The sequence below is a fragment of the Pseudomonas sp. DF5 genome (genome assembly GCF_058148225.1).
Genome location: NZ_JBYVYM010000038.1, coordinates 1 through 48443, shown reverse-complemented (window position 1 = coordinate 48443; position 48443 = coordinate 1). Strand labels below are relative to the sequence as shown.

General features: G+C 59.2%; 44 protein-coding genes and 1 other RNA gene. 14 read left to right on the top strand and 31 right to left on the bottom strand.

The genetic code is table 11. The features are described 5' to 3' along the window. Positions 1–280: 280 nt before the first annotated feature. The 6 genes from AC30D7_RS26855 (at position 281) to AC30D7_RS26830 (ending at position 8746) form a co-directional block, all read left to right on the top strand. Complete coding sequence (locus AC30D7_RS26855; RefSeq protein ID WP_490136082.1) at positions 281–1441, top strand: efflux RND transporter periplasmic adaptor subunit; 1161 nt, start codon at positions 281–283, stop codon at positions 1439–1441. Further along, positions 1438–4539 (top strand): multidrug efflux RND transporter permease subunit, encoded by a 3102-nt coding sequence (locus AC30D7_RS26850; RefSeq protein WP_490136081.1) that lies wholly within the window; start codon positions 1438–1440, stop codon positions 4537–4539. The genes AC30D7_RS26855 and AC30D7_RS26850 overlap by 4 nt, the downstream gene beginning before the upstream one ends. 9 nt (positions 4540–4548) lie before the next feature. Beyond that, complete coding sequence (locus tag AC30D7_RS26845; protein WP_490136080.1) at positions 4549–5226, top strand: heavy metal response regulator transcription factor; 678 nt, start codon at positions 4549–4551, stop codon at positions 5224–5226. Continuing rightward, on the top strand, positions 5216–6580 hold the full coding sequence (locus tag AC30D7_RS26840) for a heavy metal sensor histidine kinase (RefSeq protein ID WP_490136079.1): 1365 nt from the start codon (positions 5216–5218) through the stop codon (positions 6578–6580). Before AC30D7_RS26845 ends, AC30D7_RS26840 begins: the two co-directional genes overlap by 11 nt. A gap of 136 nt (positions 6581–6716) precedes the next feature. Then, the gene (locus AC30D7_RS26835) at positions 6717–6941 is read left to right on the top strand and encodes a hypothetical protein (RefSeq protein ID WP_490136078.1); all 225 of its coding nucleotides are present in this window, start codon (positions 6717–6719) and stop codon (positions 6939–6941) included. Between the two features lie 311 nt (positions 6942–7252). Continuing rightward, the gene (locus AC30D7_RS26830) at positions 7253–8746 is read left to right on the top strand and encodes a sensor domain-containing diguanylate cyclase (protein ID WP_490136077.1); all 1494 of its coding nucleotides are present in this window, start codon (positions 7253–7255) and stop codon (positions 8744–8746) included. Positions 8747–8895: 149 nt separating this feature from the next. On the opposite strand, the gene lpxC is transcribed toward AC30D7_RS26830, so the two are convergent. From lpxC to rsmI, 18 genes are all read right to left on the bottom strand, one after another. Then, positions 8896–9807: a UDP-3-O-acyl-N-acetylglucosamine deacetylase gene (gene lpxC / locus AC30D7_RS26825; protein ID WP_007939852.1), complete on the bottom strand. Its 912-nt coding sequence runs from the start codon at positions 9805–9807 to the stop codon at positions 8896–8898. A 112-nt stretch (positions 9808–9919) separates the two neighbouring features. Next, positions 9920–11113, bottom strand: coding sequence for a cell division protein FtsZ (gene ftsZ, locus AC30D7_RS26820; protein ID WP_095051261.1), 1194 nt, complete (start codon positions 11111–11113; stop codon positions 9920–9922). Positions 11114–11179: 66 nt separating this feature from the next. Further along, a complete protein-coding gene (ftsA, locus tag AC30D7_RS26815; RefSeq protein ID WP_007939849.1) occupies positions 11180–12439 on the bottom strand; it encodes a cell division protein FtsA in 1260 nt (419 codons plus the stop codon). A gap of 15 nt (positions 12440–12454) precedes the next feature. Then, positions 12455–13324, bottom strand: coding sequence for a cell division protein FtsQ/DivIB (locus AC30D7_RS26810; protein WP_490136076.1), 870 nt, complete (start codon positions 13322–13324; stop codon positions 12455–12457). Between the two features lie 4 nt (positions 13325–13328). Next, positions 13329–14285, bottom strand: coding sequence for a D-alanine--D-alanine ligase (locus AC30D7_RS26805; RefSeq protein WP_490136075.1), 957 nt, complete (start codon positions 14283–14285; stop codon positions 13329–13331). Further along, positions 14282–15742: a UDP-N-acetylmuramate--L-alanine ligase gene (gene murC / locus AC30D7_RS26800; RefSeq protein ID WP_018930135.1), complete on the bottom strand. Its 1461-nt coding sequence runs from the start codon at positions 15740–15742 to the stop codon at positions 14282–14284. Before murC ends, AC30D7_RS26805 begins: the two co-directional genes overlap by 4 nt. Beyond that, positions 15735–16805 carry an undecaprenyldiphospho-muramoylpentapeptide beta-N-acetylglucosaminyltransferase gene (gene murG, locus AC30D7_RS26795; RefSeq protein WP_018930134.1) on the bottom strand — a complete coding sequence of 357 codons (1071 nt, stop codon included), beginning with the start codon at positions 16803–16805 and terminating at the stop codon, positions 15735–15737. Before murG ends, murC begins: the two co-directional genes overlap by 8 nt. After that, positions 16795–18012, bottom strand: a complete 1218-nt coding sequence (gene ftsW, locus AC30D7_RS26790) for a putative lipid II flippase FtsW (protein ID WP_019582352.1) — start codon at positions 18010–18012, stop codon at positions 16795–16797. The genes murG and ftsW overlap by 11 nt, the downstream gene beginning before the upstream one ends. Continuing rightward, positions 18009–19355 carry a UDP-N-acetylmuramoyl-L-alanine--D-glutamate ligase gene (murD, locus tag AC30D7_RS26785; protein ID WP_490136074.1) on the bottom strand — a complete coding sequence of 449 codons (1347 nt, stop codon included), beginning with the start codon at positions 19353–19355 and terminating at the stop codon, positions 18009–18011. Before murD ends, ftsW begins: the two co-directional genes overlap by 4 nt. A gap of 5 nt (positions 19356–19360) precedes the next feature. After that, the gene (mraY, locus tag AC30D7_RS26780) at positions 19361–20443 is read right to left on the bottom strand and encodes a phospho-N-acetylmuramoyl-pentapeptide-transferase (RefSeq protein WP_008016698.1); all 1083 of its coding nucleotides are present in this window, start codon (positions 20441–20443) and stop codon (positions 19361–19363) included. After that, the gene (locus AC30D7_RS26775) at positions 20443–21810 is read right to left on the bottom strand and encodes a UDP-N-acetylmuramoyl-tripeptide--D-alanyl-D-alanine ligase (protein WP_490136073.1); all 1368 of its coding nucleotides are present in this window, start codon (positions 21808–21810) and stop codon (positions 20443–20445) included. Before AC30D7_RS26775 ends, mraY begins: the two co-directional genes overlap by 1 nt. Next, positions 21803–23266 (bottom strand): UDP-N-acetylmuramoyl-L-alanyl-D-glutamate--2,6-diaminopimelate ligase, encoded by a 1464-nt coding sequence (locus tag AC30D7_RS26770; protein WP_490136072.1) that lies wholly within the window; start codon positions 23264–23266, stop codon positions 21803–21805. Before AC30D7_RS26770 ends, AC30D7_RS26775 begins: the two co-directional genes overlap by 8 nt. Next, positions 23266–25005, bottom strand: coding sequence for a peptidoglycan D,D-transpeptidase FtsI family protein (locus AC30D7_RS26765; RefSeq protein ID WP_490136084.1), 1740 nt, complete (start codon positions 25003–25005; stop codon positions 23266–23268). Before AC30D7_RS26765 ends, AC30D7_RS26770 begins: the two co-directional genes overlap by 1 nt. Next, complete coding sequence (ftsL, locus tag AC30D7_RS26760; protein ID WP_003205353.1) at positions 25005–25298, bottom strand: cell division protein FtsL; 294 nt, start codon at positions 25296–25298, stop codon at positions 25005–25007. Before ftsL ends, AC30D7_RS26765 begins: the two co-directional genes overlap by 1 nt. Next, positions 25295–26242, bottom strand: coding sequence for a 16S rRNA (cytosine(1402)-N(4))-methyltransferase RsmH (rsmH, locus tag AC30D7_RS26755; protein ID WP_490136071.1), 948 nt, complete (start codon positions 26240–26242; stop codon positions 25295–25297). The genes ftsL and rsmH overlap by 4 nt, the downstream gene beginning before the upstream one ends. Beyond that, positions 26239–26694, bottom strand: coding sequence for a division/cell wall cluster transcriptional repressor MraZ (mraZ, locus tag AC30D7_RS26750; RefSeq protein ID WP_003205355.1), 456 nt, complete (start codon positions 26692–26694; stop codon positions 26239–26241). Before mraZ ends, rsmH begins: the two co-directional genes overlap by 4 nt. A 355-nt stretch (positions 26695–27049) precedes the next feature. After that, an RNA gene (gene rnpB / locus AC30D7_RS26745) (RNase P RNA component class A) lies at positions 27050–27403 on the bottom strand. 74 nt (positions 27404–27477) lie between these two features. Beyond that, a complete protein-coding gene (gene rsmI / locus AC30D7_RS26740) occupies positions 27478–28383 on the bottom strand; it encodes a 16S rRNA (cytidine(1402)-2'-O)-methyltransferase (protein WP_490136083.1) in 906 nt (301 codons plus the stop codon). Between the two features lie 177 nt (positions 28384–28560). On the opposite strand from rsmI, the gene AC30D7_RS26735 reads away from it, so the two are divergent. The 4 genes from AC30D7_RS26735 (at position 28561) to AC30D7_RS26720 (ending at position 32001) form a co-directional block, all read left to right on the top strand. After that, positions 28561–30372, top strand: a complete 1812-nt coding sequence (locus AC30D7_RS26735) for a penicillin-binding protein activator (protein ID WP_490136070.1) — start codon at positions 28561–28563, stop codon at positions 30370–30372. Then, positions 30372–30734, top strand: a complete 363-nt coding sequence (locus AC30D7_RS26730) for a YraN family protein (protein WP_007904371.1) — start codon at positions 30372–30374, stop codon at positions 30732–30734. The genes AC30D7_RS26735 and AC30D7_RS26730 overlap by 1 nt, the downstream gene beginning before the upstream one ends. Positions 30735–30832: 98 nt before the next feature. Further along, positions 30833–31426: a phosphoheptose isomerase gene (locus AC30D7_RS26725; protein ID WP_007904374.1), complete on the top strand. Its 594-nt coding sequence runs from the start codon at positions 30833–30835 to the stop codon at positions 31424–31426. Continuing rightward, positions 31423–32001 (top strand): BON domain-containing protein, encoded by a 579-nt coding sequence (locus tag AC30D7_RS26720; RefSeq protein WP_019651809.1) that lies wholly within the window; start codon positions 31423–31425, stop codon positions 31999–32001. The genes AC30D7_RS26725 and AC30D7_RS26720 overlap by 4 nt, the downstream gene beginning before the upstream one ends. Before the next feature lie 97 nt (positions 32002–32098). Here AC30D7_RS26720 and AC30D7_RS26715 read toward each other — a convergent pair whose 3' ends face one another. The 7 genes from AC30D7_RS26715 to rplM form a co-directional block, all read right to left on the bottom strand. Continuing rightward, positions 32099–32512 carry a ClpXP protease specificity-enhancing factor gene (locus tag AC30D7_RS26715; protein WP_490136069.1) on the bottom strand — a complete coding sequence of 138 codons (414 nt, stop codon included), beginning with the start codon at positions 32510–32512 and terminating at the stop codon, positions 32099–32101. A 16-nt stretch (positions 32513–32528) separates the two neighbouring features. Continuing rightward, positions 32529–33146 carry a glutathione S-transferase N-terminal domain-containing protein gene (locus AC30D7_RS26710; protein ID WP_007939828.1) on the bottom strand — a complete coding sequence of 206 codons (618 nt, stop codon included), beginning with the start codon at positions 33144–33146 and terminating at the stop codon, positions 32529–32531. A 150-nt stretch (positions 33147–33296) separates the two neighbouring features. Next, entirely contained in the window at positions 33297–34079 is a 783-nt protein-coding gene (locus AC30D7_RS26705) for a cytochrome c1 (protein WP_490136068.1), read from the bottom strand. Next, a complete protein-coding gene (locus AC30D7_RS26700; RefSeq protein WP_018930119.1) occupies positions 34079–35290 on the bottom strand; it encodes a cytochrome b in 1212 nt (403 codons plus the stop codon). Before AC30D7_RS26700 ends, AC30D7_RS26705 begins: the two co-directional genes overlap by 1 nt. After that, the gene (petA, locus tag AC30D7_RS26695; protein ID WP_007939825.1) at positions 35290–35883 is read right to left on the bottom strand and encodes a ubiquinol-cytochrome c reductase iron-sulfur subunit; all 594 of its coding nucleotides are present in this window, start codon (positions 35881–35883) and stop codon (positions 35290–35292) included. The genes AC30D7_RS26700 and petA overlap by 1 nt, the downstream gene beginning before the upstream one ends. A gap of 267 nt (positions 35884–36150) precedes the next feature. Next, positions 36151–36543: a 30S ribosomal protein S9 gene (gene rpsI, locus AC30D7_RS26690; protein WP_003228056.1), complete on the bottom strand. Its 393-nt coding sequence runs from the start codon at positions 36541–36543 to the stop codon at positions 36151–36153. Between the two features lie 14 nt (positions 36544–36557). Next, on the bottom strand, positions 36558–36986 hold the full coding sequence (gene rplM / locus AC30D7_RS26685; RefSeq protein WP_007939824.1) for a 50S ribosomal protein L13: 429 nt from the start codon (positions 36984–36986) through the stop codon (positions 36558–36560). A 245-nt stretch (positions 36987–37231) separates the two neighbouring features. Here rplM and AC30D7_RS26680 point away from each other — a divergent pair, with 245 nt between their 5' ends. Continuing rightward, a complete protein-coding gene (locus tag AC30D7_RS26680) occupies positions 37232–38272 on the top strand; it encodes an NADP(H)-dependent aldo-keto reductase (protein WP_490136067.1) in 1041 nt (346 codons plus the stop codon). A gap of 127 nt (positions 38273–38399) precedes the next feature. Here AC30D7_RS26680 and AC30D7_RS26675 read toward each other — a convergent pair whose 3' ends face one another. Continuing rightward, on the bottom strand, positions 38400–39536 hold the full coding sequence (locus AC30D7_RS26675; RefSeq protein WP_490136066.1) for an acyl-CoA dehydrogenase family protein: 1137 nt from the start codon (positions 39534–39536) through the stop codon (positions 38400–38402). Positions 39537–39780: 244 nt separating this feature from the next. On the opposite strand from AC30D7_RS26675, the gene AC30D7_RS26670 reads away from it, so the two are divergent. Then, positions 39781–40677: a GlxA family transcriptional regulator gene (locus AC30D7_RS26670; protein WP_172901249.1), complete on the top strand. Its 897-nt coding sequence runs from the start codon at positions 39781–39783 to the stop codon at positions 40675–40677. Positions 40678–40762: 85 nt separating this feature from the next. Here the strand turns inward: AC30D7_RS26670 and zapE are convergent, their stop codons facing one another. The 3 genes from zapE to AC30D7_RS26655 form a co-directional block, all read right to left on the bottom strand. Next, positions 40763–41857 carry a cell division protein ZapE gene (gene zapE / locus AC30D7_RS26665; RefSeq protein WP_019582361.1) on the bottom strand — a complete coding sequence of 365 codons (1095 nt, stop codon included), beginning with the start codon at positions 41855–41857 and terminating at the stop codon, positions 40763–40765. 90 nt (positions 41858–41947) lie between these two features. Next, positions 41948–43303, bottom strand: coding sequence for a tryptophan--tRNA ligase (locus AC30D7_RS26660; RefSeq protein WP_490136065.1), 1356 nt, complete (start codon positions 43301–43303; stop codon positions 41948–41950). 24 nt (positions 43304–43327) lie between these two features. Further along, positions 43328–43972 (bottom strand): alpha/beta hydrolase, encoded by a 645-nt coding sequence (locus tag AC30D7_RS26655; RefSeq protein WP_490136064.1) that lies wholly within the window; start codon positions 43970–43972, stop codon positions 43328–43330. 144 nt (positions 43973–44116) lie between these two features. On the opposite strand from AC30D7_RS26655, the gene AC30D7_RS26650 reads away from it, so the two are divergent. Then, positions 44117–44551, top strand: a complete 435-nt coding sequence (locus AC30D7_RS26650; RefSeq protein WP_490136063.1) for a Z-ring associated ZapG family protein — start codon at positions 44117–44119, stop codon at positions 44549–44551. Between the two features lie 151 nt (positions 44552–44702). On the opposite strand, the gene AC30D7_RS26645 is transcribed toward AC30D7_RS26650, so the two are convergent. Then, a complete protein-coding gene (locus AC30D7_RS26645; protein ID WP_305411185.1) occupies positions 44703–45434 on the bottom strand; it encodes a YiaD family glycine zipper/OmpA-like lipoprotein in 732 nt (243 codons plus the stop codon). A 104-nt stretch (positions 45435–45538) separates the two neighbouring features. Further along, a complete protein-coding gene (locus AC30D7_RS26640) occupies positions 45539–46183 on the bottom strand; it encodes an MBL fold metallo-hydrolase (RefSeq protein ID WP_490136062.1) in 645 nt (214 codons plus the stop codon). 202 nt (positions 46184–46385) lie between these two features. Here AC30D7_RS26640 and AC30D7_RS26635 point away from each other — a divergent pair. Next, positions 46386–48443, top strand: a 2058-nt coding sequence (locus AC30D7_RS26635) for a M10 family metallopeptidase C-terminal domain-containing protein (protein WP_490136061.1), incomplete at its 3' end; no start/stop codon positions are given.

Here is a 48443-nt window from a genome sequence, read left to right as displayed (position 1 = left end):
TATGTTTCAACGGACCGGGTAATCAAGGCCGCCAAAACGAAAAGACCTTGAAAGGGATGGCCGTAAGGGCGAAACCATAAGTAGCCGTTACCGCAGAAATGGATATGTACTCCGTAAGTAAGAGCTTGGTCGGCTATAAGGCCGCCAAGATCAAAACAAGATCCCGGTCCAAACTGACAGAGCCGTCAGTTACCAGTCACGCTCCTGACCGGCGAACAGGTTTATAAAGGAAGGTATAAACCTGACAAAACCAGACCACTCAGCCCGGCGCCCCACTCGCATGCGAATTCAGAAAAAAACCGCCCTGCTCGCCGCCCTTCTGATCATCCTGGCAGCGCTGGGCGTTTGGTACGCCACCAAACCCACCACCGCCAAACTGGCCGCCCCCACCGCCATCCCCGTGCGGGTGATCAGCGTCACTGAAAAAGATGTGCCCCGCTACGTCAGCGGCATCGGCTCGGTGTTGTCCTTGCACAGCGTGGTCGTGCGCCCGCAAATCGACGGCATCCTCACCAAACTGCTGGTCAAGGAAGGCCAACTGGTGAACCAGGGTGACCTGCTGGCCACCCTCGATGACCGCTCGATCCGCGCCAGCCTCGACCAGGCCCGGGCGCAACTGGGCGAAAGCCAGGCGCAACTGCAAGTGGCCCAGGTCAACCTCAAGCGCTACAAATTGCTGAGGGTCGACGACGGCGTGTCCAAGCAGACCTACGACCAGCAACAAGCCCTGGTCAACCAACTCAAAGCCACCGCCCAAGGCAATCAAGCCTCGATCGACGCCGCTCTGGTGCAGCTTTCCTACACACAGATTCGCTCGCCAGTCACCGGTCGCGTTGGTATTCGCACAGTCGATGAAGGCAACTTCCTGCGCATGACCGACACCCAAGGTCTGTTCACGGTGACCCAGATCGACCCGATCGCCGTGGAGTTTTCCCTGCCGCAGCAAATGCTGCCGACTCTGCAAGGCCTGATCAACAATCCACAGCAAGCACCGGTCAAGGCTTACATCGGCGCCGACACTGACGGTGAAACCGGCAACCTGCTGGGCGAAGGTCACCTGACCCTGATCGACAACCAGATCAACGCCAACACCGGCACCATCCGCGCCAAGGCCGAATTCGCCAACCCCGCACAGAAGCTCTGGCCGGGCCTGCTGGTGACGGTAAAGATTCAGACAGCGCTGGATAAAAATGCGCTGGTGGTGCCACCCACGGTCGTACAACGTGGGCTCGATCAACATTTCGTGTACAGGGTCAACGGCGACAAGGTCGAAGCCGTGCAGGTGCAGATGGTCTATCAAGACAGTGGCCAGAACATCATCAAAGGTGTGAAACCGGGCGATGTACTGGTCAGCGACGGCCAATCGAGGCTCAAACCCGGCTCGACCGTGCAAGTACTGACCGAGCCGCCGCAAGTGGTCCAGTCGGAGCCAAAACCATGAAGGGCCACGGTTCCATTTCCGCGTGGTGCATCGATCATCCGGTGGCGACGGTCCTGCTGACCTTTGCCCTTATATTGCTCGGCGTCATCGCCTTCCCGCGGCTATCGATCGCGCCACTGCCGGAAGCAGAATTCCCGACCATTCAGGTGGCCGCGCAGCTGCCCGGCGCCAACCCGGAGACCATGGCCTCGTCGGTGGCCACACCGCTTGAAGTGCAATTCAGCGCGATCCCCGGCGTCACCCAGATGACCTCGAGCAGCGCCTTGGGCTCGACTATCCTGACCCTGCAATTCACCCTCGACAAAAGCATCGACACCGCCGCCCAGGAAGTCCAGGCCGCCATCAACACTGCCGCCGGCAAACTGCCCAAAGACATGCCGAACCTGCCGACCTGGAGGAAGGTCAACCCCGCTGACAGCCCAGTGCTGATCCTCAGCATCAACTCGCCGCAGATGCCTGGCACCGAAGTCAGTGACCTGGTGGAAACCCTGCTCGCCCGTCAGATCAGCCAGATCGACGGTGTAGGCCAAGTCAACATCACCGGTCAGCAACGTCCGGCGATTCGCGTGCAGGCTTCGGCGGACAAGCTCGCCGCCATTGGCCTGACCCTGGCGGACATTCGCCTGGCGATCCAGCAAACAAGCCTCAACCTGGCCAAAGGTGCGTTGTACGGTGAATCGAGCATTTCGACCCTGTCCACCAACGACCAGTTGTTCCACCCCGAGGATTACAGCCAACTCATCGTTTCCTACAAGAACGGCGCGCCAGTTCATCTCAAGGATGTGGCCAAAGTGGTCAACGGTTCGGAAGATGCCTACATTCAGGCCTGGGCTGACGGCCAGCCGGGGGTGAACCTGGTGATTTTCCGGCAACCGGGGGCCAATATCGTCGCGACCGTCGACCGTATTCAAGCGGCCCTGCCGACGCTGGAGGCCATGCTGCCGGCCTCGATGCAGGTCAAGGTGTTGATCGACCGCACCCAGACCATCCGCGCTTCGCTGCATGAAGTGGAAGTCACTCTGCTGATCGCGATCCTGCTGGTGGTGGCCGTGATGGCGCTGTTCCTGCGCCAACTCTCGGCGACCCTGATCGTGACAGCGGTGCTCGGTGTGTCGCTGACCGCCAGTTTCGCCCTGATGTACATCATGGGCTTCAGCCTGAATAACCTGACGCTGGTGGCGATCGTGGTATCCGTCGGGTTTGTGGTCGACGATGCGATTGTGGTGGTGGAGAACATTCACCGGCACCTGGAGGCCGGCGACGGTATGCGCGAGGCGGCGATCAAAGGCGCCGGCGAGATCGGTTTTACCGTGGTCTCGATCAGTTTCTCGCTGGTGGCGGCGTTCATTCCGCTGCTGTTCATGGGCGGCGTGGTCGGGCGGCTGTTCAAGGAGTTCGCCCTGACCGCAACCTCGACCATCCTGATTTCAGTGGTGGTGTCCCTGACCCTGGCACCAACGTTGGCCGCGCTGTTCATGCGTGCGCCGGTGCATCATGCCCACAACAAACCGGGTTTCGGCGAGCGCTTGCTGGCGCTGTACGACAAAGGCCTGCGCCACGCCCTCGCCCATCAGACATTGATGATCGGTGTGTTCAGTCTGTCGCTGGGGTTGGCCATCGCCGGTTACATCTTTATCCCCAAAGGCTTCTTCCCGGTACAGGACACCGGTTTCGTCTTCGGCACCACCGAAGCAGCTGCGGATATTTCCTACAGCGACATGGTGAAAAAACACTTGGCGATGGCCGAAATCGTCGCTGCCGACCCCGCCGTCGAGACGTTCTCCCACTCGGTCGGCGTTGCGGGCAGCAACCAGACCATCGCCAACGGCCGCTTCTGGATTTCGCTGAAAAAACGTGGCGACCGCGATGTGTCCGCCAGCCAGTTCATCGACCGGATTCGCCCGCAACTGATGAAAGTCCCGGGCATCGTGCTGTACCTGCGCGCCGGGCAAGACATCAACCTCAGTTCCGGCCCAAGCCGCGCCCAGTACCAATATGTGCTCAAGAGCAACGACGGTGCCCTCCTGAGTACCTGGACCCAGCGCTTGACGGAAAAACTTCGCAGCAACCCGGCGTTCCGCGACATTTCCAACGACTTGCAACTGGGCGGCAGCATCACCCACATCAGCATCGACCGCAGCGCGGCGGCGCGTTTCGGCCTGACCGCCAGCGATGTCGACGAAGCGCTGTACGACGCCTTCGGCCAACGGCAGGTCAATGAATTCCAGACCCAGACCAACCAATACAATGTGATTCTGGAACTGGACACCAAACAGCGCGGCAAGGCCGAAAGCCTCAACTATTTCTACCTGCGCTCGCCGCTGAGCGGGGAAATGGTGCCGCTGTCGGCCCTGGCGAAATTCGATGCGCCGACCATCGGCCCGTTATCCATCGCTCACGACGGAATGTTCCCGGCGGCCAACCTGTCGTTCAACCTGGCATCCGGCGTGGCGTTGGGTGATGCGGTGATCATGCTCAACCAGGCCAAGGCTGACATCGGTATGCCGGCCGCCATCAGCGGTAATTTCCAGGGCGCGGCCCAGGCGTTCCAGAGTTCGCTGGCCAGCCAGCCGTGGTTGATTCTGGCGGCGTTGGTGGCGGTGTACATCATTCTCGGCGTGCTGTACGAAAGCTTCGTGCATCCGCTGACAATCATCTCGACCCTACCCTCGGCGGGGCTCGGGGCAGTGATCATGCTATGGATCTGCGGCCAGGACTTTTCGATCATGGCGCTGATCGGGCTGGTGCTGCTGATCGGTATCGTCAAGAAGAACGGGATTCTGATGATCGACTTCGCGCTGGATGCCCAGCGCAACCGTGGCCTGCCACCGCTGGAGGCGATCCATGAAGCCTGCCTCACACGGTTCCGGCCGATCATCATGACCACGCTTGCCGCCCTGCTCGGTGCCTTGCCGTTGATGATCGGCTACGGCACCGGCGCCGAACTGCGCCAGCCATTGGGCATCGCGGTGGTCGGCGGTTTGCTGGTGAGCCAGGCGCTGACGCTGTTCACTACTCCAGTCATATACTTGTGGCTTGAGCGGATATTCCATAGACCCACACCAGCACAGCAGCCGGTGCTGGCGACCACAGACTGAGGCGGGGTCATGCGCGTTCTGATTATCGAAGACGAGGAAAAAACCGCGGATTATCTGCACCGCGGTCTGACGGAACAGGGTTACACCGTGGACGTGGCCCGCGATGGCGTCGAAGGCCTGCACCTGGCGCTGGAAACTGACTACGCGGTGATTGTCCTCGACGTCATGCTGCCGGGCCTCGACGGTTTCGGCGTGCTGCGCGCATTGCGTGCGCGCAAGCAAACCCCGGTGATCATGCTCACCGCCCGCGAACGGGTGGAAGACCGCATCAAAGGCCTGCGCGATGGCGCGGACGATTACCTCGGCAAACCGTTTTCCTTCCTCGAACTGGTGGCGCGCCTGCAAGCGCTGACCCGGCGCAGCGGTGGCCACGAGCCGGTGCAGGTGAGCATCGCCGACCTGTGGATAGATTTGCTCAGCCGCAAAGCCACCCGCGCCGGCACCCGCCTGGACCTGACCGCCAAGGAGTTCTCGCTGCTCAGCGTACTGGCGCGGCGACAGGGTGAAATCCTCTCGAAAACCGCCATCGCCGAGATGGTCTGGGACATTAATTTCGACAGCGACGCCAACGTGGTCGAAGTCGCGATCAAACGCCTGCGAGCCAAGCTCGACGGGCCGTTCGACGAGAAATTGCTGCACACCATTCGTGGCATGGGTTATGTGCTGGAGAGCCGTGGTGTCCAGTAACTCCATCGCGCTGCGCCTGAGCGGGATGTTTACGCTGGTGGCGCTGCTGGTGTTCCTGTTGATCGGCGGTGCGCTGTATCAACAGGTCGACAAGGGCTTGGGCCTGCTGCCCGAAGCCGAACTCGACGCCCGCTACAGCGTGCTCGAATCGGCGCTCAACCGTTACGGCACGCCCGAGCATTGGGTGAAGATCAACGCCAAGCTCAAGCTGCTGAGCGAAGAAGACAAACGCATTCGCTTTTGGGTGGTCAGCGGCAATCCCGGTTATGAATACGGCCAACCCGACGCGTCGATCCGCGCGTTCGCACAAGGCCCGTTGGGCATGCGCGACATGGCATTGCCCGACCATCCATACCCGCTGAAAGTGCTGCTGACGCAGCTGCCGGCCAAGGACCAGCGTCCGCCGCTGCGTTTCATGATCGGCATCGACACCGAAACCTTTTACGAGACACAGCACCACTTGCTGATCGCCCTGATCAGCCTGGCGATCATCGGTGTATTGCTGGCCTCGCTACTCGGTTATTGGGTGGCGCGGATCGGCCTCAAACCACTGATCAAGTTGTCGCAGGAAGCCCAACGCCTGGCACCACCGAGGCTGTCCGGGCGCCTGCAATTATCGCCATTGCCCCCGGAGCTCGATCAGTTCGTCAGTTCGTTCAACGCCACCCTGGAACGGGTGGAACAGGCCTACTCGCGGCTGGAATCGTTCAATGCCGACGTGGCCCATGAACTGCGCTCGCCGCTGACCAACCTGATCGGTCAGACCCAGGTTGCACTGACACGCGGGCGTTCAGCCGAACACTATTTCGAAGTGCTGCAATCGAACCTCGAAGAGCTTGAACGGCTGCGCTCGATCATCAACGACATGCTGTTCCTCGCCAGTGCCGACCAGGGCAGCAAGGCCACCCAACTGACGTCCACCTCGCTGGCTGATGAAGTGGCGACGACGCTGGAGTATCTGGATTTCATTCTTGAGGATGCGCAGGTTCAGGTCGAGGTCAGGGGCGATGCGCAGGTGCGCATAGAGATCGCACATCTGCGCCGGGCGTTGATCAACTTGCTGAGCAACGCGGTGCAGCACACCGCGCCTGGGCAAGTGATTCAGGTGCGGATCGAAGTCGAGGAGCATCAGGTAAGCATCGGCGTCACCAACCCGGGGTCGCCGATCGCCAATGAGCATCTGCCGCGCCTGTTCGAGCGCTTCTACCGGGTTGATGCTTCACGCAGTAACAGCGGCAACAACCATGGCCTGGGGTTGGCGATCGTCAAGGCGATTGCGCTGATGCATGGCGGGGATGTGTTTGTGCGCAGTGATCATGGGATGAATACCTTCGGCATTCACCTTCCAGTCTGACAGGATGTCCTTCTGCGCTAAAGGACTGTTGCTTTTACCGCAACAGTCCTTTATGCGATCCACGCTTTTTCCCCTCGCCCAAGCCCCTTATCGTTGCCCCACCGAACAGCACTTGCCAAGCAAGAAGGTTTTGAAGATGTCCAACCGTATGGGTATTGCCAGCGCTTTTATTTTGTCGTCCTTGTTACTGTCTCCGTTCGTCATGGCTGAAGAGTCGCCGACATTCGTCGCGCAAAATGCCGAACGCGCCAAGGCCTACGAACAGTATCAAAGCGAACTGACGGCCAAGGCCCAAGAGGCTGCGCAAACCCCTCAAGCATCGAGCACTCAAGCCCAACCACGGGTTGAGAAAGACAGCTGACCCACACGTATCGCTCTGTTTCCCTCGACACTTTTCATCGGCTCTTCCCTTTGAAAAGTTGTCTTCAAAGCCGCTGCTATCAGCGGCTTTTTTTTTTTCGTTGTGGGAACAGGGCACGGATGATTACCGGGTAATTGTCGACTACCCGCTGAATGTCTTCTACGCTTCAATTAGCAAAAGGCCAGCATGTTTTGCTGGCCTTTTTTGTATCCGGGATTTATACAGACGCGCTGGACGCGACCGGTTTCTGGGACTCTGCCCGATTCTTGTAAAAGCACTTTCATAACGCCTTATTTGCAGAAGTCAGAACCATGAGTGTGAACAGTGCGAAATCCCGCGATCCGATCCGTTCGACACGGTCGGAGCGGCTTCTGGTTCTTAGTAGTGTGTTGTTGGTGATTGCGATACTGAGCATCGTCGCGTTTCTGCTGATCCGTGAACGCGCCAATGCCGAATTGTCCGCCGCTCGCGCCGCCAACAATATCGTGCAATTGATCGACGCCGACGTGCTGCGCAATGTCGAACTCTATGACGTGTCTCTGTTGGGTTTGATCGCTGCCTCCCAGCGCGAAGACCTCAAGAACGTTTCGCCTGCCATTCGCCACCTGGCCTATTTCGACCGCGCCACTGCCGCGCCGTACAAGGGCAACATCTTGTTGCTCGACAACAAGGGCGATGTGATCGCCGACTCGGCCTCGGTGGAGCCCAGAAAGGGTAACTATGCCGATCGCGAATACTTCCAGACCCATATCAACAACCCGGACCCTGGCATGTTCATCAGTCGCCCCTTCAGGGCACGGGCGCCGGAACAGGATTGGCGGATCAGTTTCAGCCGCCGATTGAACGGCACCCAGGGTGAGTTTCTCGGTGTGGCCGAAGCCGCCATGCGCTTGAGCTACTTCGATCAGTTGTTCAACAGTTTGAGCATCGGCCGCGACAGTACGGTCAGCCTGATCAGCAAGGACGGGATTCTCCTGGCCCACCAACCCCGCCTGGCCGAAGAGCTGATCGGCAAGGACTTCAGTAGCCGCCCCAATTTCCAGCGCATCGTCAAGGAAGGCAACGGCAGCTTCACCGGCCTGTCCAGTCGATACAAGGACGAGCGCTTGTACACGTTTTCCAAGGTTGGAAATCTGCCGTTGATTGTTATCGTCGCGCTGTCCAGCGATGAAGTCTTTGCGGCCTGGAAGCGCACTGCGGTGGTGGTCAGCTCGGCGACCATTGCCCTGTGCGCAAGTCTGCTGTGGCTGACCGGGTTACTCTGCCGGGAGCTGCGTCGGCGTCAAAGTGCCGAGCTGGAACTGGCACAACTGGCCGCCACCGACCCCTTGACCGGTCTGGCCAATCGCCGAAGCCTGGATCAGGCCCTGCACCATGAATGGTTTCGTGCCCAGCGTTCCGGTCAGCCGTTGTCGCTGTTGATGATCGATATCGATCACTTCAAGGCGTTCAATGATCGCCACGGCCACCAGGGAGGCGACGATGCCTTGCGCTCGGTGGCCAAGTTGATCGACACCCATGTCCGACGGCCGGCGGACATGGTCGCCCGGTATGGTGGCGAGGAATTTTCAGTGATCCTGGCTGAAACCGACAGCGCCGGCGCCCAACAGATTGCCGAAAAAATCCGTATAGCGGTGGAACAATTGCCGTTGGTGGGAGGTGATGTGTCGCCGATTACTGTCAGTATTGGCATCAGTACCTGGACGACAGCCACCGATATAAGCCTGGAACAGTTGCTGTTTGCAGCGGACAAGGCGCTGTATCAGGCCAAGGAAAACGGACGGAACCGAGTGGTCGTCGGCTGACCATTTGTAGTGGATCGACTGGCCCCTTCATGAGCAAGCCCCACATGGGTGCTTGCTCATGAAGGGGTCAGCCCAGACGCCACAAAAAACCGAAGCATAAAAAAAGGCCACCCGAAGGTAGCCTTTAAAAAACTAGAGAGGTTTTTTGCTTACACGGCCGCAACAGGACGCATGTAAGAGATTGGTGCGGTGCTGGCGTCTTCGAACGTCACGACTTCCCAAGCATCTGTCTGCTCAATCAACTTGCGCAGCAGCTGGTTGTTCAATGCATGTCCGGACTTGAAGCCTTTGAACTCACCAATCAGGCTATTGCCCAGCAGGTAGAGGTCGCCGATTGCATCGAGGATCTTGTGCTTCACGAATTCGTCTTCATAGCGAAGGCCGTCTTCGTTCAGTACACCATCCGCGTCGACCACAATAGCGTTTTCAACGCTGCCGCCGAGTGCGAGGTTGTGCTTGCGCAGGTACTCGATATCACTCATGAAGCCAAAGGTACGCGCGCGGCTGACTTCTTTTACGAACGAAGTGCTGGAAAAATCCACGCTTGCACTTTGTGTGCGGTCACGGAAAACCGGGTGATCGAAATCGATCTCGAAGCTCACTTTGAAACCTTCGAAAGGGACGAAAGTGGCGCGCTTGTCGCCGTCTTCCACTGTCACTTCCCGCAGGATCCGGATGAACTTCTTGGCGGCGTCCTGCTCTTCCAGGCCAGCCGATTGAATCAGGAATACGAAGGGTCCAGCGCTACCATCCATGATCGGGACTTCGGACGCGGAGAGCTCGACGTAGGCGTTATCGATGCCCAGGCCAGCCATGGCCGAGAGCAGGTGCTCCACCGTGTCCACTTTGACGTCACCGTTAACAAGCGTGGTCGACATAGTGGTTTCGCCAACGTTTTCCGCGCGGGCAGGGATCTGCACCACAGGGTCGAGGTCAGCACGACAAAACACAATGCCGGTGTCGACAGGCGCTGGCTTGAGGGTCAGGTAGACCTTCTCCCCGGAGTGCAGGCCGACACCTGTGGCACGGATAATATTCTTCAGGGTGCGTTGTTTAATCATGGCATGGGCCGCTTCAGCGCAAATTGCGAACTGGTATCAACAAAGGCTGGCGATGATAGCAGACCAGACCTTTGCTGAACACCAATCACCCTAATACCCCTGATACATTTCATCAATCGGCCTGACGACGCAGGAAAGCCGGGATGTCCAGGTAGTCCAGATCATCTTGCGGGTTCATCTTCGCGGCAGTCGCAGCACCGGCCTGAGCCTGGTTGCGCATGACGGTAGGACGGTCCAGGTCACGGTAGTTCACCGCAGGCTGTTCCTGACGAACAGGGGCTTGTTGTTGTGGCTGGGAGGCCATCGAGGTGTGAACGGTGTTGTCGATAACCTTCACAGGCTTCTCGATTTTAGCGCCCAGACCCGTGGCAACCACGGTCACGTGCAGCTCGTCGCGCATGTCCGGATCGATAACGGTACCGACCTTGACCATCGCGTGCTCGGAAGCGAAGGCTTCGATGATGCTACCCACGTCGGAGTACTCACCCAGGGACAGGTCAGGACCGGCGGTGATGTTCACCAGGATGCCGCGTGCACCTTGCAGGTTCACGTCTTCGAGCAGCGGGTTGCGGATGGCTGCTTCAGTCGCTTCACGTGCACGGTTCGGACCGCTGGCGCAGCCAGTGCCCATCATCGCCATGCCCATTTCGCTCATCACGGTACGCACGTCGGCGAAGTCGACGTTGATCATGCCCGGACGCTTGATGATGTCGGAGATACCGCGAACGGCACCGGCCAGTACATCGTCGGCCTTGGCGAAAGCCGACAAGAGGCTTGCGTCCTTACCGAGGATGGTCAGCAGCTTCTCGTTGGGAATGGTGATCAACGAGTCGACGCTTTCAGACAGCAGACGGATACCTTCGTCGGCGAGCTGCATGCGCTTGCGGCCTTCGAACGGGAACGGACGAGTCACCACCGCAACGGTGAGGATCCCCATTTCCTTGGCCACTTCGGCGATGATCGGCGCAGCACCGGTACCGGTACCACCGCCCATGCCGGTAGTGATGAACACCATGTTGGTGCCCTGCAGGACTTCGGCAATGCGCTCACGGTCTTCGAGAGCGGCCTGACGACCTACTTCAGGGTTGGCGCCGGCACCCAGACCTTTGGTCACGCCGGTACCCAGTTGCAGGATGGTCCGCGCGCTGATGCTCTTCAGCGCTTGGGCATCAGTGTTGGCGCAGATGAACTCGACGCCTTCAATGTTGCTCTTGACCATGTGATTGACAGCGTTGCCGCCGCCTCCGCCAACACCGATAACTTTAATAACCGGGCTTGCGGGGATGTTGTCTACGAGTTCGAACATTTTCCCTCTCCTTACATTCTCTAGTTTTTTCGCCTACTGCTTTTGAAGCGGTGTTGCGGTAAAGCTTTAGAAATTGCCTTGTACCCAGCTCTTGATGCGATCGAGCAGAGCGGCTTTCGGTTCGTCGTTGCTGTAGCTGTCGCGGCTGCCGATGCCCGAGAACGAAATCCCGTCGGACTGCTTCTGCAGGCCGTACATCAACAGGCCGACGCCGGTGGAATAGATCGGGTTGCGAACCACGTCGTCCAGGCCCTTGACGCCATGGGGCACGCCCAGGCGAACCGGCATGTGGAAGATCTCTTCGGCCAGTTCGACCGCGCCTTCCATCTTCGACGTACCGCCGGTCAGCACGATGCCGGCCGGGATCAGGTCTTCATAGCCGCTGCGACGCAGTTCGGCCTGGATCAGGGTGAACAGCTCGTCGTAACGCGGCTCGACCACTTCGGCCAGGGCCTGGCGGGACAGTTCGCGCGGTGGACGGTCGCCGACACTCGGCACCTTGATGGTTTCACCGGCACCGGCCAGTTTGGCCAGGGCGCAGGCGTAGCGAATCTTGATTTCTTCGGCGTACTGGGTCGGGGTGCGCAACGCCATCGCGATGTCGTTGGTCACCTGGTCGCCCGCAATCGGGATCACTGCGGTGTGACGGATCGCGCCTTCGGTGAAGATCGCGATGTCGGTGGTACCGCCGCCGATGTCCACCAGGCACACGCCCAGCTCTTTCTCGTCGTCGGTCAGGACCGAATACGCGGAAGCCAGTTGCTCAAGAATGATGTCGTCGATTTCCAGGCCGCAGCGGCGCACGCATTTTTCAATGTTCTGTGCGGCGTTGACGGCGCAGGTGACCACGTGAACCTTGGCTTCCAGACGCACGCCGGACATGCCCAGCGGCTCGCGAACGCCTTCCTGGTTATCGATCACATAATCCTGCGGCAGGGTGTGCAGCACGCGCTGGTCAGCCGGGATTGCCACAGCCTGGGCGGCGTCGAGGACGCGTTCAAGGTCGGCGGAGCTGACTTCGCGATCACGAATCGCCACGATGCCGTGGGAGTTCAGGCTGCGGATGTGATTGCCGGCCACGCCGACGAACGCCGAATGGATCCGGCAACCGGCCATCAGCTGCGCTTCTTCAATCGCACGCTGGATCGACTGGACGGTGGACTCGATGTTCACCACTACGCCTTTTTTCAGGCCGCGGGACGGGTGAGTACCGATCCCGACGATTTCGAGCGTGCCGTCGTCCGCAACCTCGCCTACCAGCGCCACCACTTTGGAGGTGCCGATATCGAGACCGACGATCATTTTGCCGCTTTGCACGTTTGCCATGGGTCCTGCCTCTTCTCAATTCTTCGCGACAGCGGGTTGGGCTGTCGTGGGCGCTACAGGTTCTCGCCAGCCAACGGCGAGGCCGTTGGCGTAGCGCAGATCGATGCGCGCAATGTTCGTAATCTGCTCTTTAAGCGTCTTGTCATAGATGGCAATGAAACGGCGCATCTTTTCCACCAGATTGCCGCGTCCCAGCAGCAGTTCGATTCCCGGGCCCGCGCTGCCTGCGCCGGTGGTCAGGAACCAGCTGCCTCGTTCACGCAACTCCAGGCGTGCAATCGAGAAGCCCAACGGCCTGAGCATCTGGCTCAGCACCTGGTATTGCTGCATCACTTGCTGCTGGGCGCGCTGCGGGCCGAACAGCTGTGGCAAGTGTTCATAGTTCGCCAGCTCGCGCGGGGTGAACGCCTGTCCCTGGTTGTTCAACAGCGACTCATCGCCCCAACGGGCCACCGGCAGTTGTTCTTCCAGGCGAATCACTACCTGATCCGGCCACACCCGACGCACTTCGGCGTGGGCAATCCATGGCATCTGTTCAAGCTCGGTGCGCATGCTCGCCAGGTCGATGGTGAAGAAGCTCGACGCCACGTACGGGGCGATCCGCTGCTGCACCGCTTGCTGGCTGATGTAACTCAAGTCGCCCTGCACGGCGATTTTGGTGATCGGCCGGTCGGCGTACGGCAGCAAACGCTGTGCGCCTTCGTAAGTACCGAACCCCAACGCCACCAGCAGTACCGGCCAGAACAGGCTTTTCAGAAAACCAAAGTTGGCTTTCGGCAGGCGCGCGGACATCGGCTCTTTGGCCACCATTCGGCTGGCACCCCGCGGCACCGGCTTGCGGCCGGGCGGTACGGAGGGCTGATGTCTCAGCTGTGCGCCTTGCATGGTATTAACCTCGCGGCTCGATGCTTGCGGCCAAAATCGCCAGAACCAGTTGCTGGAAATCCAGGCCGGCGGCACGGGCCGCCATTGGCACCAGACTGTGATCGGTCATGCCTGGCGCAGTGTTGACTTCCAGGAACCAGAACTGCCCGTCGGCGTCCTGCATCACGTCCGCCCTGCCCCAACCGGCGATACCCAGCGCCTCACAGGCTTTGGCCGTGAGGTCCATGAGTTCCTTTTCTTTGGCGCTGTCCAGGCCGCATGGAATGCGGTACTGGGTATCGTTGGCGATGTACTTGGCGTCGTAGTCGTAGAAACTGTGCGTCGTGCCCAGGGCGATCGGTGGCAACACTTGGTCACGCAGGGTGGCGATGGTGAACTCCGGGCCGTGAATCCATTGCTCGACCAACACTTGCGAATCGTAGGTACTGGCCGCTTTCCACGCCTCGATCAACTCGGGTGCGGAAGTCACTTTGGCCATCCCGATACTGGAACCTTCATGGGCCGGTTTGACGATCAACGGGAAGCCCAGTTCCGTGGCCGCCGAAATACAGTCGGCCTCGCAGCTCAGTACCGCGTGGCGTGGTGTCGGAATGCCGAGGCTGTGCCAGACCTGCTTGGTGCGCAGTTTGTCCATGGCCAGGGCCGAGGCCAGAATGCCGCTGCCGGTGTACGGAATCCCTGCACATTCGAGCAGGCCCTGCATGCTGCCGTCTTCACCGCCACGACCGTGGAGGATGATGAAGGCGCGGTCGATTTTTTCGCTCAGCAGACGCTGCAGCAGGTCATCACCCACATCAATACCGAACGCGTCCACGCCGGCGCTTTGCAGTGCTTCGAGCACCGCGTTACCCGACTTCAGGGACACTTCACGCTCGGCACTCTTGCCGCCGAACAGCACGGCGACGCGACCGAAATCTTTCGGCGCGACAGTGGAGACGAGGTTGGCGTAAGCAGCAGTCATTTCAACTTCCCCTCTACCGGTGCGGCAACGGCTCCGGCGAACAACGGACTGTTCAACAGTTTGGGTGCGAGACCGCCGATATCACCGGCGCCCTGACACAGCAGAATGTCGCCGGCACGCAGCAGCGGCTTGACGATTGGCGCGAGGTCGATGCCGCGCTCGATGTAGATCGGGTCGAGCTGACCGCGCTGACGGATGCTGTTGCACAGCTTGCGACTGTCGGCACCCGGAATCGGCTCTTCGCCGGCCGGATAGACTTCCATCAGCAGCAGCACGTTGGCGTCGGCCAGCACATTGACGAAATCGTCGTACAGGTCGCGGGTGCGGCTGTAGCGGTGCGGCTGGTAAACCATCACCAGACGGCGCTCCGGCCAGCCACCGCGCACGGCTTTGATCACGGCCGCGACTTCGGTCGGGTGGTGACCGTAGTCGTCCACCAGCATCACGTTGCCGCCTTCGACCGGCAGTTCGCCGTACACCTGGAAGCGACGGCCAACACCCTGGAACCCGGACAAGCCCTGGACGATGGCTTCATCGCTGACGCCTTCGTCGGTGGCGATGCAAATGGTCGCCAGCGCGTTCAACACGTTGTGGTTGCCCGGCATGTTCACCGAGACATCCAACGGCTCGCGGTCAGGGCGCAGCACGGTGAAGAACGTCTGCATGCCTTGTTGGCGCACATTGATGGCGCGTACGTCGGCGTCATCGCCGAAGCCGTAAGTGACCGTCGGACGCTTCACCAGCGGGAGGATTTCACGCACCACCGGATCGTCCAGGCACACCACCGCCAAACCGTAGAACGGCAGGTTGTGCAGGAACTCGACGAAGGTTTTCTTCAGCTTGTTGAAGTCGCCGTCGTAGGTCGCCATGTGATCGGCGTCGATGTTGGTGACCACGGCCACCAGCGGCTGCAAGTGCAGGAAGCTGGCATCGCTTTCGTCGGCTTCGGCGATCAGGTAGCGGCTGGTGCCAAGCTGGGCATTGGTGCCCGCGGCATTCAGACGGCCACCGATGACGAACGTCGGGTCCAGGCCACCGGCGGCGAACACCGAGGCGATCAGGCTGGTGGTGGTGGTTTTGCCGTGAGTACCGGCGACGGCGATGCCGTGGCGGTAGCGCATCAGCTCGGCGAGCATCTCGGCACGCGGCACCACCGGAATCCGGCGTTCCAGCGCTGTCGCGACCTCCGGGTTGGACGTGTTGACGGCGCTCGACACCACCAGCACGTCGGCGGCTGCGGCGTTCTCGGCACGGTGGCCGATGAAAATATGCGCACCAAAAGATTCCAGGCGCTCGGTCACCGGCGAAGCTTTCAAGTCGGAACCGGACACTTGATAGCCCAGGTTCAGCAACACTTCGGCGATGCCGCACATGCCCACTCCGCCGATTCCGACGAAGTGGATGCGACGGATGCGGCGCATTTCCGGTTGTGGCATGGCTTTCTTGTTCTCAACCATGGGCCACCTCAAGGCAAGTATCGACCACGTTACGAGTGGCATCGGGTTTGGCCAGGCGGCGTGCCGCGCTGGCCATGTCGTTGAGTCGTTGCGGTTGCATCAAGACCTCTGTCAGGCGAGCGGCAAGGTCCGCTGCACCAGTCGTTCTTTGCGGCATCAGGAAGGCTGCGCCTTCACGGGCCAAATAATCGGCGTTGCGGGTCTGGTGATCGTCGATCGCGTGGGGCAAAGGCACCAACATCGAGGGCAGACCGGCGGCCGCCAGTTCACTGATGGTCAGCGCGCCTGCGCGGCACACCACCAGGTCGGCCCAGCCATAGGCTTGGGCCATGTCTTTGATGAAAGGCTGCACTTGCGCCTCGACGCCAGCCGCGCGATAGCGCTCTGCAGTCACTTCATCGTGGTTTTTGCCAGCCTGATGGAACACGTCCGGGCGCAGGTCGGGGGCGACTTGCGACAGGGCTTCAGGCAGCAACTTGTTCAACGGCTCTGCGCCCAGGCTTCCGCCCAGGATCAGCAAACGCGCCTTGCGACCGGCCAGGGCAGGTCGCGGTGTTTCGAGGAACAGCTCGGTGCGCACCGGGTTACCGGTGGTCCGACGGCTGTCCGACAGGGTAAAGGTGTCGGGGAACGCTTCACAGACTCGGGCGGCCAACGGCACCAGCAACCGATTGGCGGTACCGGCCACGGCGTTCTGCTCGTGAACGATGACCGGCACGCCGGCCAGTCTGGCTGCAACGCCGCCAGGGCCAGTCACAAAACCACCAAAGCCGACCACACAGACTGGCCGCAGCTGACGAATGATCGCCCGCGCCTGCCAGATCGACTTGAGCAACATGACCGGCGCCTTGAGCAGGGACAATTTGCCCTTGCCGCGCAAACCGCTGGCGTGGATCCGATGCAATTCAATACCGGCCGCCGGCACCAGATCGTTTTCGATCCCGCGGGGCGTGCCGAGCCAGTGCACGGTGTAGCCACGGGCCTGGAACTCACGCGCACAGGAAAGTGCCGGGAACACATGGCCCCCGGTGCCGCCAGCCATGATCAGTACGTTAGCGCCCATGGTTCGGCTCCTCGGCGAAGTCGCTCTCATGGAATTCCATTTCTTCGCTGCCCAAATGGGTTCGACTCTCCCACTCGATGCGCAGCAACAAGCCAAGACAGGCACAGCAGATCACCAACGAACTGCCGCCATAACTGAGGAATGGCAGGGTCAGACCTTTGGTCGGCAGCAGGCCGACGTTCACGCCGATGTTGATCAGGAACTGGCCGATCCACAGGAACGACAAACCGTAAGCAACGTAGGCGGCAAAAAACTGTTTGGCTTTCTCGGCCCACAGACCGATGTACATGCCACGAATACACACGAAGACGAACAGCGCCACCGTGCACAAGGAACCCACGGCACCCAGCTCTTCAGCCAGCACCGAAAACACGAAGTCGGTGTGGGCTTCCGGCAGGTAGAACTGTTTCTGCACGCTGTTGCCCAAGCCGACGCCCAGCCATTCGCCGCGACCGAAAGCGATCAAGGCCTGGGAGAGCTGATAGCCGGCACCGAACTGGTCGGCCCACGGATCGGCAAAGTTGGTCAGACGCGCCATTCGATACGGCTGCATCTGAATCAACAACACCACCGCCGCGACAGCCAGGACCACCATCAGGGAAAACCGGAACAGGCCGACTCCGCCGAGGAACAGCATTGCCGCCGCCGCCCCCATCATCACGACGGTGGCACCGAAGTCCGGCTCCATCAGCAACAGCCCCGCCATCGGCAGCAGCACGATGAACGGCTTGAAGAAGCCCATCCAGCTTTCACGCACTTCTTTCTGACGGCGCACCAGATAACCGGCGAGGTAGATCACCACGAACACCTTGGCGATCTCGGAAGGCTGAACGTTGAAGAAACTGAAGCCGATCCAGCGCATCGAACCGTTCACTTCCCGACCGATCCCCGGGACGATCACCATCACCAGCAAGCCGAACGCACCAAGCAGCATCAGCCAGCCCAGGCGTTGCCAGGTGGCAATCGGAATCATCATGGTGACGATGCAGGCACCCAGGCCCAGCACAACGTAGATCAGGTGGCGAATCATGTAGTACAGGGCGCTGCCCGACTGCACCGCCCCCACCTCGGTCGACGCCGAGGCAATCATGATCAGCCCCAGGCCGAGCAGTGCCAGGCAACCGGCGAGCATCGGGAAATCGAGGTCGATACCGCGCCCGGTGATCAGCGGCGATGGATACGGCTTGATGATGTTCTTCAAGCTCATGCCAGATCCTCCACGGCGCGGACGAACTGGTGACCACGGTCTTCATAGTTCTTGAACATGTCGAAGCTGGCGCAAGCCGGCGACAGCAGCACCGCGTCGCCCTTTTCGGCGATGGCGCGGCATTGCTCGACCGCTTCGATCAGCGAGCCAACGCGAATCAGTGGCACGGCATCGCCGATGGCCTCACCGATCTTGTCGGAATCACGGCCCATCAAAATGACGGCGCGGCAGTTGGCCGCCACCGGATCACGCAAATCCTTGAATTCGGCGCCCTTGCCATCGCCACCGGCGATCAGCACAAGCTTGCCGTCGATGTCCGCCCCCAGGCCTTCGATGGCCGCCAATGCGGCGCCGACGTTGGTGGCTTTGGAATCGTTGTAATAGCCCACGCCATCGAGGTCGCGGACCCACTGGCAGCGATGCTCGAGCCCGGCGAAATTACGCAGGGCCGAAAGCATGGCGTCGAACGGCAGGCCCACGGCGTGACCCAGCGCCAAGGCCGCCAGGGCGTTGGACTGGTTATGCGCGCCACGAACTTTCAACTCGCGCACCGGCATCAGGTTCTGGAATTCGAAGGCCAGGTATTTCTCGCCGTTCTCTTCTCGAATGCCGAAGGCCTTGAAGTCGGGTTTGTTCAAACCGAAGGTCCAGCACGGCTGACCTTCACCCATCAGCGGACGGCTCAGGGCGTCCTGACGGTTGACCACAAACTGCCTGGCGCCCCGGAAGATCCGGTGCTTGGCCAAGTGGTAGGCCGGCAGGCCGCTGTAGCGGTCCATGTGGTCTTCACTGATGTTGAGCACGGTCGCCACTTCGGCGTTGAGTTGATCGGTGGTTTCGAGCTGGAAGCTCGACAGTTCCATCACGTACAACTCGATGTCGTCGCTGAGCAAATCCAGCGCCGGCGTGCCCAGGTTGCCACCAACAGCGACACGTTTGCCCGCCGCAGCCGCCATTTCGCCGACCAGGGTAGTGACGGTGCTTTTGGCATTGGAACCGGTAATGGCGACAATCGGCGCTTTCGCGTTACGCGCGAACAGCTCGATGTCACCGGACATTTTTACGCCACGGGCGGCGGCAGCCTGCAGGGCCGGGGTCGCCAGCGCCAGGCCGGGGCTCACGTAGAGCTCGTCGGCACGGCACAGGAATTCGACGTCCAGCTCGCCACAACGCACTTCCACGTGCGGATAGTCACGCTTGAGCGTGGCCAGTTCCGGTGGATTTTCCCGCGTATCGGCGACAGCAAACGACACGCCCCGATTCGCCAGGAAGCGAACCAGGGACATGCCGCTCTTGCCGAGGCCGACAACGATGCGGAAGTGGTCAGAAGCGATCAGAGACACTCGTTCTACCTCAGCTTCAGGGTGGCAAGGCCGATCAACACGAGAATCACGGTGATGATCCAGAAACGGACGATCACGCGCGGCTCGGGCCAGCCCTTGAGTTCAAAGTGGTGGTGAATCGGTGCCATGCGGAACACACGGCGACCGGTCAGCTTAAAGGAGGCGACCTGAATGACGACTGACAGGGTCTCCATCACGAACACACCGCCCATGATGAACAGGACGATTTCCTGACGGACGATCACTGCGATGGTGCCCAGGGCCGCACCCAGCGCCAGCGCGCCAACGTCGCCCATGAAGACTTGTGCCGGATAGGTATTGAACCAGAGGAAGCCCAGGCCCGCACCGATCAAGGCGCCGCAGAACACAATCAGCTCACCCGCGCCCGGTACGTAAGGAATCAGCAGGTATTCGGCGAACTTCACGTTACCCGACAGGTAGCAGAAGATCCCCAGGCCGCCGCCGACCATCACGGTGGGCATGATCGCCAGACCGTCGAGGCCGTCGGTCAGGTTGACGGCGTTGCTCGAGCCGACAATCACGAAATAGGTCAGGACGATGAAGCCTGCGCCCAGCGGAATGCTGTAGTCCTTGAGCATCGGCAGGATCAGGGTGGTTTCCACCGGCGTCGCGGCGGTCATATAAAGGAAGATCGCCGCGCCCAGGCCGAAAACCGACTGCCAGAAATACTTCCAGCGGCTCGGAAGGCCGCGGGAGTTTTTCTCGATGACTTTGCGGTAGTCGTCAACCCAGCCGATGGCGCCGAACAGCAGGGTCACCAACAACACGACCCAAACGTAACGGTTGGTCAGGTCAGCCCAAAGCAAGGTGCTGACGCCGATGGAGGAAAGAATCAGCGCGCCGCCCATGGTCGGGGTGCCCGACTTCGACAGGTGCGATTGCGGACCGTCGTTGCGAACGGATTGACCGATCTGACGGTTCTGCAGAGTGCGGATCATCCACGGGCCATAGCACAGCGACAAGACCAGCGCGGTCAGTACACCGAGAATCCCGCGCAGGGTCAGGTACTGAAAGACCGCGAAGCCTTTGTAGAACTGTTGCAGATACTCCGCTAGCAGCAGCAGCATTAATGTTTCTCCAGACTGGTCCCGCACAAAGCGGCAACGATGTTTTCCATCGCAGCGCTGCGCGAGCCCTTGATCAAAAAGGTGGTGTTTGTGTCCTGCTCGGCTTCCAGGGCCTTGATCAGTTCAGCCTGTGTGCTGAAGTGAAAGGCCTGCTCGCCGAAAGCGTTCACGGCGTGAGCCATCATTGGCCCGACGGCGTAAAGCGCGGAAACCTTGCCGCGGGCGTAATCGCCCACATCGCGGTGCCCCTGCTCTGCCCACGCGCCCAACTCGCCGATATCCCCGAGCACCAAAACGGTGCGGCCGGAAAAGCCGGCGAGTATATCAACGGCGGCGCACATAGAGGTGGGGTTCGCGTTGTATGTGTCATCGATTACGCGCATGCCGTTAGGCGCCAGTTGCGCGACGGTGCGTCCCTTGACCGGTTGCACGGCACCAAGGCCGGTGGCGATACCGAATAACGACACACCCAAGGCATGAGCGGCAGCGGCAGCGGCCATGGCATTGGCGACGTTATGGGTGCCGAGCAGATTCAGTTGAACCCGCTCGACACCTACAGGGCTGTGCAGATTGAACGCCGGGCAACCGCGGGCATCGCGGTCCAGATCGCTGGCATAGAAATCGGCGTTGACGTTATTCAGCGCAAAGGTCAGCACTTTGCGACCGGCGGCACGGGTCTTCCAGATATCGAAGGCCTTGTCGTCGAGATTCAGCACGGCGATGCCATCGGCATCCAGCCCTTCGAGAATCTCGCCCTTGGCTTCGACGATTTTTTCCGGCCCGCCGAACTCGCCAACATGGGCGGTCCCGGCGTTGTTGATGATGGCCACGTGGGGCTTGGTCATGGCAACGGTGTAGGCAATCTCGCCAATGCGCGAAGCGCCGAGTTCGATCACCGCGGCGGTGTGTTCCGGCGCCAGTTCGAGCAGGGTCAGCGGTGCGCCGAGGTCATTGTTCAAGTTGCCACGGGTCGCCAGCACCGGACCGCGTGTGCGCAGGATGCTCGCCAGCATTTCCTTGACCGTGGTTTTGCCGCTGGAACCGGTAACGGCCGCGACCGGCTGAGTGAACGCGGCACGGTTGATCGCGCCCAATTGGCCGAGGGCCTGGCGGGTGTCCTTGACCAGCAGTTGCGGCAGCGGGCTGTCAGCCACTTTGCGCTCGACCAGGGCAGCCACTGCGCCTTTGGCGGCGACATCATTCAGGTAGTCATGGCCATCGAAACGCGGGCCGGCCAGAGCGATGAACAATTGGCCGGGCTTGATCGCACGGCTGTCGATACTGACGCCGTCGAAACTGGCATCACCGGCAATCAAACGAGCATTCAGTGCGCCGGTCAGCTCGCTCAGTTTCAAGGCTTTAAGCATGGGCCACCTCCCACGCGGTCAGGGCATGATCAGCCTCGACCAGATCGGAGAAAGCGAGGCGTTCGCCATTGATTTCCTGATAGTCCTCATGACCTTTACCGGCCAGGACAATCACGTCATCCGCCGAAGCGCTGGCGATCAGCTGGGCAATCGCCTGGCCACGGCCGGCGACGAAGGTGACTTTATCCACAGCGGTGAAACCGGCGCGGATGTCGTCGAAAATCGCGGCTGGGTCTTCGGTGCGCGGGTTGTCGTCGGTGACCAGCACACCATCGGCCAGACGCTCCACCACTTCCGCCATCAGCGGACGCTTGCCGCGATCGCGATCACCGCCGCAACCGAACAGGCACAGCAACCGGCCTTTGGCGTGAGGACGCAGGGCCATCAAGACTTTTTCCAGCGCATCCGGCGTGTGGGCGTAATCGACCACCACCAACGGCTGAGTGCCGCCGCCCAGACGCTGCATGCGACCGGCCGGGCCTTCGAGTTTCGGCAGCACGTTGAGGATTTCGTCCAGCGCGTAGTCCAGACCGAGCAAGGCACCGACTGCGGCCAACACGTTGCTCAGGTTGAAACGACCGAGCAAGGTGCTGCGTAAATGGTGTTCGCCTTGGGGCGTGACCAGCGTGGCGCGCACGCCTTCGTCATTGAACTGCGCTTCGCGGCAATACAGGTAAGCGCGGGAGTCTTCCAGGCTGTAAGTGATCAGCCGCGACTCACCCTCATCAGCCGCCAGTTGCCGGCCAAAATCGTCGTCGAGGTTGACCACCCGGCACTTCAGATCATTCCAGGCAAACAACCTGGCCTTGGTTTCGCCATAGGCCTGCATGGTGCCGTGGTAATCCAGATGATCGCGCGACAGGTTGGTCATCACCGCCACATCGAAGGCCAGTGCGGTTACGCGGCCCTGATCCAGCCCATGGGAAGAGACTTCCATGGCCACGGCTTTGGCACCGGCCTTTTTCAGGTCGGCAAGGGTTGCTTGCAGCGCAATCGGGTTCGGCGTGGTGTGCAAGCCGCTTTCCAGCGCGCCATGGAAACCGGAGCCCAGAGTGCCAACGATACCGCAGTGTTGACCGAGCAAATCGAGGGCTTGCGCGACCAATTGGGTCACGCTGGTTTTACCGTTGGTGCCGGTCACGCCGATCAGGTTCATGTGACGGCTCGGGTCGCCGTAAAAGCGCCCGGCGATATCCGACAGCTGCGCCGCCAGGCCTTTTACCGGAATCAGCGGCACGTCGGTAATCGGCAGCACGGTCGCGCCTTCGACTTCATAAGCCACGGCGGCAGCACCGCGCTGCAAGGCGTCGGCGATGTGCGCACGACCGTCGAACTTGCCGCCAGGGACCGCAAGGAACAAATCACCTGCCCGTACGTTACGGCTGTCCAGCGCCAGTTCTCGGATCAATAGATCATGGCCGGCATGGGCGAAAATCTTGTTCAGGCTCAGCGACATCAGCCGCGCCCTCCATTAGCTTTCAGCGGAACGACCGGTGCGGCGTTCGCTTGTTGAGTGGCTGGCAGGTTGTCCGGGGTGATGTTCATCAGGCGCAAGGTCCCGGACATCACTTTGCTGAACACCGGCGCCGATACCAGACCACCGAAATAACCGGCCTTGGTCGGTTCGTCGATCACCACCACGATCGCGTAACGCGGGTCGCTCATCGGGCCGAAACCGGCGAACAGCGAGCGGTAGGAGTTCTCGGCGTAGCCTTTGGTTCCGACCGACGTCTTACGCGCAGTACCCGACTTGCCGCCCACGTGATACGCCGGCACTTGCGCACGGAATACGCCGCGCGGGGCTTCGATCACTTGTTGCAGCATGCCTTGCATGGTTTTCGCGACGGCTTCCGGCAGCACCTGAGTGGTTTGCGGCGCCTTGTCGGTTTTGATCAGGGTCAACGGTGCGAGGCGACCATTGTTGGCCAGGGCCGAGAAGGCGTGGACCAACTGGATCGCGGTCACGGAAATACCGTAGCCGTAGGACAGCGTGGCGGTTTCAGCCTTGCGCCATTCGCGGTAGTTCGGCAGGTTGCCGACGCGCTCCCCCGGGAAACCCAAGCCGGTGTCCTGGCCGAGGCCAACTTTCTGTGCCAGACGGAAAATCGTTTCGCCGCCGATATCGAACGCGACCTTACTCATGCCGACGTTACTGGAATTGATCAGGATACCGGTCAGGTCGAGCACCGGACCTTCGGTCTTGGATACGTCCTTGATGGTGTATTTACCAATCTGCAAACTGCCCGGGTACACCTCGACGGTGTCGCTCGGTTTCCAGCGCCCGGTTTCGATCGCGGCGCTCATGGAGATCGCTTTCATGGTCGAACCCGGCTCGAACACGTCGATCATCGCGCGGTTGCGCATCATCGCCGGTTGCAGGTTGCGACGGTTGTTCGGGTTGTAGGTCGGCTGGTTGACCATGGCGAGAATCTCGCCGGTCTTCACGTCCATGATCACCAGGCTACCGGCCTTGGCGCCGTTCTCGATGATCGCGTTGCGCAGTTCGCGGTTGGCCAGGTATTGCAGGCGCAGGTCAATGGACAACGCCAAGGGCTTGCCGGCCTTGGCGTTTTTGGTGACCTGGACATCTTTGATCAGCCGGCCGCGCCGGTCCTTGATGACCTGTCGCTTGCCGGGCACTCCGGCCAGCCATTCGTCGTAGGCCAGCTCGACGCCTTCGCGCCCGTGATCGTCGATGTCGGTAAAGCCGACCATGTGGGCGGTGACTTCACCGGCGGGGTAGAAACGCCGGAACTCTTCGATGCCATAAACGCCTGGCACTTTCAGATCGAGCACAGCCTGGCCCTGCTCGGGGGTCAGCCCGCGCACCAGGTAAATGAATTCTTTGTTGGCCTGGGCTTCGAGACGTTCGGCCAGAGCTTTGGGGTCCTGCCCCAGGGCCGCCGCCAATGCCGGCCATTTTTCTTTGGCCGTTTGCATTTCCTTGGCGTTGGCCCACAGGGTGGTGACCGGGGTACTCACGGCCAAAGGCTCGCCATTACGGTCGGTGATCAGACCACGGTGAGCCGGAATCGGGATATGCCGAACGCTACGCGCGTCGCCCTGACCTTTAAGGAAGTCACGGTCGACCACTTGCAGATCGATGATGCGCCAGGAAATCGCGGCCACCATGATGCCGAGCAAACCCAACACCAGACGGAACCGCCATGGAAAGAGTGCGCCTTCGAGTTTCATCATGGCGCCACCATCTGTACTTCAGCGGCACCAGGAATGCGCATCTTCAGTTGCTCGGTCGCCAACACTTCGATACGGCTGTGGGCGGTCCAGGTGCTCTGTTCGAGAATCAACCGGCCCCACTCCGCCTGCGCCTTGTCGCGCACGCTCAATTCGTTGTACAGCGAATTCAACAGCTGACGGTTCCAGTGCGCGCTATAGGACACGCCGATGGCCGACACGAGCACGCCGATAAACAGCAGCAGCATGAAAAAGCTTCCGCCGGGAAGTGGCTTGGCGAAAAGCTTGCTCACCGCAGCTTCTCCGCGACGCGCATGATGGCGCTACGGGAACGTGGGTTGGCTTTGAGTTCGGCCTCGGAGGCGGACTGCGCTTTGCCATGGATTTTGATTTTCGGTTCGAAGGCGACGTGACGGACCGGCAGGTTGCGCGGCAGGTTGTCGGCTTCGCCTTTCACCAGTTTGCGCATGAACAGTTTGACAATTCGGTCTTCCAGCGAGTGGAAGCTGATAACCACCAGACGACCGCCAACTTCCAGGCACTCCAGCGCGGCTTCGAGGCCGGTTTCCAGATCGCCCAGTTCGTTGTTGACGTGAATACGCAGCCCCTGGAAAGCACGGGTGGCCGGGTTTTTGCCCTTTTCCCACGCAGGGTTGGCGACTTTCAGCACTTCTGCCAGATCGGCAGTGCGTTCGAATGGCTTGATGTCCCGACGTTCAGCCACGGCACGCGCCATGCGGCCGGAGAATCGTTCTTCACCGTATTCCTTGAACACCCGGGCGATTTCTTCCACCGGCGCAGTGTTGACGAATTCGGCGGCGCTGATCCCACGGGACGGATCCATACGCATATCCAACGGGCCGTCGTTGAGAAAACTGAAGCCGCGCTCAGGGTCGTCGAGCTGCGGCGAAGACACGCCCAGGTCGAGCAGAACACCGCTGACCTTGCCGGCCAGACCGCGCTCGGAGACTTCCGAACCGAGCTCGGCAAAGCTGCGCTGTACAACGACAAAGCGGCCGTCTTCGGCCGCTAGCGTTTGCCCGGTGGCAATCGCTTGAGGATCTTTGTCGAATCCGAGCAGCCGGCCATCAGGTCCGAGCTTGCTGAGGATCAACCGGCTGTGTCCGCCGCGCCCGAACGTGCCATCCAGATAGCAGCCATCAGGACGTACGGCGAGAGCCTCGACGGCTTCGTCAAGCAGTACGGTGATGTGGTTAAAGCCGCTATCAATAGTCACAGGATCAAATCACGCAGTTCATCAGGCATGGCGCCCGGTTGTTGAATAGCAGCCAGGTCCGCGGCAGAAACCGCATTCCAGGCATCCTCGTCCCACAATTGGAACTTGTTCAGTTGGCCCACCAGCATTGCGCGCTTATCCAACTTGGCATATTCGCGAAGACGTGGCGGAACCAGAAAACGACCACTGCCATCGAGCTCGAGGTCGACGGCATTACCAATCAGTAACCGTTGCAGGCGGCGGTTTTCTTCGCGAAGCGAAGGCAGTGCGCGCAGTTTGGTTTCGATAATTTCCCACTCATCGAGGGGATAAACACACAAACACGGATCAACGGCATCGATGGTGACGATTAATTGACCGGAACTACGCGAAACGAGCTCGTCACGGTACCGGCTCGGCATGGCGAGACGGCCCTTTGCATCGAGACTGATAGCGTTAGCTCCGCGAAACACGTCAGCGTTTCTCCAAATATTAGCGTTTTGCGCTCAAAAAACCCACTTCATGCCACTTTCCGCCACTTGCGCACACTATAGGAATGCGCCCACCACACCGTCAAGGCGCGGATAGAAGGAAAAGCCTTACAGAACGGAGATTTAGGAGCGTAAAAGGAGGAGGAACGAGAATCTGGCGGATGAATTTGTTCAATAACTTGAATCAGCACAGAAGGCTGCGTTCAGAAGTTAAAGTAGTTTGTTAAGAGTAAGATTTTTTCGGTATTACAAAAGCGCTTCTGCTATTGATTCAGCAGGGAGGGAAATTGCCATTACGCATATCGCTGCCAATGATTGAAGCAGAGAAGAAAAAAAGGTGGAGAGTCGATCTGTAAGCCGGGTTCTGTCTTGAACAGTCATTCGTCTACGATGGCCATCACTGGACATCTTTAGCAACCTACCCGGTCCCAGCGCGGGCCACGCCTTGGGACCCTATTTGGTCTTGCTCCAAGTGGGGTTTACCTAGCCACGAACTGTTGCCAGACGTGCGGTGCGCTCTTACCGCACCTTTTCACCCTTACCGGCGCCGAAGCGCTTAGGCGGTTATTTTCTGTGGCACTTTCCGTAGGCTCACGCCTCCCAGGCATTACCTGGCACTTCGCCCTATGGAGCCCGGACTTTCCTCCCCCCCCTAATTTTCATAGAGGGCAGCGACTGTCCGATCGACTCTCCGCCGCGAAGGTTAACGGCAGAGCGACCGAAGAACAAGCGCTAAAAGCCTCTGGCCGGCCATGTGCGTCGTTTTTACTCGCCCTTCTGTTTATCCAGCGCAACCTGATAGAGCACATTCTTGCGCTCGCCGGTAATTTGCGCCGCCAATGCCGCTGCACGTTTGAGCGGCATTTCTTCAAGCAACAGATTGAGAATACGCATGGCCTCACTGCTGACAGCGTCTTCTGTTTCCGGGGCAGTCCAGCCGGCGACCAACACCACGCACTCGCCGCGCTGCTGATTACTGTCCGATTCGACGAATTCGCGCAACTCAGCCAAGGGCAAGCCTTTAAGGGTTTCGAAGGTCTTGGTCAGTTCGCGCGCCAGCAATGCCGGGCGATCGGCGCCGAACACCAGCTCCATGTCCTGCAGGCATTCAAGGATGCGGTGCGGGGCTTCATAGAAAATCAGCGTGCGCGGCTCTTCTTTTATCAGCTCCAGGCGAGCGCGTCGGCCAACAGCCTTGGCCGGCAGAAAACCTTCGAAGATGAAACGGTCCGATGGCAGCCCCGCCGCCGACAGTGCCGCGATCAATGCGCAGGCACCCGGAACCGGCACCACATTGATCCCGGCAGCACGGGCCTGACGCACCAGGTGATAACCCGGATCGGAAATCAGCGGCGTCCCGGCATCGGAGATCAACGCCACATCATCACCAGCCAGCAGACGCGAGATAAAGCGGTTACCCTCCTCCCGTTCATTGTGTTCGTGGCAGGCCGCCAGCGGCGTGGGGATACCGAAATGCTGCATCAATCGCTGGGAGTGACGAGTATCTTCGGCAGCGATCAAGGAAACCTCGCGCAGGATCTTCAGCGCACGCGCACTGATGTCGTCCAGGTTGCCGATGGGCGTCGCCACCACATAAAGCGAGCCAGCAGCGGAATTCAAAGCACCTGGAGCAGTCAAAGCGCACACCTCATGATCGGTAAAAGCCGCCATTGTAGCGCGTAGCGACATTCGCGATACCTGCAAGCAACCCTCGGTTTTCCAGCCTTTTGTGCAGTGCGGCAACATTTGCACGAGCTAAATTGATCGATTCACGCCAGTAACATCGCGCCCCGGCCAGCGCTTGGGTACAATTCCACGCCTATTTGATCGAGTATCAGGAACACTTACATGATCGCTTGCCTGCGGCTGTTCTCTGCCCTCTGCCTCGCTGCCTTGCTGGCGGCTTGCGCCAGCTCGCCCTCCTCCAGCCTTGGCGAACTTCCACGGACCCCGGATGCCAGTATCGAGCAACTGCTCGAACAGGCCGTTCAAAGTAAAGCGCCGGACAAGGCAGCCTTGCTGCGCTTGAGCGCAGCAGACCTGGCTTATCGTCAGGGTAATGCCGGCCAGTCCGCGCAAATCCTGCAACAAGTGCCAATGGAACAACTGAAACCCGGTCAACAAATCTTCGCCAGCACCCTGGCGGCTGAATTGGCCATGGTACGCAATCAGCCCAAAGCGGCGCTGACCGCCTTGAGCCATCCGAGCCTGCAACGCCTGAGCGAACTGCCAGTCGAACAACAGGTTCGTACCGGCACCGTTCATGCCCGCGCCCTTGAGGCCGACGGCCAGACCCTGGCCGCCGCACGGGAGCGCATTTTCATCGCTCCGATGCTGAACGATGAAGCCGCGAGCAAAAACCACGAAGCCATCTGGACCCTGATCGCTTCGCTGCCGACCGATCAATTGCAGCCAACCACCGACGACGACCTCGGCGGCTGGTTGAGCCTGGCGCAGGCAGTGAAGACTGCCGGCACCCTGGAACAGCAGCAAGCCGCGATCGACAGCTGGCGCGCGAAAAATCCAAAGCACCCGGCCGCCATCCAGCTGCCGTTGCCACTGACCAAACTCAAGGAACTGGCCAGCCAGCCCCTGAGCAAGATTGCCCTGCTGCTGCCGCAAGACGGCCCGCTGGCTTCGGTCAGCAAAGCATTGCGCGAAGGCTTCATGGCCGCCCACTACCAGGCACAACAAGCCGGGCAGAAGCCGCCAGCCATCGAGTTCTATGACAGCTCGCGCCTGAACTCCCTCGACGAGTTCTATCGCAAGGCCCAGGCCGACGGTGTGCAACTGGTGATCGGCCCGCTGGAAAAACCGCTGGTCAAGCAGCTCAGCGCTCGCCCGCAACTGCCGATCACCACCCTGGCGCTGAACTACAGCGAAGGCGAACAAGGTCCGGCCCAGCTGTTCCAGTTCGGCCTTGCCGCTGAAGATGAAGCCCGCGAAGTGTCCCGTCGCGCGCGCGCCGACGGCCTGCATCGCGCCGCCATCATGGTGCCGAAAGGCGAATGGGGCGACCGCGTACTCAGAGCGTTCAGCCAAGACTGGCAAGCCAACGGCGGCAGCATTGTCGCTACCGAGCGCGTCGACCAACCGGTGCAACTGGCCCAGCAAATTGCCGACATGTTCCAGCTGCGTCAGAGCGAAGGCCGCGCCAAGAGCCTGCAAAGCACCGTAGGTTCGCAGGTAGCCGCCCAGCCTTCGCGCCGCCAGGACATTGAGTTCATCTTCCTGGCCGCGACACCACAACAGGCTCAACAGATCAAACCAACCCTGAACTTCCAGTACGCAGGTGACGTACCGGTGTACGCCACCTCCCACGTGTTCAGCGCCAGCGGCGACCAGAACCAGTACAACGACATGAACGGCATTCGCTTCTGCGAAACCCCATGGCTGCTGGATGCCAACGATCCGCTGCGCAAACAGGTCACTGCACAATGGCCACAAGCCGCTGGCAGCCTGGGCCGTCTATACGCGATGGGCGTTGACGCCTATCGCCTGGCACCACGCCTGGGGCAACTCAAGGCCTTGCCGGACAGCCGCATCGAAGGTCAATCGGGCAGCCTGGGCATGACTCAGAATCAACGGGTCGTGCGTCAGTTGCCATGGGCACAGTTCGTCAGCGGTCAGGTTCAACGCCTGCCAGACACCTCGCACTGATGCCCGACAGGTCACGCCAGCAAAGCGGTAAGGATGCCGAGCGCCATGCGCTCGAGCATCTTCAGCAACAAGGTCTGCGCCTGCTGGCGCAGAACTGGTTATGCAAACGCGGCGAGCTTGATCTGGTCATGCTTGATGGCGATACAGTAGTATTCGTCGAAGTCCGCTACAGAAAAAACACCCAATGGGGTGGCGCGCTCGATAGCATCGATGGGCGCAAACGGCAGAAACTGATTTTCGCCGCGCAGTATTTTCTTCAGCGCGAGTCGCGTTGGGCCAATTCCCCCTGCCGCTTCGACGTGGTTGCCATCGACAGCAACCTTGATCAGTTGAATTGGTTGCAGAATGCCTTCGACAGCTGATCGCTTTCTTCCGAACCGGACACTTTCACACTTTTGCTCTTTGCTTTGCGGGCTGCACATTCATGTGCCGAGTAGCCGCGCTAATTAAGGTCACACAGATGGACATGCAATCGCGAATTCGCCAGCTTTTTCAGGCCAGTATCGACACCAAGCAACAGGCGATGGACGTACTTGCACCGCACATCGAGCAAGCCAGCCAGGTCATGGTCAACGCCCTGCTCAACGAGGGCAAAATGCTGTCATGCGGCAACGGCGGCTCCGCCGGTGACGCACAGCACTTCTCGTCCGAACTGCTCAACCGCTTCGAGCGCGAGCGCCCGAGCCTGCCGGCCATCGCACTGACCACCGACAGCTCGACGATCACCTCGATCGCCAACGACTACAGCTACAACGAAATCTTCTCCAAACAGATCCGCGCCCTCGGTCAACCGGGTGACGTATTGCTGGCCATTTCCACCAGCGGCAACTCGGCGAACATTATTCAAGCGATCCAGGCCGCACATGATCGTGAAATGATTGTCGTAGCATTGACGGGTCGTGATGGCGGCGGCATGGCGTCACTGCTTTTGCCGGAGGACGTCGAGATTCGCGTACCGGCCAACGTCACTGCACGTATTCAGGAAGTCCACCTGCTGGCGATCCATTGCCTTTGCGATCTGATCGACAGCCAACTGTTCGGGAGTGAAGAATGACCCCTAATCGCCTAGGCTTTCTGGCCTTGACCCTGTGCCTCGGCATCAGCGGCTGCACATCAGTGGTTAACGCCAGCCGTGAAGCGCCGATCGAAGATGACCGCGGTACGCGCACCTTCGGCAGCAAGATCGACGATTCTCTGATCGACACCAAGGTCGGCGTGAACATCGCCAAGGCCGATCCGGCCCTGGACAACGATTCGCACATCGTCGTCACCAGCTTCAACGGTGTTGTGTTGCTCGCCGGGCAAACCCCGCGCGCCGACCTCAAGGCCAAGGCCGAACAGGTCGCCGCCTCCGTTCAGCGCGTGAAGAAGGTGCACAACGAACTGCAAGTGCTGCAGCCCTCCTCGCTGCTGGCGCGCCAGAACGACACCTGGCTGACCACCAAGATCAAGACCCAGATGCTCACCGATCCCTCCATCCCGGGCTCGCGCATCAAGGTTGTGACTGAAAACGGCATCGTGTATCTGCTCGGCCTGCTGACCAAGCAGGAAGCGGCACAGGCGACCAATCTGGTGCAAGGCGTTTCCGGCGTGCAGAAGATTGTGAAGCTGTTTGAGTACATCGACTGATACTTGTTTACCGGCGATAGCGTCCTGGAGTTCGCCTTCGCCGGCTAGCCTGGCTCCTATAAATAAAAAAGGCGATCCATCCGGATCGCCTTTTTTATTACTTCACCACTTTCAAACTGGGCCGACCGCTGGGACGCGGCGGCTCGCTGTCAGGTGGCGGAGCATCATCATCCGACTCGATCTCATCCTCGTCTTCCAGAGGCGATTCCATATCGAACACCATGCCTTGGCCATTCTCCCGAGCGTAAATGCCCAGGATCGACGCGATAGGCACGTACAAGGTGTGCGGCACACCACCGAAGCGCCCTTCAAAACTGACCGCGTCGTTGTCCATATGCAAATGACGCACGGCCGCCGGGGATACGTTCAGGACAATCTGCCCGTCACTGGCAAAACCCTGAGGCACCTGCACCGACGGATACTCGGAATTGACCAGCATGTGCGGGGTGCAATCGTTGTCCACAATCCACTCGTAGAGCGCGCGGACCAGATAAGGTCGACTGGAGTTCATAGCGGCTCCTTAAGCCTTAGCGCATATCGCGTTCGACACCAGACAGACTCGCCTGGAAAGCCTCACGCGCAAACTGGCGCTCCATGTAATCAAGCAGCGGCTTGGCAGGCCGCGGCAGTTCTATACCCAGAATCGGCAATCGCCAGAGTATTGGTAATAGGCAGCAATCCACCAGACTTTGTTCCTCACTGAGGAAAAACGGCTTGTCGGCGAATAGCGGCGACACACCGGTCAGGCTTTCGCGCAGTTCTTTGCGAGCCACTACGCGGGCTGCTTCCTTGGTCCGCGAATCCAGGATCAGATCCACCAGGCCACACCAGTCACGCTGAATGCGATGAATCAGCAGACGGCTGTTGGCACGCGCCACGGGATAAACCGGCAGTAACGGCGGGTGCGGGTAACGCTCATCCAGATACTCCATCACCACGGTCGACTCCCACAACGCCAGGTCACGATCGACCAGGGTGGGCAGGCTTCCGTAAGGGTTCACTTCAATCAGTTTAGGCGGCTGACGACCAGCCTCCACGTAAATGATCTCGGCGCTGACACCCTTCTCTGCAAGTACGATGCGCACTCGGTGGGAATAGTGGTCGGCGGGGTCGGAGTAACAGGCCAACCGATTGGTCACGCCCATGGCGGTCCTCCTCGCTTGTTGAAATTATCGAAAACGGAAAAACACGCGCGCCCAGAGGGCGCCTCCCGTAACGCCTGGATCACCAGACTCGTTACACCTTCAGAGACGCCCCTGGGCGCGCGCGATTAACAGCAATGGCTTACAGCTTAATCAATGGACGTCTTTCCAGTATTCACGCTTGAGCAAGTAAGCGAATACGAAGAAGAACGCCAGGTACAGCAACACATAGGTACCGATGCGCTGATGCTGCAGCTTCACCGGGTTGGCCGAGTAGGCCAGGAAGGTCACCAGATTCTTGACCTTCTCGTTGAACTGCTCTTCGGTCAGCGTGCCGGTTTTCGGCAATACTGTCAGTTGATCGCAGGCTTCATGAGTCAAAGCGGTGCCAGTCAGCGGATCGTATTGCTTCTTGCCGTCATCGACGACTTGAACCTGTTTACAGCCTACCACTTGACGACCCTGCAAGCCGACCAGAACGTTAGGCATGCCGACGTTCGGGAACACCTTGTTGTTCACACCCCATGGGCGCGACGGATCTTCATAGAACGAACGCAGGTAGCCGTAGAGCCAGTCAGTGCCACGAACGCGAGCCACCAGGGTCAGATCGGGCGGCGCTGCACCAAACCAGGTTTTGGCGTCAGCCGGCTGCATGCCGATGCTCATGTGGTCGCCGATCTTGGCACCAGTGAACACCAGCTTCTCGAGCATCAGCTCATGAGGAATGCCCAGGTCATCGGCGACACGCTCGTAACGCTGGAACTTGGCACTGTGGCAGCCCATGCAATAGTTGGCGAACGTACGCGCGCCGTCCTGCATGGCAGCCTTGTCGGAAACGTCGATGTCGACTTTTTCCAGCTCTGGGCCGCCGTGTTCGGCCGCGAAGGACAGTGCTGGCAGAGCAGCAAGAATCAGTACAGCAAATAGTTTTTTCATCAGCCAGTCACCCTTTCCGGAACCGGTTTGGTCTTCTCGAGCCTGGTGTAGAACGGCATCAGAATGAAGTAGGCGAAGTACAGGAAGGTACAAACCTGCGACAGCAACGTACGTTCCGGGGTAGGCGCCATCACGCCCAGCCAGCCAAGAATCACGAAGGAGATGCAGAATACCCAGAGCCAGATCTTGCTCAGCCAACCCTTGTAGCGCATGGACTTGACCGGGCTACGGTCAAGCCAGGGCAGGACGAACAGCAAGGCAATCGAAGCACCCATGGCAACAACACCCAGGAGCTTGTCCGGAACTGCCCGCAGAATCGCGTAGAACGGCGTGAAGTACCAGACCGGAGCGATGTGCTCAGGGGTCTTGAAGGCGTTCGCCACTTCAAAGTTCGGCTTCTCGAGGAAGTAGCCGCCCATTTCCGGGAAGAAGAACACGATCGCGCAGAAGATGAACAGGAACACCACCACGCCGACGATATCTTTCACGGTGTAGTACGGATGGAAGGCAATGCCGTCCAGCGGTACGCCGTTTTCGTCTTTGTGTTTCTTGATGTCCACGCCGTCCGGGTTGTTCGAACCCACTTCGTGCAACGCCAGAATGTGCAGCACTACCAGGCCAAGGATCACGATCGGCAAGGCAACCACATGCAAGGCGAAGAAACGGTTCAGGGTAATACCGGAAATCAGGTAGTCACCACGGATCCACTGGGTCAGGTCGTTACCGATGACCGGGATCGCACCGAACAGCGAGATGATCACCTGGGCACCCCAGTAGGACATCTGGCCCCACGGCAGCAGGTAACCCATGAAGGCTTCAGCCATCAGCGCCAGGTAGATCAGCATGCCGAACACCCACACGAGCTCACGCGGCTTCTGGTACGAACCGTAGAGCAGGCCACGGAACATGTGCAGATAAACCACGATGAAGAACGCCGAAGCGCCGGTGGAGTGCAGCAGACGCAGGATCGAGCCGTACTCGACGTCGCGCATGATGTATTCGACGGAAGCGAATGCTTCTTCCGCCGACGGGGTGTAGCTCATGGTCAGCCAGACACCGGTAACGATCTGGTTGACCAGAACGAGCAGCGCCAGGGAGCCAAAGAAATAGAAGAAGTTGAAGTTCTTCGGGGCGTAATACTTGCTGAGATGGTCTTCCCACATTTTGGTTGCGGGGAAGCGCGCATCAACCCAATCCATGAACTTGCTCATCACGCTTTCTCCGTATCGACGCCAACGACAATGATGTCATCGGTCTCATAGGAATGCGGGGGAACTGGCAGGTTCAAAGGCGCGGGTTGCGACTTGTAGACGCGGCCAGCCAAATCGTAGTGGGAACCATGGCAAGGGCAGAAATAGCCCCCTACCCAATCCTTGCCCAGATCGGCAGGTGCCACTTCCGGACGGAAGGTCGGTGAGCAACCCAAGTGAGTGCAGATGCCGATCAGCAGCAGGACTTCTGGCTTGATCGAACGCGTCTGCGGGTCGACATAGGTCGGTTGCGTCGAGTTCTTGGAGGCGGGGTCAGACAGCTGGCCCTCAATCTTTTTCAGATTCCCCAGGATTTCCTCGGTACGGCGGACGATGAACACCGGCTGACCGCGCCACTCAGCAATCATTTGCTGGCCTGGCTCGATTTTGCTGACATTCACTTTCACCGGTGCACCTGCGGCTTTCGCCTTGGCACTGGGAAACCATGACCCCACGAACGGGACCGCAGCCCCCACCGCTCCTGCAGCACCCACCACGGATGTGGCTGCTACCAAGAAGCGACGCCGGCCTGCATTCACGCCGTCATTGCTCATTCAGTCCTCTCCCATCAGCTTTGTGGCCTGTTAAATCAGGCGTCTACTAAGTAAAAATCTGAACTTATAAAAATTTTGCCGAATGGTAATGAAAAGCCCCAATTCTGACAAGGTAATTACCGAAGGGCTCCACTGCCAAGCCTTGCAGTATAGGGCCTCTACGGATGTGGCAAGTTGTCACAGCGTAATTCGTTGATAAATCGCGCCCATAAAAAAACGCCCAGCTTCGCGAGGAAACTGGGCGTTCTTTTTGAACGTGAAAGCGAATTAACGCTTCGAGTACTGCGGACGCTTACGCGCTTTACGCAGACCAACTTTCTTACGTTCAACTTCACGTGCATCGCGGGTTACGAAGCCGGCTTTGCGCAGAGCAGAGCGCAGAGTTTCGTCGTAGTCCATCAGAGCGCGAGTGATACCGTGGCGGATTGCGCCAGCTTGACCACTTACACCACCGCCGATCACGGTGACGTAGATGTCGAACTTCTCGACAGTCTCAGTCAATTCCAGCGGCTGACGAACTACCATGCGGGCAGTTTCGCGGCCGAAGAAATTATCCAGCGAACGGTTGTTGATGGAGATGTTACCAGTGCCCGGACGCAGGAAAACGCGTGCGGTTGCAGTCTTGCGACGGCCAGTGCCGTAATTTTGAGTCGCCGACATAATGAACTATTCCGTTAAAACTTCAGTTCTTGGGGCTGCTGAGCAGTATGAGGGTGAGCAGCGCCCGCATAGACTTTCAGCTTACGATACATGTCGCGACCCAGCGGGTTCTTAGGCAGCATGCCTTTGACCGCGGTCTCGATCACGCGCTCAGGGGCTTTAGCGATCAGCTTTTCGAAGTTGATCGACTTGATGCCGCCCGGGAAACCGGAGTGGGAGTAGTACATTTTGTCAGTGGTTTTAGCGCCAGTAACACGTACTTGCTCAGCGTTGATTACGACGATGTAGTCGCCGGTGTCAACGTGAGGAGTGTACTCAGCCTTGTGCTTGCCACGCAGACGGCTCGCGATTTCAGTGGCCAGACGACCCAGGGTCTGACCAGCAGCGTCGACGACAAACCAGTCGCGCTTTACTGTTTCCGGTTTAGCAGTAAAAGTTTTCATTCTTTATAGCCTCAGGGGCCGCCCTGTAAATTAGACGGCGGATCTTACTGAATAGTGCGTACTTTGACAAGTCAAAGGCAGCCGGATACAGACGCTTTCGGGGGCTCGGGTCGGCGCGTCCGTTCAACGGCAAGATTCTTCGGCGGCGGCGCATCACTTCCACTGCAGAAAGAGGTGCGCAATTATGCAGATTGCGAAAAATATTTCAACCTGCTTTTATGATTGTTTTGCCCAAGGAGCACCCGATGGACTATCGCCAGCTAGGCCGTACCGATCTGAACGTGAGTGCAATCTGCCTCGGCACCATGACCTGGGGTGAGCAAAACAGCGAGGCTGAAGCCTTCGCCCAGATCGAACGTGCCAAGGGTGCCGGGATCAATTTCATCGACACCGCCGAGATGTACCCGGTGCCGCCCAAGGCCGACACCTACGCCACCACCGAGCGCTACATCGGCAACTACTTCAAAAGTCGCGGCGATCGCGCCGACTGGATCCTGGCAAGCAAGATCGCCGGCCCCGGCAACACCATCGACTACATCCGTGACAAAAACCTGCGGCACAACCGCCAACACATCAGCGAAGCCGTGGACGCCAGTCTCAAGCGCCTGCAAACCGACTACATCGATCTGTATCAGTTGCACTGGCCGGAACGCAGCACCAATTTCTTCGGTCAGCTCGGCTACAAGCACAAGATAGAAGCCAATCTGACGCCACTGGAGGACACCCTCGAAGCGCTGGACGAGCAGGTCAAGGCAGGCAAGATCCGCCACATCGGCCTGTCCAACGAAACCCCGTGGGGCACCATGCGCTTCCTTGCCCTCGCCGAAGCCCGTGGCTGGCCCCGCGCGGTATCCATCCAGAACCCTTACAACCTGCTCAATCGCAGCTTCGAAGTCGGCCTGGCGGAAATTGCCATCCGCGAACAGTGCGGCTTGCTGGCCTACTCGCCACTGGCGTTCGGCTTTCTGTCGGGCAAGTACGAAGGTGGCGCGCGTCCGCCCAAAGGTCGCCTGAGCCTCTACAGCCGCTTCAGCCGCTATTTCAACCCACAGTCGGAAGCAGCGTGCAGTCGTTACGTGGCACTGGCCCGTAAACATGGCCTGGACCCGGCGCAGATGGCGCTGGCGTTCGTCACACAACAGCCATTCGTGACCAGCAACATCATTGGCGCCACGACGCTTGAGCAACTGGACAGCAACATTGCCAGCTTCGATCTGAAGCTGTCGGATGAAGTGCTGGCAGGCATTGAATCGATTCACCAGGATCAGCCAAATCCGGCACCTTGATTGATAGGTAAAAAGCGTTCGCGAGCAAGCCCGCTCCCACAGTTGATCCGCGTTGATGTACACATTTGTACTCGACGCAGAACCCTATGGGAGCGCACGCGTAGGCGATCTCGAACTCACCAACTTATCAAAGCGACCGCGCAATAATCTCCTTCATGATTTCATTGGTCCCGGCATAAATCCGCTGCACCCGCGCATCCGCCCACGCCCGAGCGATCGGGTATTCCCACATGAATCCGTAACCGCCATGCAACTGCACGCACTCGTCGAGCACCTTGCATTGCAGGTCGGTGCCCCAGTACTTGGCCATCGCTGCCGTCGGCACGTCGAGCTTGCCTTGCAGATGCAGCTCCAGGCAGCGATCGACGAAGACCCGGCCGATCTGGATCTCGGTCGCCATTTCAGCGAGCTTGAAGCGGGTGTTCTGGAAGTCGGCGATGGCTTTGCCGAACGCCCTGCGCTCACGGGTGTAATCCAGCGTCCATTGCAACGCCGCTTCGGCTGACGCCAGGCCACCCACTGCGACCGTCAGACGCTCCTGCGGCAATTCCTGCATCAGGTATGCGAAGCCCATCCCGGCCTGGCCCAGCAGGTTTTCCTTGGGCACCCGAACGTCCTGGAAGAACAGTTCCGAGGTGTCCTGAGCCTTCATACCAACCTTTTCCAGACGCTTGCCCTTGGCGAATCCCGGCGTATTGGCTTCCACCAAAAACAGACTGGTGCCCTTCGCCCCGGCCTTCGGATCAGTCTTGGCCACGACGATCACCAAGTCAGCCAGAAAGCCGTTGGTGATGAAAGTCTTCGAACCGTTGATCACGTATTCGTCGCCCTCCAGCACCGCGGTAGTCTTCACCCCTTGCAGGTCGGAGCCGGCACCCGGCTCGGTCATGGCAATCGCAGTGACCATCTCGCCAGATACCAGCTTGGGCAGGTATTTGTGCTTCAGCGCCTCACTGCCGTAATGCAGGATGTAGGGCGCAACAATGTCCGAATGAAGAGAAAAGCCGATCCCGGTCAGTCCCAGACGACCGACCTCCTCGATCACCACCGCGCTATAGAGAAAGTCTGCCCCCAGCCCGCCATATTCTTCCGGCAGATGCGAACAGAGCATCCCCGCCTCCCCCGCCTTGTTCCAGAGATTGCGGTCGATATAGCCTTGTTTTTCCCATTGCCCATGGAACGGCACGGCCTCTTTTTCGAGGAACGTTCGCACGCTGTCGCGAAAAAGCTCGTGCTCGGGGCTGAACAAGGTTCTGGGGATCATGCGTCACCTGTCGTTATTGTCAGACGGAATTGATCTTCAGAGACTAAGCCTCGCTTCCGATACAGGACACTGGACACATCCGACAAAAAATAAGACGATCCAGCCGTCTGGTGACCACTTTCCCCTATAAGAATAAAGTTGAATTATGTCTAACCAAGCCTCCAAGCCCTTGCGGCGCGTCAGCATCCTGGCTATCGACCGGGTTTTCGCTTCCACCCTCATGCAAGCCAAGGATTTCTTCCATCTGGCCAGCCTGCGCTATGGCAAACAACTGGGCCACGGCCTGACACCGGCGTTCGAAACCCGGCTGGTCAGCCCTGACGGCAAACCGGTGAACAGCTTCAGCGATGTGATCATGCCAGTGGACGGCGGCCTGGAAAATGCCGACGTCATCATCCTCCCCGCCTTCTGGGACGATTTCGACACGCTCTGCAAACGTTATCCACAGGTCCTGCCGTGGCTGCGCGAACAACACGCCCGCGGGGCAGTGCTGTGTGGCGAGGCCACGGGGGTGTTCTGGCTCGCCGAAGCCGGGCTGCTCAACGGTAAGGAAGCGACCACGTACTGGCGCTTCTTCAATGCTTTCGCCGAGCGCTTCCCGCAGGTTCACCTCAATCAGGACAAACACCTGACCGACGCCGACAACCTGTATTGCGCCGGCGGCACCACCTCGGCCTGTGACCTCTACATTTACCTGATCGAACGCTTTTGCGGTGCCAACGTGGCCCAGGCCGTGGCTCGCGACATTCTCTACGAAGTGCAGCGCAGCTATGCGCCGGGGCGGATCGGTTTCGGCGGGCAGAAACTGCACCAGGATGTGATCATCCTGCAGATCCAGCATTGGCTCGAAGAACACTTCGCCGATAAATTCCGCTTCGAAGACGTGGCCCGCGAACACGGCATGAGCATTCGCAACTTCATGCGCCGCTTCCAGACCGCCACCGGCGATAAACCGCTGCATTACCTGCAACGCCTACGCATCGAGACCGCCAAGGGCTTGTTGTCCGGCAGCCGCAAGAGCATCAAGACCATCAGCTATGAAGTCGGATACGACGATGCGAGCTTCTTCGCCCGACTGTTCCGCCAGCACACGGAGTTGTCGCCGAATCAATATCGGCAGCAGTTTCAACAAGCAGCTTAAGGGCTAGACACCAATCCGCATTGGCTCTTCAGCGCGCACAAAAAAGGGCCTGCATTGCAGGCCCTTTTTTATTTTCCGAAATGTCCTACGGCTTGTGCGCCCGGGACAGGAATTCGTGAGACTGCATTTCCAGCAAGCGGCTAAGCGTGCGCTGGAACTCGAAGGTCAGGCGACCGCCGGTGTAGAGGTCTTTAAGCTCGACTTCGGCAGAGATGATCAGCTTCACGTTGCGGTCGTAGAACTCGTCGACCATGTTGATAAAACGTCGGGCGATGTCGTCGGTGGTGACGCTCATCTGCTCGACGCCGCTGAGCAACACGGCATGGAAGATCTTGCCCAGTTCGATGTAGTCGTTCTGGCTGCGCGGGCCGTCGCACAGTTCGCGGAAGTCGAACCAGGCCACGTCATCGCAGGTGCGCACGGCGCGGATTTCACGGTTCTCGATCATCAGCACGTCGTTCTCGACGGCAGCCGTGCATTCCGGCGTCAGGGCCCGGAAGCTCTTGCGCAGGCTTTCCTGGGCGGCTTCATCCAGCGGGAAGTGGAACAGCTCCGCTTGCTCGAGGTGACGCAGACGGTAATCGACGCCGCTGTCGACGTTGACGATCTCGGTGTTCTGCTTGATCAGCGCAATGGCCGGCAAGAAGCGCGCACGTTGCAGGCCGTCCTTGTACAGACCGTCCGGCACGATGTTCGAGGTCGCGACCAGGGTCACGCCGTTCTTGAACAGTTCTTCCATCAGCGTGCCAAGGATCATGGCGTCGGTGATGTCGGAGACGAAGAATTCATCGAAACAGATCACTCGCGTCTCGTCGGAAAAGCGCTTGGCGATGATCGTCAGCGGGTTTTTCTCGCCGCCCAGAGTCTTCATCTCTTCGTGCACGCGCTTCATGAAGCGGTGGAAGTGAGTACGGGTCTTTTCCTTGAACGGCAGCGCTTCAAAGAAGGTGTCGACCAGGTAAGTCTTGCCGCGACCCACGCCGCCCCAGAAATACAGGCCCTTGACCGGTGCCTGGTCTTTCTTGCCAAACAGTTTGCCGAGCAGGCCCGGTTTGTTCTGCGAGGCCGCGACCAGATCGTCGTACAGACGCTGCAAATGACGCACTGCCGTTTCCTGCGCAGCATCGTGGAAGAATTCCGGGCGTTTCAGATCAGCTTGATATCGTTCTAGGGGCGTCATAATTCGTTAGCAAGGCAACAAAAACGGGGCGTCACTGTAGCGACGGCCCGTGGGAATGGCAATCGGCCCTTGGTCGGACCGAGCCGTTGTTTATTCCTGAACCGGTGTCAGCGCAACCCGCAACGCGCCAATGGCAGCATCACGAGCAGTGCTGTCGGCGAAGGCCGGGCTGTCGGCCACGCACTCGCCTTCCAGCCAGACACTGAAGCTCAGGTCTTCACTGCGCACGTCCAATGGCTGGCCAGATTGCAGTTGTTTGGTCACCTGACCTGCGGTTTTGCCATCGGCGAAGTGGCGCGACAGCAGCAGCTGCTCGCCATCGGCCGCCAGCAGACGGAAGCGGAAACTGCCATCGTCTTCACGGAAGCTGACAAAACGCGCGGCTTTCGCGGCTTTCTTCTTGGTGGTGGCAGCCACTTGAGTCTGGGCGACGAAAGAACGCAGGCCGACCGCTTCACGCAGTTCGTTGAGGAACGGCGTGGCCACGGCACGCGCCTTTTTGGCGCCGAGCTGCAGGATGTCTTCCAGGTCGGCCGGGCGTTCGATCAGTTGGTTATAACGCTCGCGGGACTCGCCCAACTCGTTGTCCAGCAACTGGAACAGGCGATTCTTCGCCTCGCCCCAACCCAGGCCCTGGAGCAATTCGCTGCGGAATTCGTCGGCTTGTGCCGGCGTAGCGAAGGCCTGGAACAAGGTGAACAGGTGCGAGTTGTCCGGATCTTTGGCTTCGCCCGGGGCACGGGAGTCGGTCACGATCCGCGAAATCGCGTCTTTCATTTCTTTGGCGCTGCTGAACAACGGAATGGTGTTGTCGTAGCTCTTCGACATCTTGCGACCGTCGAGACCGGGCAACGTGGCAACGCTCTCCTCGATCAATGCTTCGGGCATGGTGAAGAACTCCTTGCCCTGGCCGAACAAATGGTTGAAGCGCTGGCCGATGTCCCGGGCCATTTCCACGTGCTGGATCTGGTCGCGACCGACCGGCACCTTGTGGGCGTTGAACATCAGGATGTCTGCGGCCATCAGCACCGGGTAGCTGTACAGGCCCATGGTGATGCCCGCATCCGGGTCTTCGCCATTCTCGACGTTCTTGTCCACCGATGCCTTGTAGGCATGGGCGCGGTTGAGCAGGCCCTTGGCGGCCACACAGGTCAGCAGCCAGGTCAGCTCCGGGATTTCCGGGATGTCGGACTGGCGATAGAAGGTCACCCGGTCCACGTCCAGACCACCGGCCAGCCAGGTCGCAGCGATTTCCAGACGCGAGCGCTGGATGCGCAGCGGGTCATCGCATTTGATCAGGGCGTGGTAGTCGGCCAGGAAGTAGAACGAATCGGCATTGCTATCGCGGCTGGCAAGAATCGCCGGGCGGATAGCCCCCGCGTAATTGCCCAGGTGCGGCGTGCCGGTGGTAGTGATGCCGGTGAGGATACGGGTACGAGTCGTCATGGGTAATCGCTTGTCAGACTGCAATCAATTCGAAAGACGCGGCAGGATCAGATCCTTGAGATCGGTCAGCTTGCCATGAAAAAAGTGTCCGCATTCTGCCACTTTCAGCAGCTCATGGGGGCGATCGAGTGCGTCGGACCAATCGTAAACGAGTTGCGGATCGATCACTTCGTCGGTTTCCGGCTGGATCACGGTCAATGTACCTTGGTGCGGCAGTTGATCCTGATCGCCCAGACGCATGACCGCAGGCGCGACCATGAACAGATGCTTGATCTGCTCACCCTTGGCCTCCAGCCGTCCGCCGAGACTGGCTGCAACAAAACCGCCGAAGGAGAAACCGAACAGGGTCAAGGGTAATTCAGGATGTTTGGCCCGCAGCCACTCGGCGGCTGCCTGGGCATCGTCGACTTCGCCGGAGCCCATGTCGTGCGAGCCTTCACTGGCGCCAACGCCACGGTAGTTGAAACGCAAGGTAATCAAACCGGCGTCCCGCGCGGTGCGCTGCAGGGTCGAGACGACTTTGTTGAGCATGGTGCCGCCCTGCACCGGGTTCGGATGGCAGATCAGCGCCAGACCGCGGGGCTGCTCATTTTCCAGGCCCTTGTTTTCCAGATACAGGGCCTCCAACTGCCCCACCGGGCCATCAATCACTACAGGGGTTTCGCGCATAAGCAAGGAAGGAACTCCGTGACCTCGAATCGGGTCGACTCGTCTAGCAAATTGTCTGTGCCAATCTATTGCGAGTGAATCGCGGTATACAGCGCAGGTTCGAGCCGTTAACGTAAAGCAAAGCCGTTTATAGAGGAAGGACTCGTGGAACACTCGCTCTTAGTTTGGTTGTTGCCGACTCTTGCCCTGGTTGTGGGTGTCGCCATTGGATTCCTGATCGCTCGCCTGGTGCCGAATGCCGCTCCGAGCAGCACGCAACGTCAGCTGGATGATATTCAGGAACGTTTTGACAAGTATCAGAACGAAGTGGTCACCCACTTCAACAGCACTGCATCCCTGGTCAAGAAACTGACTCAGAGCTATCAGGAAGTGCAGGATCATCTCGCCGAGGGTGCCAACCGCCTGGCCCTGGACGAACAGACTCGCCAACGCTTGCTGGCTGCCCTGCACGCCGACGCGGCGCAGGCTCCACGGGAACGCCTGACGCCACCGCGCGATCAGGAACCGCCTCGCGACTACGCCCCCAAAGCCCCGAACGCGCCGGGCATGCTCGATGAGCATTACGGCCTGAAGAAGTAATCAGGTTTCGCGCGACATGAAAAAGCCCTCGGACGAGTGATTGTCCGGGGGCTTTTTTAATTCTGAAGTTTTCATCGCCTGAACAAGCGGCACAAAAAATGCCCGATCCTTTAAGGATCGGGCATTTTCATTTCAGGGAGAGATCAGCCTCTCATGGGTACTGCTGAACAGTGCCTTGCTGTTGCTGACCGCCGTATTGCTGGCCCGGAATCGCCTTCAGGTTGACCTCGACGCGGCGGTTCTGTGCCCGGCCATTGGCATCACCGTTGCTGGCAATCGGGTTATCCGGCCCGGCACCACGTGCCGACAGGTTGGCGCCGCTGACACCCTGAGAGGTCAGGTAGGTCGCTACGCTCTGCGCACGACGCTGGGACAGGTCCATGTTGTGCTGGCGGCTGCCGGTGCTGTCGGTGTAGCCGACGATCTCGATCTGGTTCTGGTTGAACTCCTTGAGCGAGCCCGCCAGGTTGTTCAGCGGCTGGTAGAAACTCGATGCGATGTTCGCCGAATCGGTGGCGAACGTGATGTTGCCCGGCATGATCAGCTTGATCTGATCGCCTTGACGCTGCACCTCAACCCCGGTGTTGGCCATGCTGGCCCGCAGTTTTTTCTCTTGCTGGTCGGCGTAGTAACCGTAACCGGCGGCAGAAGCACCCACCACGGCGGCGCCAATCAGCGCGCCCTTGCCACGGTTATCGTGACTGATGGCAGCACCGGCCAACGCACCGGCCAGGGCGCCGAGGCCACCGTATTTGGCGGTTTTGCTCATGCCCGTGGAGCTGCCATCAGCCTGACCCTGGTTGTCATAAGGGTTCGGCGATGCGCAACCGGACAACAGAGCCACCGCAGTAGCGACAACAATCAAACGACGCGAGGTGAACATGGAGGAGCTCCTACTTTTTTGCATTCTGTGGTGCAACGGACTTAAGCAATGAACCTTTGCGGGCTTTGGATCACTGGCAACGACAAAAATTCCGTCAGTGCCATTCAAGCTCGCACAAAGGGGTTACCGCGCATTTCATCGCCCAGACAGGTGTCCGGACCATGCCCGGCCACTACGGTGGCCTCTTCGTCGAGGGTATACAACCGCTGCTTGATCGATCGCACGAGTGTTGCCTGATCACCACCCCACAAATCCGTACGCCCTACCCCACGCTTGAACAGCGTGTCACCGGCAATCAGCAGCTTAGCCTCTGAAAACCAAAAGCTCATGGAACCTGGCGTATGACCCGGCGTGTGCAACGCCACGCCACATCCGCAGGCCAGCTCTTCTTCATCGGCCAGCCAGCGATCTGGTGATGGTACCGGGGTGTAAGGCACGCCGAACATCTGGCACTGCATCTCCAGGTTGTCCCAGAGAAATTGATCTTCTTTATGCAGGTGCAGGGTTGCGCCGGTTTTCTCCTTCAACTGGCCGGAGGCCAGGAAGTGATCGAGGTGCGCGTGGGTATGAATGATGCTGACCACCTTCAGGCCCAAGGCGTCGAGGCGCGCGAGGATCAGCTCGTGATTGCCGCCCGGGTCGACGACGATGGCTTTTTTAGTGATGGGGTCGCCGATGATTGTGCAGTTGCACTGCAAAGGGCCGACGGGGAAGGTTTCGCGGATGAGGGTTGGGCTTGGGACAGTCATGGGAAGTCGATGGCCTGTATTGAACGGAATGCCGAGAGCTTTACTTCAGGATTCTACGCCACTTGCCGATACAGTTAGCCGGGCCAGTTATTTGACGCCACCAAACAGAAAAATAGTGGCCATATGATATCTCAATCGTGCAAAATCGTACTTTTGTAGCGGTCGCATTCGGGAAGGACCGCAGCGCACTCAGGAATTTCGCATGCCTACGCCGTTGTCTTACTCATTTAGCTTTCCTTCGATGCTGACTGGCGACAAAGCCGTCGACAGCCTGATTTCCGGAACCTATTGGCTAGGTTCAAACTGGAGTGTCTTCGGGCCCACCAATCTCAGCTACAGTTTTATTACATCAACCACCTCGTATTTTGCCACCAACTATAGCCCCGACAATGAGTACACCAACGCGTATGCCCTGACATCTGCGCAGCAAAACGCAGTCATCAGCGCGCTAAGTACCTGGAGCGCCGTTGCCAATCTCAATTTCACGCAGACCAGCGACACTCTCACAAATGTCGGCGATTTGCGATTTGGCGGCTACTTGTCGATGGATGCGCAGACGGCGGCCTGGGCCTATTTCCCCGCCGATACTCCCAATGCAGGGGATGTATGGATCGGTCCGGCGACAAACAATGCCAACCCTGTCAAAGGCACTTACGACTATTTGACCTTTGTACACGAAATCGGCCATGCGCTCGGCCTGAAGCATCCGTTCTCCGCGAGTTCGACAAACGCCACCTTGCTTGATGCATCAATGGACGATGTCCGTTACACCGTCATGAGTTACAACGACTCATATTCTTATCAACCGACTACGCCGATGCTGCTGGACATTCTCGCCATTCAGAGTCTGTACGGAGCCAATACTCAGTGGCAGACCGGTAACAATACCTACAGTTGGGCGTCTGACCAGTCGATTTTCGAGACTATCTGGGATGCTGGTGGTAACGACACTATCGATGGCAGCAATCAGCTTCAGTCAGTGCGCATCAATCTGAACGAAGGCGCTTTCAGTACGATTGGTAAGGCGTTTGTAGATCTCACAACACAAGCCGCTGTCACTGACGGATTGGCGATTGCCTTCGGCACGAAGATAGAGAACGCGACCGGGTCAGCTTTTGATGACATTCTGATCGGGAATGCTCTGGGTAATGCACTTAATGGTGGTAAAGGTGCGGACATCATGCAGGGAGGTGATGGCAACGACGTCTACTATGTGGACAACGTCGGTGACAGCATTATTGAGTTTGCAACTGCTTCTTCGGGAACAGACACCGTCATTTCTTCGATAAGTTATGTCCTCGGCACCAACCTTGAGAACCTGACTCTAACAGGAGCCTCCAACCTCAATGGCACCGGTAATGCCCTGAACAATATCCTTGTCGGTAATATTGGCAGCAACATTCTGGACGGTGGTCTAGGTGCCGATACACTAATCGGTGGGGCTGGCAACGACACTTATATCGTCGATAACACTCAGGATGTCGTTAGCGAATCCAGCACCCTGCCTAACGAGATCGACAACGTCCTCGCGTCTGTCAGCTTCACTCTGAGCGCCAACGTTGAAAACCTCACCCTGACCGGCACCGACAACATCAATGCCATTGGTAACGCCCAGAACAACGTACTGATCGGTAACACTGGCAACAATGAACTATTCGGCGGCGCAGGCCTGGACACCTTGATCGGAGGTGCAGGCAATGACATCTACTATCTTGATCAGGCTGGCGAGCTCGTGTTGTTGCAGGAAAACGCCAACGAAGGCCGTGATAGCCTGAACATCACATACGCCGCCACGGCGCAGACAAACGTCATCGACATGAGCCAGAGCAGCCTTCAAAACGTCGAAAACGTTATGCTGATCGGCGCGGGGGCGTTCACCGTGATCGGTAACGATCTGGACAATACTCTACTCGGCAACAATGCCAACAACACCCTTCAGGGTGGCACCGGTAACGACCAGTTGGACGGCGGTGCAGGCGCCGATACGTTGAGCGGAGGCATTGGCAATGATACGTTCACCGTCGATAACGCTAGCGACACGGTCATCGAATTGGCAGGCGAAGGCCGTGACCTGATTCGCACCTCGATCAGCTATACCCTCTCGGCCAACGTTGAAGACGGCCTGCTGCTGGGTACTGCCGCGATTGATCTATACGGCAACAATCTCGACAACGTCTTGAGCGGTAACAGTAGCAACAACACCCTGAACGGCGGCCTCGGTGCCGACACCCTGATCGGCGGCGGCGGTGTCGATACCTAC

Excerpts from the sequence above, each read along its gene's own strand:
- AC30D7_RS26775 (WP_490136073.1), bottom strand. The coding sequence starts at position 21,810 with ATGCTTAAAGCCTTGAAACTGAGCGAGCTGACCGGCGCACTGAATGCT.
- AC30D7_RS26710 (WP_007939828.1), bottom strand. The coding sequence starts at position 33,146 with ATGGGCGTGACCAATCGGTTGGCCTGTTACTCCGACCCCGCCGACCAC.
- AC30D7_RS26770 (WP_490136072.1), bottom strand. The coding sequence starts at position 23,266 with ATGTCGCTGAGCCTGAACAAGATTTTCGCCCATGCCGGCCATGATCTA.
- rplM (WP_007939824.1), bottom strand. The coding sequence starts at position 36,986 with ATGAAAACTTTTACTGCTAAACCGGAAACAGTAAAGCGCGACTGGTTT.
- AC30D7_RS26735 (WP_490136070.1), top strand. The coding sequence starts at position 28,561 with ATGATCGCTTGCCTGCGGCTGTTCTCTGCCCTCTGCCTCGCTGCCTTG.
- AC30D7_RS26850 (WP_490136081.1), top strand. The coding sequence starts at position 1,438 with ATGAAGGGCCACGGTTCCATTTCCGCGTGGTGCATCGATCATCCGGTG.
- AC30D7_RS26675 (WP_490136066.1), bottom strand. The coding sequence starts at position 39,536 with ATGATCCCCAGAACCTTGTTCAGCCCCGAGCACGAGCTTTTTCGCGAC.
- AC30D7_RS26845 (WP_490136080.1), top strand. The coding sequence starts at position 4,549 with ATGCGCGTTCTGATTATCGAAGACGAGGAAAAAACCGCGGATTATCTG.
- petA (WP_007939825.1), bottom strand. The coding sequence starts at position 35,883 with ATGAGCAATGACGGCGTGAATGCAGGCCGGCGTCGCTTCTTGGTAGCA.
- AC30D7_RS26805 (WP_490136075.1), bottom strand. The coding sequence starts at position 14,285 with ATGACTGCTGCTTACGCCAACCTCGTCTCCACTGTCGCGCCGAAAGAT.
- AC30D7_RS26705 (WP_490136068.1), bottom strand. The coding sequence starts at position 34,079 with ATGAAAAAACTATTTGCTGTACTGATTCTTGCTGCTCTGCCAGCACTG.
- rsmI (WP_490136083.1), bottom strand. The coding sequence starts at position 28,383 with ATGGCGGCTTTTACCGATCATGAGGTGTGCGCTTTGACTGCTCCAGGT.
- rpsI (WP_003228056.1), bottom strand. The coding sequence starts at position 36,543 with ATGTCGGCGACTCAAAATTACGGCACTGGCCGTCGCAAGACTGCAACC.
- zapE (WP_019582361.1), bottom strand. The coding sequence starts at position 41,857 with ATGACGCCCCTAGAACGATATCAAGCTGATCTGAAACGCCCGGAATTC.
- AC30D7_RS26725 (WP_007904374.1), top strand. The coding sequence starts at position 30,833 with ATGGACATGCAATCGCGAATTCGCCAGCTTTTTCAGGCCAGTATCGAC.
- ftsA (WP_007939849.1), bottom strand. The coding sequence starts at position 12,439 with ATGGCAAACGTGCAAAGCGGCAAAATGATCGTCGGTCTCGATATCGGC.
- AC30D7_RS26835 (WP_490136078.1), top strand. The coding sequence starts at position 6,717 with ATGTCCAACCGTATGGGTATTGCCAGCGCTTTTATTTTGTCGTCCTTG.
- murG (WP_018930134.1), bottom strand. The coding sequence starts at position 16,805 with ATGGGCGCTAACGTACTGATCATGGCTGGCGGCACCGGGGGCCATGTG.
- ftsZ (WP_095051261.1), bottom strand. The coding sequence starts at position 11,113 with ATGTTCGAACTCGTAGACAACATCCCCGCAAGCCCGGTTATTAAAGTT.
- AC30D7_RS26645 (WP_305411185.1), bottom strand. The coding sequence starts at position 45,434 with ATGTTCACCTCGCGTCGTTTGATTGTTGTCGCTACTGCGGTGGCTCTG.
- AC30D7_RS26640 (WP_490136062.1), bottom strand. The coding sequence starts at position 46,183 with ATGACTGTCCCAAGCCCAACCCTCATCCGCGAAACCTTCCCCGTCGGC.
- AC30D7_RS26765 (WP_490136084.1), bottom strand. The coding sequence starts at position 25,005 with ATGAAACTCGAAGGCGCACTCTTTCCATGGCGGTTCCGTCTGGTGTTG.
- murC (WP_018930135.1), bottom strand. The coding sequence starts at position 15,742 with ATGGTTGAGAACAAGAAAGCCATGCCACAACCGGAAATGCGCCGCATC.
- AC30D7_RS26660 (WP_490136065.1), bottom strand. The coding sequence starts at position 43,303 with ATGACGACTCGTACCCGTATCCTCACCGGCATCACTACCACCGGCACG.
- AC30D7_RS26700 (WP_018930119.1), bottom strand. The coding sequence starts at position 35,290 with ATGAGCAAGTTCATGGATTGGGTTGATGCGCGCTTCCCCGCAACCAAA.
- AC30D7_RS26730 (WP_007904371.1), top strand. The coding sequence starts at position 30,372 with ATGCCCGACAGGTCACGCCAGCAAAGCGGTAAGGATGCCGAGCGCCAT.
- mraY (WP_008016698.1), bottom strand. The coding sequence starts at position 20,443 with ATGCTGCTGCTGCTAGCGGAGTATCTGCAACAGTTCTACAAAGGCTTC.
- AC30D7_RS26855 (WP_490136082.1), top strand. The coding sequence starts at position 281 with ATGCGAATTCAGAAAAAAACCGCCCTGCTCGCCGCCCTTCTGATCATC.
- AC30D7_RS26830 (WP_490136077.1), top strand. The coding sequence starts at position 7,253 with ATGAGTGTGAACAGTGCGAAATCCCGCGATCCGATCCGTTCGACACGG.
- AC30D7_RS26720 (WP_019651809.1), top strand. The coding sequence starts at position 31,423 with ATGACCCCTAATCGCCTAGGCTTTCTGGCCTTGACCCTGTGCCTCGGC.
- AC30D7_RS26680 (WP_490136067.1), top strand. The coding sequence starts at position 37,232 with ATGGACTATCGCCAGCTAGGCCGTACCGATCTGAACGTGAGTGCAATC.
- ftsW (WP_019582352.1), bottom strand. The coding sequence starts at position 18,012 with ATGAGCTTGAAGAACATCATCAAGCCGTATCCATCGCCGCTGATCACC.
- lpxC (WP_007939852.1), bottom strand. The coding sequence starts at position 9,807 with ATGATTAAACAACGCACCCTGAAGAATATTATCCGTGCCACAGGTGTC.
- AC30D7_RS26810 (WP_490136076.1), bottom strand. The coding sequence starts at position 13,324 with ATGCAAGGCGCACAGCTGAGACATCAGCCCTCCGTACCGCCCGGCCGC.
- AC30D7_RS26715 (WP_490136069.1), bottom strand. The coding sequence starts at position 32,512 with ATGAACTCCAGTCGACCTTATCTGGTCCGCGCGCTCTACGAGTGGATT.
- AC30D7_RS26655 (WP_490136064.1), bottom strand. The coding sequence starts at position 43,972 with ATGCGCGAAACCCCTGTAGTGATTGATGGCCCGGTGGGGCAGTTGGAG.